44 protein-coding genes, 5 tRNA genes and 1 pseudogene (1 of these 50 cut by a window edge) are annotated in these 52,502 nt (G+C 70.6%); 16 read left to right on the plus strand and 34 right to left on the minus strand.

What is annotated here, in order from left to right; translation table 11 throughout:
* Positions 1–127, minus strand: the 5' portion of a protein-coding gene (gene nsdA / locus IE278_RS24630; RefSeq protein ID WP_189775433.1) for a transcriptional repressor NsdA. 1,361 nt of this gene lie to the left of the window's left edge; the window shows 127 of its 1,488 coding nt (coding positions 1–127); the start codon lies at positions 125–127; the stop codon falls past the left edge of the window.
* 459 nt (positions 128–586) lie between these two features.
* Between nsdA and IE278_RS24635 the strand changes: the two genes are divergently transcribed.
* On the plus strand, positions 587–1,240 hold the full coding sequence (locus tag IE278_RS24635; RefSeq protein WP_189775434.1) for a bifunctional DNA primase/polymerase: 654 nt from the start codon (positions 587–589) through the stop codon (positions 1,238–1,240).
* Positions 1,241–1,393: 153 nt separating this feature from the next.
* Here the strand turns inward: IE278_RS24635 and ftsY are convergent, their stop codons facing one another.
* Positions 1,394–2,581 carry a signal recognition particle-docking protein FtsY gene (gene ftsY / locus IE278_RS24640; RefSeq protein WP_189775435.1) on the minus strand — a complete coding sequence of 396 codons (1,188 nt, stop codon included), beginning with the start codon at positions 2,579–2,581 and terminating at the stop codon, positions 1,394–1,396.
* A gap of 158 nt (positions 2,582–2,739) precedes the next feature.
* Here ftsY and IE278_RS24645 point away from each other — a divergent pair, with 158 nt between their 5' ends.
* Positions 2,740–3,714 (plus strand): LLM class flavin-dependent oxidoreductase, encoded by a 975-nt coding sequence (locus IE278_RS24645; protein WP_189775436.1) that lies wholly within the window; start codon positions 2,740–2,742, stop codon positions 3,712–3,714.
* A 104-nt stretch (positions 3,715–3,818) separates the two neighbouring features.
* Here the strand turns inward: IE278_RS24645 and IE278_RS24650 are convergent, their stop codons facing one another.
* The 4 genes from IE278_RS24650 to IE278_RS24665 form a co-directional block, all read right to left on the minus strand.
* Positions 3,819–5,234, minus strand: coding sequence for a sugar porter family MFS transporter (locus tag IE278_RS24650; RefSeq protein ID WP_189775437.1), 1,416 nt, complete (start codon positions 5,232–5,234; stop codon positions 3,819–3,821).
* 440 nt (positions 5,235–5,674) lie between these two features.
* Positions 5,675–9,655 (minus strand): SMC hinge domain-related protein, encoded by a 3,981-nt coding sequence (locus IE278_RS24655; protein ID WP_189775438.1) that lies wholly within the window; start codon positions 9,653–9,655, stop codon positions 5,675–5,677.
* A 222-nt stretch (positions 9,656–9,877) separates the two neighbouring features.
* Positions 9,878–10,081: a hypothetical protein gene (locus IE278_RS24660; protein ID WP_107021972.1), complete on the minus strand. Its 204-nt coding sequence runs from the start codon at positions 10,079–10,081 to the stop codon at positions 9,878–9,880.
* A gap of 394 nt (positions 10,082–10,475) precedes the next feature.
* Positions 10,476–10,757: an acylphosphatase gene (locus IE278_RS24665; protein ID WP_189775439.1), complete on the minus strand. Its 282-nt coding sequence runs from the start codon at positions 10,755–10,757 to the stop codon at positions 10,476–10,478.
* A gap of 131 nt (positions 10,758–10,888) precedes the next feature.
* On the opposite strand from IE278_RS24665, the gene IE278_RS24670 reads away from it, so the two are divergent.
* Both IE278_RS24670 and IE278_RS24675 read left to right on the plus strand, forming a co-directional pair.
* The gene (locus tag IE278_RS24670) at positions 10,889–12,052 is read left to right on the plus strand and encodes a CAP domain-containing protein (RefSeq protein ID WP_189775440.1); all 1,164 of its coding nucleotides are present in this window, start codon (positions 10,889–10,891) and stop codon (positions 12,050–12,052) included.
* A gap of 93 nt (positions 12,053–12,145) precedes the next feature.
* Positions 12,146–12,535 carry a winged helix-turn-helix transcriptional regulator gene (locus tag IE278_RS24675; protein ID WP_189775441.1) on the plus strand — a complete coding sequence of 130 codons (390 nt, stop codon included), beginning with the start codon at positions 12,146–12,148 and terminating at the stop codon, positions 12,533–12,535.
* Here the strand turns inward: IE278_RS24675 and mutM are convergent.
* From mutM to recG, 8 genes and pseudogenes are all read right to left on the minus strand, one after another.
* Positions 12,508–13,368, minus strand: coding sequence for a bifunctional DNA-formamidopyrimidine glycosylase/DNA-(apurinic or apyrimidinic site) lyase (gene mutM, locus IE278_RS24680; protein ID WP_189775442.1), 861 nt, complete (start codon positions 13,366–13,368; stop codon positions 12,508–12,510). The two genes, IE278_RS24675 and mutM, sit on opposite strands and share 28 nt — an antisense overlap.
* 300 nt (positions 13,369–13,668) lie before the next feature.
* Positions 13,669–14,544: a ribonuclease III gene (gene rnc, locus IE278_RS24685; protein ID WP_246570575.1), complete on the minus strand. Its 876-nt coding sequence runs from the start codon at positions 14,542–14,544 to the stop codon at positions 13,669–13,671.
* Between the two features lie 7 nt (positions 14,545–14,551).
* The gene (rpmF, locus tag IE278_RS24690; RefSeq protein ID WP_033321093.1) at positions 14,552–14,725 is read right to left on the minus strand and encodes a 50S ribosomal protein L32; all 174 of its coding nucleotides are present in this window, start codon (positions 14,723–14,725) and stop codon (positions 14,552–14,554) included.
* Positions 14,726–14,727: 2 nt separating this feature from the next.
* Complete coding sequence (locus IE278_RS24695; protein ID WP_189775444.1) at positions 14,728–15,381, minus strand: YceD family protein; 654 nt, start codon at positions 15,379–15,381, stop codon at positions 14,728–14,730.
* 158 nt (positions 15,382–15,539) lie between these two features.
* Positions 15,540–16,643, minus strand: coding sequence for a F0F1 ATP synthase subunit B (locus IE278_RS24700; RefSeq protein WP_189775445.1), 1,104 nt, complete (start codon positions 16,641–16,643; stop codon positions 15,540–15,542).
* 93 nt (positions 16,644–16,736) lie between these two features.
* Positions 16,737–17,216, minus strand: a complete 480-nt coding sequence (coaD, locus tag IE278_RS24705; RefSeq protein ID WP_189775483.1) for a pantetheine-phosphate adenylyltransferase — start codon at positions 17,214–17,216, stop codon at positions 16,737–16,739.
* 26 nt (positions 17,217–17,242) lie between these two features.
* Positions 17,243–17,839, minus strand: a pseudogene (rsmD, locus tag IE278_RS24710) (16S rRNA (guanine(966)-N(2))-methyltransferase RsmD); the annotation flags it as partial.
* Between the two features lie 256 nt (positions 17,840–18,095).
* Positions 18,096–20,306 carry an ATP-dependent DNA helicase RecG gene (recG, locus tag IE278_RS24715; RefSeq protein WP_189775447.1) on the minus strand — a complete coding sequence of 737 codons (2,211 nt, stop codon included), beginning with the start codon at positions 20,304–20,306 and terminating at the stop codon, positions 18,096–18,098.
* Between the two features lie 163 nt (positions 20,307–20,469).
* Here recG and IE278_RS24720 point away from each other — a divergent pair, with 163 nt between their 5' ends.
* Both IE278_RS24720 and IE278_RS24725 read left to right on the plus strand, forming a co-directional pair.
* Entirely contained in the window at positions 20,470–22,308 is a 1,839-nt protein-coding gene (locus tag IE278_RS24720; protein WP_189775448.1) for an HSP90 family protein, read from the plus strand.
* On the plus strand, positions 22,305–25,310 hold the full coding sequence (locus tag IE278_RS24725) for a tetratricopeptide repeat protein (RefSeq protein ID WP_189775449.1): 3,006 nt from the start codon (positions 22,305–22,307) through the stop codon (positions 25,308–25,310). The genes IE278_RS24720 and IE278_RS24725 overlap by 4 nt, the downstream gene beginning before the upstream one ends.
* A gap of 235 nt (positions 25,311–25,545) precedes the next feature.
* On the opposite strand, the gene IE278_RS24730 is transcribed toward IE278_RS24725, so the two are convergent.
* Positions 25,546–27,315, minus strand: a complete 1,770-nt coding sequence (locus IE278_RS24730) for a DAK2 domain-containing protein (RefSeq protein WP_189775450.1) — start codon at positions 27,313–27,315, stop codon at positions 25,546–25,548.
* A gap of 274 nt (positions 27,316–27,589) precedes the next feature.
* Between IE278_RS24730 and rpmB the strand changes: the two genes are divergently transcribed.
* Complete coding sequence (gene rpmB, locus IE278_RS24735; RefSeq protein ID WP_107021922.1) at positions 27,590–27,775, plus strand: 50S ribosomal protein L28; 186 nt, start codon at positions 27,590–27,592, stop codon at positions 27,773–27,775.
* A 133-nt stretch (positions 27,776–27,908) separates the two neighbouring features.
* On the opposite strand, the gene thiD is transcribed toward rpmB, so the two are convergent.
* Together thiD and IE278_RS24745 are read right to left on the minus strand one after the other, a co-directional pair.
* The gene (thiD, locus tag IE278_RS24740) at positions 27,909–28,775 is read right to left on the minus strand and encodes a bifunctional hydroxymethylpyrimidine kinase/phosphomethylpyrimidine kinase (protein WP_189775451.1); all 867 of its coding nucleotides are present in this window, start codon (positions 28,773–28,775) and stop codon (positions 27,909–27,911) included.
* Positions 28,772–29,737, minus strand: a complete 966-nt coding sequence (locus IE278_RS24745) for a thiamine-phosphate kinase (RefSeq protein WP_189775452.1) — start codon at positions 29,735–29,737, stop codon at positions 28,772–28,774. Before IE278_RS24745 ends, thiD begins: the two co-directional genes overlap by 4 nt.
* Before the next feature lie 306 nt (positions 29,738–30,043).
* On the opposite strand from IE278_RS24745, the gene IE278_RS24750 reads away from it, so the two are divergent.
* Positions 30,044–30,277, plus strand: a complete 234-nt coding sequence (locus tag IE278_RS24750; protein WP_107021925.1) for an Lrp/AsnC ligand binding domain-containing protein — start codon at positions 30,044–30,046, stop codon at positions 30,275–30,277.
* Between the two features lie 20 nt (positions 30,278–30,297).
* On the plus strand, positions 30,298–30,807 hold the full coding sequence (locus IE278_RS24755) for a DUF3515 domain-containing protein (RefSeq protein WP_189775453.1): 510 nt from the start codon (positions 30,298–30,300) through the stop codon (positions 30,805–30,807).
* A gap of 159 nt (positions 30,808–30,966) precedes the next feature.
* On the opposite strand, the gene IE278_RS24760 is transcribed toward IE278_RS24755, so the two are convergent.
* Genes IE278_RS24760 through IE278_RS24770 form a run of 3 tightly spaced genes read right to left on the minus strand, consistent with a single transcriptional unit; the run spans position 30,967 to position 34,050 of the window.
* Positions 30,967–32,124 (minus strand): D-alanine--D-alanine ligase family protein, encoded by a 1,158-nt coding sequence (locus IE278_RS24760; RefSeq protein WP_189775454.1) that lies wholly within the window; start codon positions 32,122–32,124, stop codon positions 30,967–30,969.
* Between the two features lie 58 nt (positions 32,125–32,182).
* Positions 32,183–33,202 carry an NAD(P)H-dependent glycerol-3-phosphate dehydrogenase gene (locus tag IE278_RS24765; protein WP_189775455.1) on the minus strand — a complete coding sequence of 340 codons (1,020 nt, stop codon included), beginning with the start codon at positions 33,200–33,202 and terminating at the stop codon, positions 32,183–32,185.
* Positions 33,199–34,050 (minus strand): lysophospholipid acyltransferase family protein, encoded by an 852-nt coding sequence (locus tag IE278_RS24770; RefSeq protein WP_189775456.1) that lies wholly within the window; start codon positions 34,048–34,050, stop codon positions 33,199–33,201. Before IE278_RS24770 ends, IE278_RS24765 begins: the two co-directional genes overlap by 4 nt.
* A 144-nt stretch (positions 34,051–34,194) precedes the next feature.
* Between IE278_RS24770 and cofC the strand changes: the two genes are divergently transcribed.
* Positions 34,195–34,827 carry a 2-phospho-L-lactate guanylyltransferase gene (cofC, locus tag IE278_RS24775; RefSeq protein ID WP_189775457.1) on the plus strand — a complete coding sequence of 211 codons (633 nt, stop codon included), beginning with the start codon at positions 34,195–34,197 and terminating at the stop codon, positions 34,825–34,827.
* Between the two features lie 39 nt (positions 34,828–34,866).
* On the plus strand, positions 34,867–35,088 hold the full coding sequence (locus IE278_RS24780) for a hypothetical protein (protein WP_189775458.1): 222 nt from the start codon (positions 34,867–34,869) through the stop codon (positions 35,086–35,088).
* A gap of 144 nt (positions 35,089–35,232) precedes the next feature.
* Here the strand turns inward: IE278_RS24780 and IE278_RS24785 are convergent, their stop codons facing one another.
* The 4 genes from IE278_RS24785 to leuC all read right to left on the minus strand — a co-directional run bounded on the left by IE278_RS24785 (position 35,233) and on the right by leuC (position 38,629).
* On the minus strand, positions 35,233–35,922 hold the full coding sequence (locus tag IE278_RS24785; RefSeq protein WP_189775459.1) for an HU family DNA-binding protein: 690 nt from the start codon (positions 35,920–35,922) through the stop codon (positions 35,233–35,235).
* A gap of 138 nt (positions 35,923–36,060) precedes the next feature.
* On the minus strand, positions 36,061–36,291 hold the full coding sequence (locus tag IE278_RS24790) for an SCO5555 family protein (protein ID WP_107021933.1): 231 nt from the start codon (positions 36,289–36,291) through the stop codon (positions 36,061–36,063).
* A 308-nt stretch (positions 36,292–36,599) separates the two neighbouring features.
* Complete coding sequence (gene leuD / locus IE278_RS24795) at positions 36,600–37,193, minus strand: 3-isopropylmalate dehydratase small subunit (RefSeq protein ID WP_189775460.1); 594 nt, start codon at positions 37,191–37,193, stop codon at positions 36,600–36,602.
* 5 nt (positions 37,194–37,198) lie between these two features.
* Positions 37,199–38,629, minus strand: a complete 1,431-nt coding sequence (leuC, locus tag IE278_RS24800) for a 3-isopropylmalate dehydratase large subunit (protein WP_189775461.1) — start codon at positions 38,627–38,629, stop codon at positions 37,199–37,201.
* Between the two features lie 190 nt (positions 38,630–38,819).
* Here leuC and ndgR point away from each other — a divergent pair, with 190 nt between their 5' ends.
* Entirely contained in the window at positions 38,820–39,536 is a 717-nt protein-coding gene (ndgR, locus tag IE278_RS24805) for an IclR family transcriptional regulator NdgR (protein ID WP_107021936.1), read from the plus strand.
* 159 nt (positions 39,537–39,695) lie between these two features.
* Here the strand turns inward: ndgR and IE278_RS24810 are convergent.
* The 10 genes from IE278_RS24810 to IE278_RS24855 all read right to left on the minus strand — a co-directional run bounded on the left by IE278_RS24810 (position 39,696) and on the right by IE278_RS24855 (position 46,207).
* Positions 39,696–39,768 (minus strand) — tRNA-Glu (locus IE278_RS24810).
* A 20-nt stretch (positions 39,769–39,788) separates the two neighbouring features.
* A tRNA-Gln gene (locus tag IE278_RS24815) sits at positions 39,789–39,860 on the minus strand.
* A 21-nt stretch (positions 39,861–39,881) separates the two neighbouring features.
* Positions 39,882–39,954 (minus strand) — tRNA-Glu (locus IE278_RS24820).
* Positions 39,955–40,016: 62 nt separating this feature from the next.
* Positions 40,017–40,089: transfer RNA gene (locus IE278_RS24825), tRNA-Glu, on the minus strand.
* Positions 40,090–40,131: 42 nt separating this feature from the next.
* Positions 40,132–40,203, minus strand: a tRNA-Gln gene (locus tag IE278_RS24830).
* 89 nt (positions 40,204–40,292) lie between these two features.
* A complete protein-coding gene (locus IE278_RS24835; RefSeq protein ID WP_189775462.1) occupies positions 40,293–41,060 on the minus strand; it encodes an HAD family hydrolase in 768 nt (255 codons plus the stop codon).
* 155 nt (positions 41,061–41,215) lie between these two features.
* A complete protein-coding gene (locus tag IE278_RS24840) occupies positions 41,216–43,435 on the minus strand; it encodes a FlgD immunoglobulin-like domain containing protein (protein WP_189775463.1) in 2,220 nt (739 codons plus the stop codon).
* A 208-nt stretch (positions 43,436–43,643) separates the two neighbouring features.
* Positions 43,644–45,128, minus strand: a complete 1,485-nt coding sequence (gene gltX / locus IE278_RS24845) for a glutamate--tRNA ligase (protein ID WP_189775464.1) — start codon at positions 45,126–45,128, stop codon at positions 43,644–43,646.
* Positions 45,121–45,909, minus strand: a complete 789-nt coding sequence (locus tag IE278_RS24850; protein ID WP_189775465.1) for a fumarylacetoacetate hydrolase family protein — start codon at positions 45,907–45,909, stop codon at positions 45,121–45,123. The genes gltX and IE278_RS24850 overlap by 8 nt, the downstream gene beginning before the upstream one ends.
* A 109-nt stretch (positions 45,910–46,018) precedes the next feature.
* Positions 46,019–46,207 carry a hypothetical protein gene (locus IE278_RS24855; RefSeq protein ID WP_189775466.1) on the minus strand — a complete coding sequence of 63 codons (189 nt, stop codon included), beginning with the start codon at positions 46,205–46,207 and terminating at the stop codon, positions 46,019–46,021.
* A gap of 599 nt (positions 46,208–46,806) precedes the next feature.
* Here IE278_RS24855 and IE278_RS24860 point away from each other — a divergent pair.
* The 4 genes from IE278_RS24860 (at position 46,807) to IE278_RS24875 (ending at position 52,117) form a co-directional block, all read left to right on the plus strand.
* Positions 46,807–50,637: a sensor histidine kinase gene (locus IE278_RS24860; protein WP_189775467.1), complete on the plus strand. Its 3,831-nt coding sequence runs from the start codon at positions 46,807–46,809 to the stop codon at positions 50,635–50,637.
* Positions 50,638–50,646: 9 nt separating this feature from the next.
* Entirely contained in the window at positions 50,647–51,060 is a 414-nt protein-coding gene (locus IE278_RS24865; RefSeq protein WP_055520031.1) for a roadblock/LC7 domain-containing protein, read from the plus strand.
* 102 nt (positions 51,061–51,162) lie between these two features.
* Complete coding sequence (locus IE278_RS24870; protein WP_055520025.1) at positions 51,163–51,561, plus strand: DUF742 domain-containing protein; 399 nt, start codon at positions 51,163–51,165, stop codon at positions 51,559–51,561.
* Entirely contained in the window at positions 51,542–52,117 is a 576-nt protein-coding gene (locus tag IE278_RS24875) for a GTP-binding protein (RefSeq protein ID WP_055520027.1), read from the plus strand. The genes IE278_RS24870 and IE278_RS24875 overlap by 20 nt, the downstream gene beginning before the upstream one ends.
* Positions 52,118–52,502: the final 385 nt, after the last annotated feature.

The raw sequence follows: 52,502 nt of genomic DNA on the forward strand, positions 1-52,502 counted from the left end.
TGCGGTTGACCTGGCGCGCCAGCTCGCCCTTGGACCAGCCGCTGCGCACGAACCACGAGCCCAACAATTCATTGGGGCGCTTGTCCGTGCCAGTCGCGGTCGTCCCGCTTCCGCCGTTGCCGCCCACTGGAACGCCCCCATCCCTGAACCCACTTGTGCGCTGTATGCGCCAAGCCCTACCAGAATGCCGGTAAACAGGGCCGCCCGTCCGGCTGTTCTCACCCATCGAACGGGAAGCCGAGTTGCCTCCGGCATACCCACAAGTGCATGCGTCCCCAGGACCTGTGCACTCACAGTAATCCTACGATCACCGCTCCAGCCATGGCGATCCCGGAAACGCCACCATTCGCCACCCCTTCGAATGAACTCGCGATGGCTACCACGCGATTCACTTGACACATGACGGCCGGAAGTGGGCGCAGCGATGCACACCGGGGCGCGCGGAACAGGGCGCACCACCCGCGACACATCAGAGCGCCGCATTCGAACCGCACGTGAAGGGGAACTGAGAGTACGAACGGACACTGAGAGTCACGGACTGATTCCGTGACGTAACCATGGGCAGGCTGGACCCGTTGGAGGGGGCATGGGTTTCACGATCGGCGGTATCCGCGAAATGCGCTCCGGCTCGCGTCGCCGCGGCCGCTCCTCCGAGTGCACCGCCGTGGCCGAGTTCACCGGACTGTGGGGCTGGGACGTGGTGCCCGGCGCCCGGGCGGCCGCGGGTGCCTGCTCGTGCGGCCGGGCGGACTGCGCCCGACGCGGCGCGCATCCCCTGGACTTCGCGCCCGTCGTCCCGGCGCGGGCCACGCTGGACGAGGTGACGGAGGCCTGGGGCGAGTTCCCCGGCGCGGCGGTGATGCTCCCCGTGGGCCGCGCCTTCGACATCATCGAGGTCGCCGAGTCCGCCGGCCGCCGTGCCCTGGTCCGGCTCGAACGCATGGGTCTTCCGCTGGGCCCCGTCACCGTCACCCCCGAGGGCCGCGCCCACTTCTTCGTCACACCCGGCGCGGCGGCCGAACTGCCCCAGCTGCTCTACCGCATGGGCTGGGACGACGCGACGCTCGACCTGCACGGCCTGGGTCCCGGTACGTACATCACGGCCCCGCCCTCCGACCGGGGCGGCCTCGGCCCGGTCCGCTGGCTCCGCTCCCCCGCGCTCGACTCGGCGACGAAGCCGCCGGCCGCGCGACTGCTGCTGGGGACGCTGGCGTACGTGGCCCACCGCTCACGCGCGTAGACGGCTCCCGCGCCCGGACCGCTCCCTGGCCCGGACCGCACAGACTGTCGGCTCAGGCTTCCTCGACAGAGGCCTGCCGATACGGAAGGGCCCCACTCCATCTGCACCATGGAGCGGGGCCCTTCATCACGCACGCACGTGCCGTGCGCGTTCTCACTCTCCGATAAGGGCATCCACGAACGCTTCCGGCTCGAACGGGGCCAGGTCGTCCGCGCCCTCGCCCAGACCGATGAGCTTGACGGGGACACCCAGCTCGCGCTGGACGGCGATGACGATGCCGCCCTTGGCCGTGCCGTCGAGCTTGGTCAGGACGATGCCGGTGATGTTGACGACCTCGGCGAAGACGCGGGCCTGCACCAGACCGTTCTGACCGGTGGTGGCGTCCAGGACGAGCAGCACCTCGTCGAGCGGGGCGTGCTTCTCGACGACGCGCTTGACCTTGCCGAGTTCGTCCATGAGCCCGGTCTTGGTGTGCAGCCGGCCTGCCGTGTCGATGAGCACGACATCGGCACCCTCCTGGATGCCCTCCTTGACCGCGTCGAAGGCGATCGAGGCGGGGTCGCCGCCCTCGGGACCGCGTACGGTGCGGGCGCCGACGCGCTCACCCCAGGTCTGCAGCTGATCGGCGGCGGCGGCCCGGAAGGTGTCGGCCGCGCCGAGCAGCACATGTTTGCCGTCGGCGACGAGCACACGGGCGAGCTTGCCGGTCGTGGTGGTCTTGCCGGTGCCGTTGACCCCGACGACCATCACGATGCCGGGCGTGTCCAGCGGCGACTCGGTGTGCACCGTGCGGTCGAAGTCGGGCACCAGCAGCGTGAGCAGTTCCTCGCGCAGCAGGGCGCGCAGCTCCTCGGGCGTGCGGGTGCCGAGCACCTTCACGCGCTCGCGCAGCCGCTCGACCAGCTCCTGGGTGGGCTGCACGCCGACGTCGGCGGTGAGCAGCGTGTCCTCGATCTCCTCCCAGGTGTCCTCGTCCAGGTGCTCGCGCGCGAGGAGCGTGAGGAGCCCCTTGCCGAGCGCGTTCTGTGAACGGGAGAGCCGGGCGCGCAGCCGCACCAGGCGGCCGGCGGTCGGTTCCGGGACCTCGATCGGGGGCGCTTCGACGACCGGAGCGGTCGCCGAGGTGTCCGGGAGATCCACCTCCTCTATCGTGCGGCGCGGTTCGTCGCGCGGCGTCTCGGCCTCGTCGCCGATGTGCGGCTCGGCCGGCGGAGCCGTGATGTCGGGGGCGGCGGGGGGCGGCGGGGGCAGCTGCTTGCGGCGGCGGCTGCCGACGATCAGGCCGCCGAGCGCGCCGATCACGACCACGGCGATGACTACAGCAAGGATGACGATTTCCATAACGGACCCAGTATGCGCGACCACCCCCGGGCCTGCCCGAACCGGCTTTCCTCGCGCGGCCCCGCCCCGCACCCCTGGCCGCCTGACGGTCCGTCAGCTACCGTCACCCCCACCGGAGCCACCGACACCCCACCCGCCCGGCGAAGGGGACCCCTCCCATGCCCGTAACGGTCGTACGTTTCAACCTCGTCGACCCCACCCCCACCCCCACCTCCCTCAGCGCCCGCTACAAAGCCGCCCTGGAGATGGCCGCCTACGCGGACGACCGCGGCATGACCACCGTGCAGACCGAGGAACACCACGGCGCCGCCAACAACTGGCTGCCCTCCCCGTTCACCTTCGCGGGCGCGGTCCTCGGCGCGACCCGCAAGATCGCGGTCACGGTCTCGGCGATCATCGGCCCCCTGCACGACCCGCTGCGCCTGGCCGAGGACATCGCCGTGCTGGACCTCCTCAGCGGCGGCCGGCTCGTCACGGTCGCGGGCATCGGCTACCGCCCCGAGGAGTACGCGCTCTTCGACGTGGAGTGGAAGCGGCGCGGCGCCCTCCAGGACGAGCTCCTGGAGACCCTGCTGAAGGCATGGACCGGCGAGGACTTCGAGTACCGCGGCCGTACGGTACGGGTCACTCCGCGTCCGTTCTCGGATCCGCACCCCCTGCTGCTGGTGGGCGGCTCCTCGAAGGCCGCGGCCCGCCGCGCGGCACGGCTGGGTCTGCCGTTCTTCCCCAGCGCGCACCTGCCGGACATCGAGGCGTACTACAAGGAGCGGCTCGTCGAGTACGGCACCGAGGGCTGGACCATGATGCCCGCGGCGGTGACCCCGCTGCTGCACCTCGCCGAGGACCCGGACCGCGCCTGGGCCGAGCACGGCGAGCACTTCCTGCACGAGGCCAGGACGTACGCCTCCTGGCAGTCCTCCGACATCCGCTCGGCGGTGAGGTCGGGGGCCACGACGGTGGAGGAGCTGCGCGCCGAGGGCGTCTACCGGATCGTGACGCCGGAGGAGTGCCTGGCGCTGGGCCTCGACAGCTACGTACTGCATCCGCTGTCCGGCGGGATGTCCGTCGACGAGGGGTGGCGCAGCATGCATCTGTTCTGCGAAAACGTGCTGCCCCGGCTCAAGGCCCTGTAGGCCTCGGAACCGGGGCGACGCGCTCTCTCACGAGTACGGGGAGAAGGACAGCGGGGACTTGGCCCCTCTCCCCGGGTCGACGGGCGCCGATGGGCCGCGACGGGCTAACCCATCTCCTCCAGCGTCTTGCCCTTCGTCTCCTTGACGAACTTGAGCACGAACGGGATGGAGAGCGCGGCGAACACCGTGTAGATCACGTAGGTCATCGAGAGGTTCCAGTCGGCCAGCGACGGGAAGCTCGCGGTGATGGCCCAGTTGGCGATCCACTGCGCGGCGGCGGCGACACCGAGCGCGGCGGCGCGGAGCTTGTTCGGGAACATCTCGCCGAGGAAGACCCAGACCACGACACCCCACGAGAGGGCGAAGAACAGGACGAACACATGGGCGGCGATCAGTGCGACCCAGCCCTGGGTGGCGGGCAGCTTGCCGTCGACGAGGTCGTAGGAGAAGGCCCAGGCTTCCAGGCCGAGGCCGATGACCATGCCGACGGAGCCGATGAGCGCGAGCGGCTTACGGCCGATCCGGTCGACGAAGATCATGGCGATCACGGTGCCGACGATGTTGATGATCGACGTGGTGAACGAGTACAGGAACGAGTCCGTAGGGTCGACGCCCACCGACTGCCACAGCGTGGACGAGTAGTAGAACGCGACGTTGATGCCGACGAACTGCTGGAACACCGAGAGCCCGATACCGATCCAGACGATCGGCTTGAAGAAGAAGGTGCCGCCCAGGAGGTCCTTGAAGGACGACTTGTGCTCGCTCTTCATGGCGTGCTCGATCTCGGCGACGCGGGCGTCCAGGTCGATGTCGCCCTCGACCTCCCGCAGCACCTCACGGGCCCGCTTGTCCCGGCCCGCGGAGATCAGGAAGCGCGGCGACTCGGGGATCGCGAAGGACAGCAGCCCGTAGATGACGGCCGGGATGACCATCACACCGAGCATGACCTGCCAGGCTTCGAGGCCCATGACCTTGCCGCGCTGGTCGCCGTCGGCGGCGTTGAGGATGCCCCAGTTGACGAGCTGCGAGATGGCGATGCCGATGACGATCGCGGCCTGCTGGAACGAGCCGAGCCGCCCGCGGTACGCGGCCGGGGAGACCTCGGCGATGTAGGCCGGGCCGATGACCGAGGCCATACCGATCGCGAAGCCGCCGATGACCCGCCAGAAGGCCAGGTCGTACAGGGCGAAGGGCAGTGCGGAGCCCACCGCGCTGACGGTGAACAGCACGGCCGAGATCTGCATGCAGCGGATCCGGCCGATGCGGTCGGCGATGCGGCCCGCGGTGGCGGCGCCGATCGCACAGCCGATGAGGGCGATGGCGATGACCTGGGCCAGGGCTGCGGAGCCGACCTCGTACCGGTCGCGGATGGCCTCGACGGCTCCGTTGATCACGGCGCTGTCGTAGCCGAAGAGGAAGCCACCCATCGCGGCCGCCGCCGCGATGAAGATGACGTGCCCGAGATGCTCGGGATGAGCCGCTCGGGCTCCGGACGGGGGTGGCTGCGCTGTGCTGGTCACGTGTAACTCCTCGGGCCACCGGCCTCACTGCCGGGGGTGGGGGCGAGCCCTTCCGGACGGTGTCTCCAGTGGCGCACACGTTTACGCCACCCACCACCTGAAGGTAAAAGCAACGAAGCAGAGACTATGCCTTCAAGTTTCGAAGTCAACAGGGGGTCCCATGAAGAGTGGGCACCGAGAAACCACCCTATGTGACGGACTGGTGTTCAAGACTTGAAGAGATCGAGGCTGCGTAGCTACGGATACCCCGTAAGCGACGCGAGGAACGCCACAACCGCCGCGGGTCCCGGACGGGTGTTCCCGGGCGGCCGGACCGACGGGTACCGCCGTTCGGGCGAGGGCCGGTGGGTCACCCGGCCGGGACGGCCGCCGGTCGGGACGCTCGCCGAGCGGGACAGTCCTCGGCCGGGGCGGGCGGCCGCTGAGCTGTGCGGCTTGGGTCAGCGCAGTCGTTGGCTGATGACCTTCGACACTCCGTCGCCCTGCATGGACACGCCGTACAGCGCGTCGGCGACCTCCATCGTCCGCTTCTGGTGCGTGATCACGATCAGCTGCGAGGCCTCCCGCAGCTCCCGCATGATCCCGATCAGCCGCTGCAGATTGGTGTCGTCGAGCGCCGCCTCGACCTCGTCCATCACATAGAACGGGCTGGGCCGTGCCTTGAAGATCGCCACGAGCATCGCGACGGCGGTCAGCGACCGCTCACCGCCGGAGAGCAGCGAGAGCCGCTTGACCTTCTTCCCCGGCGGCCTCGCCTCGACGTCCACACCTGTGGTGAGCATGTTGTCGGGATCGGTCAGGATCAGCCGTCCGTCACCCCCCGGGAACAGCCGCCCGAAGACCCCTTCGAACTCCCGTGCCGTGTCCCGGAACGCCTCGGTGAAGACCTGCTCGACCCGCTCGTCGACCTCCTTCACCACCTGGAGAAGGTCGATACGCGTCTTCTTCAGATCCTCCAGCTGCTCGCTGAGGAACTTGTGGCGCTCCTCCAGCGCGGCGAACTCCTCCAGCGCGAGCGGGTTGACCTTGCCGAGCTGCTGGTAGGCCCGCTCGGCCGCCTTGAGCCGCTTCTCCTGCTCGGAACGGTGGAAGGGGCGGGGCTGGTTACGCGGATGCTCCGGGTCGTCCGGCAGCTCCTCGCCCTCGGCGGGCAGCGACGGCGGTACGAGCTGGGTGGGGCCGAAGTCCGCGACCAGGCCCGCCGGCTCGACGCCCAGTTCCTCCAGCGCCTTTGCCTCCAGCTGCTCGATCCGCAGCCGTTTCTCGGCCCCGAGCACCTCACCGCGGTGCACCGAGTCCGTGAGCTTGTCCAGCTCGGCCTTGAGATCGCGGCCCTGGTTGCGGGCCACGACGAGTTCCTGCTCCCGGCGCGCCTTGGCGCTCTCCGCCGCCGTACGCTCCTCGTCCGCGCGGCCGAGGGAGACCTCGACGTGGGCGAGCAGCTGCCGTGCGCCGGAGGCGACGGCCCCGGCGACCGCGGCCTCGTGCCGCAGCCGCGCCCGGCGCTGCTCGGCGCGGGCCCGTGCCTCGCGTTCGGCGCGCGCGGCCCGGTCGAGCGAGTCGGCCCGCCCGGCGAGCCCCTTGACCCGCTCCTCGTGCGTACGCACCTGGAGCCGGGCCTCCATCTCGGTCTGCCGCGCGTTGGCGCCGTCGGCCGCGAGCCGGTCGCGTACGGAGGTGTCGGGTTCCTCCTCGACCGGCATCTCCTCGGCGACGACGAGCCGTTCGGCCAGCTCCTCCGCCTCCTCCACGGCCCGGTCGAGAGCTTCCTGCGCACGCGCCGCCGCGGCGGTGCTCCGCTCGGCCTCTCCCGCGGCGCCCCGCGCCTGCCCGGCCAGCCGCCCGAGCTGCTGCGCGACCTGGGACTTCTCGCGCTCCCCGGCGCGCCGCCGCTCCCCCAACTCCTCGACCAGAGCGACCCGTTCCTTGCGCAGTTCGGTGGCGCGATGCTGGGCCCCGCTCAACTCCTCGCACAGCACGCCGAGTTCTTCCAGCTCCGCCGTGGCCTCGTCCACCGACGCCTGTACTTCGAGCAGGCTGGGTGCTCCGGCGGAACCGCCCTGTGCGAAGTGCGCGCCGAGCAGGTCCCCCTCGGCGGTCACGGCGGTCAGCTCGGGCCGCGCGTAGACAAGATCCTCGGCGTCCTCCAGGGTCCCCACCACGACGATCCCCCGCAACAGCCGCCGCACGGCAGGCATGAGATCGGCGGGCGCCCGCACGAGATCGGCGGCGTACGGGGGGCCGCCGGGGCGCGACTGAGCGAGTCCGCGACCGACGCCGACGGACTCGCCGAACTCACCGGAGTGGCCGGAGTAACTGGACTCGCCGGAGTGGCCGGACCCTCCCAAGTCGCCGGAATCGCGGGACCCACCGGAGTCGCGGGACTCACCGGAGTCACCGGACCCACCGGGCTCACCGGAGTCGCGGCACTCACCGGACCCGCCGGCGTCTGCCGGGCCGCCGGGGCCCCCGGCACCAGCGGGGCCCGGGGCCATCGGGCGCTGGGGACCCTCTCCGGTCACGAGGCCCGGGCCCGTCGGGCGCTGGGAGCCCTCTCCGGTCACGGAGCCCGGGGCCGTCCGGCGCTGGGGACCCTCTCCGGTCACGGAGGCCGGGGCCATCGGGCGCTGGGAGCCCTCTCCGGACACGGCGGCGGCCCCTCCAGGGGTGCGCGTCGGGTCCGGCGCGTCGCTCGGCTCCGGGGCGCCCGCCAGCAGCAGCGCCGCTCGGCCCGCGTCCTGTTTGCGGAGCAGGCGGATGGCCTCCGCGGCCGAGGCGGGCGTGGTCACCGCGATCGCGTCCGCCGCCGCGCCGAAGGCGGCGGCCAGCGCGACCTCGTGGCCCGGTGTGACGGAGAGCAGTCCGGCGGCGGGGCCGAGCAGCCCCGAGAGCCGGTCCTTGGCCGCGAGCAGCGCCCCGGTGCCGTCCTTGCGGCGCAGGCCCAGAGCGAGCGCGTCGCGCCGGGCCTGGGTGGCCGCGCGCCTGCGTTCGGCGGAGGTGGCCGCCTCACGGGCCGCGGTCAGTGCGGACTCGGCGTCGGCGAGAGCGCTCCTGGCCGCCTCGTGCCGCCCGGCGAGTTCCTCGTCGCCCGCGTCCAGCCCGTCGACCTCGGCCTTGAGCTGCTCGTACTCCTCCTGAGCGGCGACCGCGCGGTCCTGCGCCTCGTCGCGGGCGGCGGCGAGCCGGTCGATCTCGGACTGGGCGGAGGCAGCACGCGAACGGGCCGCGTTGACCTGGCCGCTCAGCCGCGCCAGCCCCTCGCGGCGGTCGGCGATGGCCCGGGCCACGTCCTTCAGGCGCCGCTCCTCCACCGCCAGTTCACGCTCCAGGTCGGCCCGGTGAGCGACGGTGTCCTCCAGGGCGTGCTCGGCCGCCTCCAGGGCCGCTTCGAGCTCGGCCTCCTGCTCGCGCACCCGCGCGGCCTCGCGCTCCATGTCCTCGGGGTCGCGTCCGCGCCGCTCCTCCGGCGGCTGGGCGGTCGCGCTCTTCACCCGGGCGTCCGCGAGTGAGACCGTGCCGCGCACCCGCTCGGCCAGCTGCGACAGCTCGTACCAGGTCTGCTGGGCCCGCTGCAGCCGCGGGGCGAGCCGCCGCACCTCGTCCTCCAGCGTCGCCTCGCGCTGGAGGGCCTTGCGCAACTCGGCCTCGGCGGCCTCCTTGCGCTCCTTGAGCGCGGCCTCGTCCGCGACCTCGGCCTGGAGCGCCCCCCGCAGCCGTACGAGATCGTCGGCGAGCAGCCTCAGCCGGGCGTCGCGGAGGTCGGCCTGGATGACGGCGGCCCGGCGCGCGACGGCGGCCTGCCGGCCGAGCGGCTTCAACTGCCGCCGCAGCTCGTCGGTGAGGTCCTGCACCCGCGCGAGGTTGGCCTGCATCGCGTCCAGCTTCCGCAGCGCCTTCTCCTTGCGCTTGCGGTGCTTGAGGACGCCCGCGGCCTCCTCGATGAAGGCGCGGCGGCCCATCGGATCGGCGTGCAGGACGGAGTCGAGCTGGCCCTGTCCGACGATGACGTGCATCTCACGGCCGATGCCGGAGTCGGACAACAGCTCCTGAATGTCCAGCAATCGGCAGGTATCGCCGTTGATCTGGTACTCGCTGCCGCCGTTGCGGAACATGATCCGCGTGATGGTGACCTCGGCGTACTCGATGGGCAGCGCGCCGTCGGAGTTGTCGATCGTCAGAGAGACCTCCGCGCGGCCCAGCGGGGGCCGCCCGGTGGTGCCGGCGAAGATGACGTCCTCCATCTTGCCGCCGCGCAGCGACTTGGCTCCCTGCTCCCCCATGACCCAGCTCAGGGCGTCCACGACATTGGACTTGCCGGAGCCGTTGGGCCCCACGACGCAGGTGATGCCCGGCTCGAACCGCAGCGTCGTGGCCGAGGCGAACGATTTGAACCCGCGCAGGGTCAGAGCCTTGAGGTGCACGCAGCCGGACTTTACCTCCCGGGTCCGTCTCACTCCACGAACGCGCGGTTTCACCCATGAACGTGCAGGGCACACCAGACGTTAAAGAGGGTGAACAGCGAGCGATGAGCGATGGAGTACCCGGGGGAAAGAAAGAAGGGACGCCGAAGCGTCCCTTGCAACTCTGTTAGCGGCTGACACAGGCAGCCTGTTCACTGGTGGTGGTGTAGTGCTCTTCAGCGATCAGGTGAGCGCAGGCTCCGCCTGGGGTACGTCGATGCTTTCGAGAAGCGAGTCGTGAGAAGCGGCAGCCGCGAGCGCGTCGTTCTCCGCCTGGATTCGTCCGAGCTCGGATTCCAGGTCCTGGACGCGCTGCTGGAGCCGTCGCATCTCGGCAATGAGTCGCGGGTCGGAGCCGCCGACGTAACCGAGAAGCGCCTTTGCCATGATGGATGGTCCTCCACACTGAGTGACCGACCGAAGCGGTGTGGGTCGTGAGGGAATCGCACCCGCGATGCTTGGCGATCTTGTGTTCTTGCTGCCGCTCTTACATGCCAAACAGCTAAGGTGCGCGGGGACTTTCAGCGTCTCACCAAAAAGTTTGACGGTCAACACGATCACGCCCCGTATTGGCGGGCAACCCTCGGCGCGCGGCCTCGGAACGGGCGGCGCGGCCTCTGTGTCGGGGCCCCTGGGGCGTGGAGATCATCCTTGTCCGCGGAGCCTGCCACGGCTGGTGGTTTCTTGGCAACCACCTGGGGCTTTCTCTCCGGAACGGGTACCCGGCGCGCGCCCCGCGCTCACGTCGAGGAGGGCCGCGACCGCCTCCGCCGAGTGGATCTCACCGGATGGCGAAGCCGTCGTAGCCGCCACGGGGCGTGTCCCAGATCTCAGTCACTCCGTCGACCCGGCCCGGCGTGTCGTCTCCCATGAGCCACTCCAGCAACCCCTGACACCCCTCCCGGGGGCCCTCAGCGACCACCTGGACCCTTCCGTCCTCCAAATTGAGAGCAAAACCACTCAGGCCACCGATCTCCAGGGCCCTGGCTCGCGTGTACCAGCGGAAACCCACCCCTTGCACGCGCCCGCGTACCCAGGCGACCAGCCTCGTATGCTCACTCATGGCTGCACGCTAACCGGCCAATTGCTCTCGGAGCACTTCCTCCCCTTGCGCCATGGGGTACCGTCCCGACCCAATGAGCCTCACTCGTTCGGGTGAGGAACGTTGACCGCAAGGATGAGGAAGGCCAGGAGATGGGACGCCACCGACGCTCCGCCGCCGGCCGCGCCGCCACAGGCCGCGCCACCGGGGTCACAGACACGTACGAGACGTACACGGGCGGCCACGCGACGGATGACGCGAGCCGTTACGTGAGCCTGGGCGACTATCCGAGCCTGGGCGACTACGCCACCGCGGGTGACCACCGCACCGCCGGGGACTACCTGACCGGCGGTCCCTACTCGACCGCGGGCCTGTACGACTCGCCGGGCGGCATCCACGAGACGGGCGACCTCTACTCGAAGAGCGACGCCTACCTCTTCACCGGGGACGAGCCCGCCGGCCACGCGGCGGACGACTACACGCCCGACCGTGGCCCCCGGCGAGGGGGCCAGCGCCGCCGCAGGAAGGGCGCGACGCCCGTACGCACCGGTCTGCTCGGTGTCTCGGCCGCCGTCGCGATGGGTGCCGTGGCCGTCGCCTCCGGGGTGATACCCGGCAGCGACTCCCTCTCCATCGGCGGCGGCGCGGACAAGGTGCGCGCCCAGGACACCCCGAGCGACGTGGAGACCCAGGGCGGCACGAACGGTTCCGCGGACGACCGCGTGGACCCGGGCACGAGCCGTGACCTGGAACGCTCCCCCTCGTCGCCGTCCGTCTCGCCCACGAAGGCTCCGGAGAAGGCCGCCGAGAAGCCCTCCGCGACCCCGTCCACCAAGGCTCCGTCCAAGGAGTCGAAGACGGAGACGGAGGAGAAGCCGGCCACGAAGGCTCCGGCGACGAAGGCCCCCAAGACGACTCCGCCGAAGGAGGCGGCCGCGCCGTCCACGGCCGAGGCCGCGGTCCTCTCGCTGGTCAACGACGAGCGGGCCAAGGCCGGCTGCAGCCCGGTGACCGCGTCCAGCTCGCTGGCCGCGCTGGCCGAGTCCTTCAGCGAGGACATGGCCGCGCGGGGCTTCTTCGACCACACGGACCCGGACGGGGCCTCCCCCTGGGACCGGGCGGAGAAGCTCGGCATAGCGAACCTGGGCGGCGAGAACATAGCCCGCGGCCAGGCCGACGCCGCCGCGGTGATGGAGGCCTGGATGAACAGCCCCGGCCACCGCGCGAACATCCTGAACTGCGACTTCAAGACCCTGGGCGTCGGAGCACACTTCGGCTCGGGCGGCCCGTGGTGGACACAGGACTTCGGCTACTAGCCGGGGCACGCGTAGGCGGTACACAGAAAGGGCGCGCTAACTTCTAGTTAGTGCGCCCTTCTGGTGAGCGCTGCGTGGGAGTACGCTCAAAACGTGGATCTCGTGGACAACCCTGACCTCCCGTACAACGTGTTCGCCAAGGCATGTCCCTCTCGGGGCACCCTCGAACACGTCACGGGGCGCTGGGGCGCGCTCACGCTGGGGGCGCTGTCCGAGGGGTCGCTGCGCTTCAACGAACTGCGCCGGCGCGTCGACGGCGTGAGCGAGAAGATGCTCTCCCAGACCTTGCAGGCGCTGGAGCGCGACGGGCTGGTGCACCGGGACGCGCAGCCGACGAACCCGCCGCGGGTGGACTACGAACTGACGCCGCTGGGCCACGAGGTCGCCGGACGGCTGCTGGGCCTCATCCACTTCGTCGAGGGGCGCATGGACGAGGTACTGGCGGCGCGTGAGCGCTACGACACCGCGCGCGGCGGACGCTGACAGCGCGGGCAGAAATAGCTGGACCGGTTCATCCACGGCCTGCGCCGCATCACGGTGCCGCAGCGCCGGCACGGCTCGCCCTCACGCCCGTACGCGTCGAGCGAGCGGTCGAAGTAGCCCGACTCGCCGTTCACGTTGACGTAGAGGCTGTCGAAGCTGGTGCCGCCGACGGCGAGCGCCGCGTTCATCACATCCCGTACGTGGCCGAGGAGTTCGGCCGTGCGCGGGCGCGTGAACCCGGTGGTGGGGCGCTCGTAGTGGAGCCGCGCGCGCCACAGCGCCTCGTCCGCGTAGATGTTGCCGACGCCGCTGATCAACGACTGGTCGAGCAGGGCGCGTTTGACGGTCGTACGCCGACGTCGCAGCGCCTGGTGGAACGCGTCGTCGTCGAACAGCGGGTCCAGGGGGTCGCGGGCGATGTGCGCGATGACGTCGGGGAGTCCGTCGGGGGTGGTCTCGTGGAGGGAGAGTCCGCCGAAGGTGCGCTGGTCGACGAAGCGGAGTTCCGTGCCGAGGTCGTCTTCGAAGCGGACGCGGATGCGCAGGTGCTTCTCGTCCGGCGCGTCCTGCGGCTGGACGAGGAGCTGGCCGCTCATGCCGAGGTGGGCGAGCACGGCGGTCGCAGAGTCCGCGAGCGGGAGCCAGAGGTACTTGCCGCGGCGCTGGACCAGTCCGACGCGGTGTCCTTTGAGGCGGGCGCCGAAGTCCTCGCCGCCGGCGATGTGGCGGCGGACGGCTCGGGGGTGGAGTACGTCGGCGTCCGCGACGATTCGGCCGCTGACCCAGCGTTCGAGGCCTCGCCTTACGACCTCGACCTCGGGCAGTTCTGGCACGGGTTCTCCTCCGGAGGGGTGGGCGGTTTTGAACGTTTGCGTTGCGCTGAGGCGGTGGCGGGTGCGGGTGGGTGCGGGCCCGCCGCGCCGTTCCCCGCGCCCCTGAAAGCTAAAGACTGCGCCGTTCCCCGCGCCCCCAAAAGCTAAAGACTGCGCCGTTCCCCGCGCCCCCAAAAGCAAAAAGCCGAAGATTGCGCCGTTCCCCGCGTCCCTGGGTGGCCGGGGGTGGGGCAAATGAGTTCGCCCGCCCTCGGTGAACCGGGGGCGGGCAAATGCACTGCAGCCTGGGCTGCGGGTGGGTCAGGCGGAGGCTGGGTCGGACGTTGTCGTGGGGGAGGCTTCGGGGGCCTCTTCCTCGACCGCGGCCGGCGGTGCTTCCGCTTCTGCGGCGGCGGCCGCCTTGGCCCGCTCGTCCGCGGCGGAGCGGATGGCCCGCCAAGCGGACTCCGCGGCCTGCTGCTCCGCCTCCTTCTTGCTGCGGCCGGTGCCGGTGCCGTACGAGACGCCTCCGACGCGGGCAGCAGCAGTGAAGGTCTTCTCATGGTCCGGGCCGGTCTCGGTGACCAGGTACTCGGGAACCCCGAGCCCCTCGGTCGCCGTGAGTTCCTGGAGACTGGTCTTCCAGTCCAGGCCCGCACCCAGATTCGAGGATTTCTCGATCAGGGGATCGAAGAGACGGTGGACGAGTTCGCCCGCCGCGTCCAGACCCTGGTCGAGATAGACAGCGCCGATCACCGCTTCGAGGGTGTCGGCGAGGATGGACGCCTTGTCCCGGCCACCTGTGCCCTCTTCGCCCCGGCCGAGCCGGATGAAGGAGCCGAGGTCGAGCTCACGGCCCACCTCCGCAAGCGCACGCGAGTTGACCACCGCGGCCCGCAACTTGGCCAGCTGGCCTTCGGGCAGGTCAGGGTGGGTCGTGTACAGCGTGTCCGTGACGACGAGGCCGAGTACGGAGTCCCCGAGGAACTCCAGACGCTCGTTGGTCGGCAGACCGCCGTTCTCGTACGCGTACGAACGGTGGGTCAGTGCACGCACCAGAAGGGCGGACTCAAGTTTGTACCCGAGCCGCCCTTCCAGAAGGGTGTGGGACGAGGCTGTGTTCTCCGCCTTTTTCTTGGCGCTGACTTCCGCCTTGGCGTCGTCCGCCTTCTTGGGGCTAGACACAGTGCCTCTCACCAGCCGCTCAGACCTCGAGGACCTGGCGCTTGTTGTAGGTGCCACAAGCAGGGCACGCGATGTGCTGCAGCTTGGGCTCGTGGCAGCGCTCGCACGCAACCAGGTTGGGGACCGCAGCCTTCCACTGCGACCGGCGGTGGCGCGTGTTGCTGCGCGACATCTTCCGCTTCGGAACAGCCACGGCTACTTCTCCTGCTTCTCGTCGACGGGCGCTGATGGAATCGCGCCGCCGCCCAACTCGTCCTTCTCGCCATCTTCGAGTGAACCGGCGAGTCCTTGCAGTGCCGCCCAACGGATGTCGACGGCGTCATGATGGTGGTCCGGGTCGTCCGCGAGCCGTGCTCCACACTGGGAGCACAGACCCGGGCAGTCGTCCTGGCACACCGGCTGCATCGGTAGTGCGAGCACCACCGCATCACGCAGCACGGGTTCGAGGTCGAACAAGCCGTCCTCGATGAAGAGTGTGTCCTCGTCGTCCTCGGCGTCGTCGGCCGGCTCCGCTTTGACACGGCCCCGGTCGTCGGCGTCAGGGTACGAGAACATCTCCTGGAAATCCGTTTCGAGCTGCTGCTCGACCGGCTCCAGACACCTTACGCACTCCCCCTTGGCCAGTGCATGGGCGGTGCCTGTGACAAGCACCCCTTCCATGACCGACTCAAGACGGAGATCGAGCTTCACCGGCGCGCCTTCCGGCACTCCGATGACTCCCTGCAGACCGAGGTCCTTGGGAGCGTCGATCTCGCGGGTCAGGCGCTGCAGCGCACCGGGACGCCGCCCCAGCTCGTGTGTGTCGAACACGAGAGGGTTGCGGTGGTCGAGGCGGGCGTTCAGAGCCATTCCTGCTTTCGATCTCGAAACTCGGGGTACTGCCCTCGGTGATCCCGGGCAGCGGTGATCGCGGACGTGCACACGACCGAAGAGCCAGGATACTGGACCTTTCGCTCTCGGCCCAATCCGGTGCCCGCGCCCCTCCCGGGGCCCCTCGAGGGCTCCGGTCAGCGCCCCTGCTCGTACGCCCGCAGCTGCTCCGCGCTGATCATGGTGGTGTCGAAGAGACTGGTCTCGTCGAGCGCGTTCTCCTGCGGCTGAGGCGCCTGGGGCGTCTGCGGGGCCTGGCCGTACGCCTGCTGCTGCCCGCTCTGGTCGTACGCGCCCTGCTGGTCGTAGCCCTGCTGCGGGTAGGCGGCGTACGGATCGGCGTTCTGCTGGTAGCCGTACCCGTCGTGCTGCGCGTACTGCTGTTGCTGGTAGCCGTACGGGTCTGCGGGCTGCTGCTGGTAGGCGTACGCGTCCTGCTGTCCGTACTGCTGCTGGTGGGGCAGCTCCGCCGGGGGCTGGGGCCGGTCGGCGGCCCGGGGCCTGACGGCCTGCTCGGGGATCTCCGCGAGGCCGTCCAGGTACTCGGCGTCGGTGGTGTGCTGGCCGGTCGTCCCGTCCTCGCCGAAGGCGCCCAGGTCGCTCAGGTCGTCGCTGGCGATCCGGCCGTGCAGCTTCTGCCGGCCGCGGCCGACGGCGTCCAGGGTCTTGGCGAGGACGGCCTCGAAGGCGCCGAGCTTGGCGTCGACGTACTGGTCGGCGTTGTGGCGCAGGGTCTCCGGGTCGAGGCTGCGCTCGGGGGCGTCCTCGTCCTCGTAGCCCTGCTCGTCGGTGCCGGGGCCGGTACCGAGGAGCTTCTCTCGGCCGCGGCCCACCGAACCGAGGGTCTTGGTGAGGACGACCTCGAAGTTGGCGAGCTTGGAGTCGACGTACTCGTCGGCCTCGGCGCGGACGTCCTCGGCCTCCTTGCGTGCCTCGGCCAGGATCCGGTCGGCCTCGTTCTGCGAGCGGCGGGCGACCTCGGTGTCGGAGATCAGCGAACCGCGCTCGGCGTGCGCGGACTCCACGATCCGTTCGGCCTCCAGACGGGCCTGCTCGACCATCTGCTCGCGCCCGCCGATCAGTTCCTCGGCCTGGGCGAGAGAGCCGGGCAGCGCCTGGCGTACATCTTCGAGCAGGGAGAGCAGCTCGGCGCGGTTGACCACGCACGAGGCCGACATGGGCATCGAGCGGGCGTTGCCGACCGCCGAGACGATCTCATCGAGCTTCTTCTGCACGTCCACCGTGTGCTCGCCACTCTCTACAACTGTGATGGAGACGGACGGTTCGACTGTACGACCACTCCCGCCCCGCCCGACACCGGATGCCGGACTTGCTCAGTCCTTCTTGAGGCGTTCCGTGAGAGCCCCGAGGACCAGCGGCGGGACCAGGTGGGAGACGTCTCCGCCCCAGGTCGCGACCTCCTTGACCAGCGAGGAGGAGAGGAAGCTGTAGGTGGGGTTGGTCGGCACGAAGAGGGTCTCGACGCCGGAGAGGCCGTTGTTCATCTGGGCCATCTGCAGCTCGTAGTCGAAGTCGCTGACCGCGCGCAGGCCCTTCACGATGGCCGGGATGTCGCGCTCCTTGCAGAAGTCGACGAGGAGGCCGTGGAAGGACTCCACCTCGACGTTCCCGAACTCCGCCGTGACCTGGCGGATCAGGTCGATGCGCTCCTCGATCTCGAAGAGGCCCTTCTTGGACTGATTGATCATCACCGCGACGTGCACGACGTCGTACAGCTTGGAGGCTCTGGCGATGATGTCGAGATGTCCGTTGGTAATCGGGTCGAACGACCCGGGACAGACGGCGCGGCGCACTTCAGATCCCTCGCTCTCCGGTCCGGTCATCGTGCGTCTTCGCACGTAGAGGCGGCGCGACCGTACCAAAACGTTCCCTCGCCGTAGCGGCGGGAGCGCAGTGCGTCAAAGCCGTCCGGCCATCGGAATTCGCCGCCTCTTGTACTGCGTTCAACGGTGACGAGCGCTTGGCCCGCGAGCCAGCCCCCCGCACGGAGTGTGAGCAGGATCTCGCGAAGATCGTCGTCCGTGACGGCGTACGGCGGATCGAGGAACACCAGGTCGTACGGGGTGTCCGGGGCGCCGGTGCGGATGATCTGTTCCGCTTTGCCGGACCTCACCTCGGCGCCGGGCAGGCCCAGTGATTTCACGTTCTCGCGGATCGTGCGGGCGGCGCGGGGGTCGGCCTCGACGAGCAGGGTGTGGCCTGCGCCTCGGCTCAGCGCCTCCAGGCCGATGGCGCCCGAGCCGGCGTACAGGTCGAGGACGCGGTCGCCTTCGAGGGGGCCGCCGAGCAGGGACTGCCAGGTGGAGAAGAGACCCTCGCGGGCGCGGTCGGAGGTGGGCCTTGTGCCGGTACCCGGCGGGACGGCCAGGCGCCTGCCGCCTGCTGTGCCGGCGATCACGCGGGTCATCGCGGGTCCTTGCTGGAGGGGGTGGTCACGGGGTCAGTCTGGCAGGTGGGGGGTGCTTCGCGCGGTGGGCGGGTGCGGGTGCGTGGGGCTGGCCGCGCCGTTCCCCGCGCCCCTGAAAAGCCGGCTTCGCCTTGCTTTTGGCGCGCTCGCGCTCGGGTGGGAGGCGGGGGTGTTCCCCTGCCTTTCAGCCCGTCCGGCGTTTGAGGACGAGGCCGTTCAGGCCGATGCGGGGGTGTGGGGGCGGAGCCCCCAGGGACGGCGCCTCTCAACCCTTGTCCAGGTACTGCTCCCGCTCCTCGTCCAGCAGCGCCTGGAGCGCCGTGCGCAAACCAGGGAGGTGCGTGAGGTCCGGGTCCGCGGACACCACCGCCGTCGCCTCCTCGCGGGCCTCCGCGATGATCTCCTCGTCCTCGATGACCGCGAGCATCCGCAGCGACGTACGGGCCCCGGACTGGGCCTGGCCCAGGACATCACCCTCGCGCCGCTGTTCGAGGTCGATGCGGGAGAGCTCGAAGCCGTCGAGGGTCGACGCCACCGAGGTCAGCCGCTGGCGGGCCGGGCTCGCCTCCGGCATCTCGGTGACCAGCAGGCACAGGCCGGCCGCGGACCCACGGCCGACGCGGCCGCGCAGCTGGTGGAGCTGGGAGACGCCGAACCGGTCGGCGTCCATGATCACCATCGCGGTCGCGTTCGGCACGTTCACCCCGACCTCGATGACCGTCGTGGCGACCAGGACGTGGGTCTCCCCGGCGGCGAAGCGGCGCATCACGGCGTCCTTGTCGTCCGGGGGCATGCGGCCGTGCAGCACCTCGACCTTGAGGCCCTGGAGCGGACCCCTGGCGAGCTGGTCGGCGACCTCCAGGACGGCGAGCGGCGGACGCTTCTCCGCCTCGTCCTCGGGTGACGGCTTCTTCTTCGACCTCTTCGGGTCGTCGTCCTCGTCGCCGATGCGGGGGCAGACCACGTACGCCTGGTGGCCGTTGGACACCTCCTCGCGCACGCGCTCCCACGCGCGCGAGAGGAAGTGGGGCTTGTCCGCGGCCGGGACGACATGGCTGGCGATGGGCGAGCGCCCGGCGGGGAGCTGGTCCAGGACCGAGGTGTCCAGGTCGCCGAAGACGGTCATGGCGACCGTGCGCGGGATGGGCGTGGCGGTCATCACCAGCAGATGCGGGGGCTGTTTGCCCTTGCCCCGCAGGGCGTCGCGCTGTTCCACGCCGAACCGGTGCTGTTCGTCCACCACGACCAGGCCCAGGTCGTGGAACTGCACCTTGTCCTCGATCAGCGCGTGCGTGCCGATGACGAGCCCGGCCTCGCCGGTGACCAGGTCGAGGAGCGCCTGACGGCGTCCCGCCGCGCCCATGGAGCCGGTGAGCAGCACCACCTTCGTGGAGTCCTCGGCCCCGCCGAGCATCCCGCCCTCGGCCAGCTCCCCCATCATCTCGGTGATCGACCGGTGGTGCTGCTGGGCGAGCACCTCGGTGGGGGCGAGCATCGCCGCCTGCCCGCCCGCGTCGACGACGGCGAGCATCGCGCGCAGGGCCACCATCGTCTTCCCGGAACCCACCTCTCCCTGGAGCAGCCGGTGCATCGGGTGTTCCGTGGCCAGGTCGTCGAAGATCTCCTTGGAGACCTTCTGCTGGCCCTCGGTGAGCGTGAAGGGGAGCTTCGCGTCGAAGGCGGTCAGCAGTCCGTCCTGCTTGGGTTTCCTCGCCACGGCGGGCAGTTGGGAGTCCGCGTGGCGGCGGCGGGCCAGGGCCACCTGGAGGACGAAGGCCTCGTCCCACTTGAGGCGGGAGCGGGCGTCCTCGATGTCCGCCTTGGTGTGCGGCCGGTGGATCTTCAACAGGGCCTCGGGCAGGGAGACCAGGCCGCGGCCCTCGCGGAGCTGCTCGGGCCGCGGGTCGACGGCCTCCTGGACGCTCGGCAGTACCGTCTGCACGGCCTTGGCGATCTTCCAGGACTCCAGCTTGGCGGTCGCGGGATAGAGCGGGATCAGCGCTCCGGCCCAGGTGTCCACCGTCTCGTCCGCGTCCTCCCCGCGCAGCAGCTCGTACGCCGGATGGGCCAGCTGGAGGCGGCGGTTGAAGACGGAGACCTTGCCCGAGAACAGCGCGCGGGTGCCGGGCAGGAGGTCCTTGTGGGGCTTGTGCACGCCGTTGCCGAAGAAGACCAGCTTGAGCTGGCCGCTGCCGTCCGTGATGGTCACTTCGAGGCGCTGGCCCTTGCCGCGGGGCGCCTTGGCCGACGCGAACGTGAGCAGGCGGGCGTCGGCGACCTGGGCGACCACCGTCACGTGCTCGTCCATGGGCAGGTCGGCGAGGTGCGTGAGCTGCCCGCGCTCCTCGTATCTGCGCGGATAGTGGTGCAGCAGGTCGCCGACGGTGTGCAGGCCGAGATGCTCGGCCATCACCTTCGCGGTGGCGGGTCCGAGCACCTTCTTCAGTGGTTCTTCGAGCGCGGGCACGAGATCCATTGCACACCACACCACTGACAATGCCGTATACGTACCGGAAATCCCCTGGTCAGACGGCTCGTTCCGGGCCTAGGATGTCCGGCTCCGGCACTGTTCGCGGTCGCCTCGTCACGGGACCGCCCGACCCCGCGCCGTCGCACGTCCCCCCACCGGCGCAGCGACGATGGACTCCCAGACCTCACAGCCGTCTCAGGCATCCCAGTCACCTCATACGTTCCAGGTCGACCTGCGCGGCCTCGTGGACCTTCTCTCCCACCATCTCTACTCCAGTCCCAAGGTCTATCTGCGCGAACTGCTGCAGAACGCCGTGGACGCGATCACCGCCCGGCGTGCCGAGCAGCCGGACGCCCCTGCCCTGGTGCGGCTGTTCGCCGAGGACGGCACCCTGCGTGTGGAGGACTCCGGGATCGGGCTCACGGAGGAGGACGTGCACAGCCTCCTGGCGACCATCGGCCGCAGTTCCAAGCGGGCCGACGGCCTGGAGTCGGCCCGTTCCGACTTCCTGGGCCAGTTCGGTATCGGTCTGCTCGCCTGCTTCGTGGTCGCCGAGCGCATCCGGGTGGTCAGCCGCAGCGCGCGTACGCCCGACGCGCCGCCCGTGGAGTGGACGGCGACCGACGACGGCTCGTACCGGGTCCGTACGCTGCCGTCCGAGGCCCGTACCGAGCCGGGCACCACCGTGTACCTGGAGGCCCGTCCGGGCGCCGCCGACTGGCTGGCCGGGGAGCGGGTGCTGTCACTGGCCAGGGACTTCGGTTCGCTGCTGCCGTACGACGTCCGGGTGGGCGACGAGGCGGTGACGGACCTGCCGGCGCCCTGGGACCGGGCCCATCCCGGTCCGGCCGCCCGGCGGGTGGCCCTGGCCCGGCACTGCCACGACCTGTTCGGGTTCACGCCGCTGGACTCGATCGAGCTGAACGTGCCGGTGGCCGGGATCCGCGGGGTGGCGTACGTGCTGCCGTCGGCGGTCAGCCCCGCCCAGCGCGCCGGTCACCGCGTCCATCTGAAGGGCATGCTGCTCACCGAGCGGGCCGAACAGCTGCTGCCCGACTGGGCGTTCTTCGTCCGCTGCGTCCTGGACACCGACAGCCTGCGACCCACCGCGTCCCGGGAGGCGCTGTACGAGGACGAGACCCTGGCGGGCGTACGGGAGGCGCTGGGCGAGCGGATCCGGGCCTGGCTGACGGGGCTCGCGGCCGGCGATCCGGAACGGCTTGCCGCCTTCCTTTCGGTGCACCACCTGGGGGTGAAGTCCCTGGCGCGGCACGACCGCGAGATGCTGCGCACGATGCTGCCGTGGCTGCCGTTCGAGACCACCGACGGGCGGGTGTCCCTGGAGGAGTTCGCGCGGCGGCACCCGGTGGTGCACTTCACGCGGACCGTGGAGGAGTACCGGCAGGTCGCCCAGATCGCGTCAGCGCAGGGCGTGGGCGTCGTCAACGGCGGCTACACCTACGACACCGAACTGGTCGAGGCGCTGCCGTCGGTGCGCCCGGGGACGGTCGTCGCGGAACTGGACGCCGACACGGTGACCGCCCATCTGGACGCGGTCGACCCGGCGGTGGAGCTGGCCCTGTCGGCCTTCCTGGGAGCCGCGCGGGCGACACTCGACCCCCTGGGATGCGATGTCGTCCTGCGCGCCTTCCACCCGCTCTCGGTTCCCGCCCTGCACCTGGACGACCGGGCGGCCCGCCACGAGCAGGCCCGCGCGGACGCCGAGGAGCAGGCCGACGACCTGTGGGCGGGCATCCTCGGCTCGCTGCGCGGCACCGCCCCGCGCGCGCGTCTGGTGCTCAACCACCTGAACCCGCTGATCCGGCGGATCAGTTCGCTCGACGACCGGGAGCTGATCGGCACAGCCACGGAGTCGCTCTACGGACAGGCCCTGCTGATGGCCCAGCGTCCGCTGCGGCCCGCGGACTCGGCGCTGCTGAACCGCTCGTTCATGGGCCTCCTGGAGTGGGCCACCCACAACGACCCCCCGGAGGAGGGCCACCGATGAGCGAGCCCACGGACCTGGACTTCGACGCGCTGCGCCGGGCGATGCAGGAGAACTACGAGCAGCCGGAGGGCCCCGCCCGCAACGCGCGCGCGGAGCAGCTGCTCATCGAGGCCGAGAAGCTGAACATCCCGCTCGCCGTGATCGAGGCGCTGGGCCACCAGCTGAAGGTCTACAACTACAGCTCCGAGAAGGACCGGATGTTCGTCCCCTTCGCGCGCCTGCTGCGCATGTGGGACGAACGGCCCGAGGACTTCGACGAGTACGAGATCCACTCCCTGCACTGGGTCTTCAAGTGGGTGTCCTCGGGGATGCTCGGCCAGCCGCACATACCGCTCGCCTCCATAGAGAAGTGGCTCGGCGAGATGGAGCACCGCTACCGGCTCGCCGGGCACTCCGAACGGGCCGTGCGTGCCGCCGAGTTCACCGTGGCCCGGGAGGTCGGGGACCTGGCGCGGGCCGAGCGCGCGTACACGGCGTGGCTCGCCGCGGACCGGGACTCGATGGCCGACTGCCACGCCTGCGAACTCCACGACCAGGGCGGTTGGCGGGCGGAGCGGGGCGCGGACGCCGAGGCGCTTGAGCTGTGGCGGCCGGTCCTGGAGGGCGAGTACACCTGCGCCCACGAACCGCACGCCGTCCTCGCGTCCTCGCTGCTGCCCCTGCTGCGCCTCGGCCGCACGGACGAGGCGCGCGCCCACCACTTGCGCGGTTTCCGGCTGGTGCGCCCCATGGAGAGCATGCGCGGCGCGTACGCGGACCATGTGGAGTTCTGCGCGCTCAGCGGCAACGAGGCCCGCGCGCTGGAACTGCTCGCGGAGCGGCCCTCGTACTTCACGGACAACGGGGAACCGCGCAGCCGCATGGACTTCCTGGCCGTGGTCGCCCTGCTGGCGGACCGGCTGACCTCTCTCGGGCTCGGCACCCGGACCGTGCCGGGTCCGGCGGGGCGCACCTGGACGGCGGCCGAACTCGCCGCCCACGCGCGCGTGGAGGCGCTTTCCCTGGCCGGGCGCTTCGACGCGCGCAACGGCACGACGCGGGTGAGCGAGCGTATCCGCCGGCGCATGGACCGGCAGCCGCTGGTGGAACGCCTGCCTTTGGGGGTACGGGCGGAGCGGACCGGCCTCGCCACCGCCACAGCCACGGCTCCCGTGCGGCCCTCACCGGCGCCCGGCGCCGGCTCGGGGGCGGATCTTCCCGCGCTGCTCGCCGAGGCCCGGCGGCTCTCCGCGGCGCTGCATCCGGAGTCCGTGGCGGCGTGGGCGGCGGTCGCCGAGGCCGTCGGGGACGCCGGGGACCGGGAGCTGACTCCTCGCGACCGGGCGGAGATGACCGACCACGAGGCGATGGGCCTAGGCCCCGACGGCGTGGAACTGTTCGCCCGCGCCGCCGAGTTGTACGAGGAGGCGGGCGACCCGGGCGAGGCACTGGCGGCACGCGCGCGTGGGGCGTACGCGCTGGCCCTGTCCGGCCGGAGCGAGGAGGCGCTGGCCGCGGTCTCGGAACCGTACGAGCTGGTGCTCGCGCTCTTCGCGGAGGGCGCGACCGGGCTTCGGCAGGCCGCGTCCGTGCTGGTCGGGCGGGCTCGCATCCTGCTGCAGCGGGTGCACGAGGCGGCGGGGACGAACGGGGGCGGGGCGGGCGGTGACTCCGGAGGCGGATCGAAGGCCTCGGCCGCCGCCAGGACCTCCGCCCGGGAGCTGCTGGCCCTCGCCGGGCCGGGCGCCGGGGACGATCTGCTGGTCGCCTCGCGCGCCGCGGAGGCCCGGGCGATGCTCGGCGAGCTCGCGGCGCTCTCCGGAGACGCGGAGAAGGCCGCCGAACTGCTCACGGAGGCCTCGGAGGCGTTCGTCGCGGCCGGGGTGCCGTGGTTCGCGGTGGAGTACGAGGCCCGGCTGACCGGGCTCGCACGCCATCTGGGCGACGCCGAGGCGGCCGAGCGGGCGGCCAGGGCGGCGCTGGAGCACGGGGCGCCCTTCATGGAGGCGACCGGGCATGCCCAGCTGCACCTCCAGCTGGCCGAGATACTCGGTGCCACGGGGCGGTTCGGGCCCGCGGCCGACCACGCCCTGGAGGCGTCGCACTGGGCCGACGAGGGCGGCGAGAGCGCCACGCTGGGCGCCTGGGCGCGGCATCAGCTGGGCGGCTTCCTGCTGCGGCAGGATCGGTGGGCGGAGGCCGCGGAGGTGCTGGAGTCGGCGCTGGCGGAACTGAGCGCGGACACGCACGGCGACGGGGCGATCGTGCAGACCCGGTGGTGGCTCGGCGACTGTCTCACCGAACTCGGTGAGCACCGTGAGGCCGCCGAGCACTGGCTCCGGGCGGCCGACATCGCCCGGCGGTGGCCCGAGCAGCAGGACCACGCGACGCTCGCGCACCTCGCGGCGGAGGCGCTCGGGCACGCGGGGCTGCTGCGCGAGGCGGGGCAGGCGTACGAGCGTGCCGGCGAACTGTGGCTGACCCTCGGGAACGTCCACGGGCTGGTCCGGTCGCTGCGGGCGCGGGCGTGGCTCGCGGTGCGCGGGGAGTCCGAGGACGTCGAGGGGGACGACGGGCCGACGGGCGCGGGGGTCGATGTGGCGCGGGAGTTGATGACGCGGGCGGTCGACGCGTGCGAGGCGGGTGGGGCCGAGGACGATGCGGCGGGCGAGATGCTCGACGCCGAACTCGCGCACACGCACCGGCAGTTCGGTGACCTGGTGGCCCGGTCCGTGCCCGGGGACGCCGGCGACGAGGCGATTCGTGTCCTGTTCGAGGAGGCGCTGGGTCATCTCACGCTGGCCGTGTCGGGGTTCCTCTCGCTCGGCGAGGACGCCCTCCATGACCGGACGGGGGCGCAGCTTGCCGCCGGGTGGCTGGAGGCGGATCTTGAGCGCCCGGAGGGGGCGGCGGGGCGGGCGCGTGCGGTGCGCGACGCGTATGCCGGCGGCGGCTCCGACGAGGTGGTGGTGGCCCGGCTTGCCGAAGCGGAGCGGTTGCTGCGGGCGGTCGAAGAGGGCTGAGTCCCGGGTGCGGGCGCGTCGTGGCTGACTGCGCCGTTCCCCGCGCCCCTTACGGGGCCCGCCGTTCCCTCGCGGGGCGCTGCGGGTGCGTTGCGGTGCGCCGTTCCCCGCGCCCCTGATGGGGCCCGCCGCGTCGCTGCGGCCTCTCGCGCCGTTCCCCAGGGCCTCGCCGGGCGCTGCCGGTGCGTCGTGGTTGGCCGCGCCGTTCCCCGCGCCGCTGAAGGGGCGGGAGTGGTTACTCCACGCCGATCAGGAGTAGCGCCCCCTGGTGGCCGCCCTGGTACACCACCGTGTCCACAGCCAAGTACGACTCGCGGACCTTGGCCTCCAAGTGGTCGGCGATCGTGGTGGGGGCCTCTTCGCCCAGGACCAGGGTGACCATCTCGCCACCCGCCGAGAGCATCCGGTTGAGGACCGACTCGGCGGTGGCCGTGACGTCGGAGCCGATCACGGCCACGTCGCCGTCGATGAGGCCGAGGATGTCTCCGGCCTGGCAGATGCCGGCCATGGTCCAGGACTGGTGTTCCGCGACCTCCACCTCGGCATACCGGGTCGCGCCCGCCGCCGAGGTCATCGCGACCACGTCCTCGTCGAAGCGCCGCTCGGGCTCGTGCACGGCGAGCGCGGCGATCCCCTGCACCGCCGAGCGCGTGGGGATCAGCGCGACCCGTACGCCCTCGGTGCGGGCCTGCTCGGCCGCCGCCGCGGCCGTGTGGCGCAGCTCGGCGTCGTTCGGCAGCAGGACGACCTCCAGGGCGTGCGCCCGGCGTACCGCGTCCACGAGTTCCCCGCTCGCCGGCGGCTCCCCGGGGCGCGCGAGGACGGTGGTGGCCCCCGCCTCGGCGTAGAGCCGCGCGAGGCCTTCCCCGGGGACGACGGCCACGACCGCGCGCTGCGCCCTCTCCCGGACCGGCCGGACCGTCGAGCCCGTGGTGTGCGCGTCGGCCGGCCCGAAGTGCGTGATCCGGATCCGGTACGGCCGCCCGGCCTCGACGCCTGCCTCCACGGCCGCGCCCGCGTCGTCGACGTGCACGTGCACGTTCCACAGCCCGTCCCCGCCGACCACGACGAGCGAGTCCCCCAGCGCGTCGAGCCGGTCGCGCAGCCGCGCCACGGCCGTGTCGTCCGCCTCCAGGAGGTAGATCACCTCGAACGCGGGGCCGGTCTCCTCCTGGACGGATACGGGAGCGGAGGCGGGTGCGGGGCCGCCGTCCGCGCACTCCCCCGCCTCCGCGATCTCCACGCGCGCGTGGGACGCGAGTACCGGCACCGCTCTCCCGGTCACGGTGGGGGCCTCGCCGGTGAACGTCTCCACCAGCGCCCCCAGCACGGCCACGAGTCCCCGGCCGCCGGCGTCGACCACTCCGGCGCGTTCCAGGACGGCCAGCTGCCCGGGAGTCGCCGCGAGCGCCGCCCGCGCGCCCTCGTACGCGGCCCGCGCGACCACCGCGCAGTCCCCCTCGGCACCCGAGGCCGCGTCGGCGGCGGCCGAGGCGACGGTGAGGACCGTGCCCTCCACCGGGTGCGCGACGGCCTGCCTGGCCGCGTCGGCCGCGTGCCGTAGGGCGAGCCGCAGACCCGGGCCGTCGGTCCGCTCGCTGCCCGTGTCCGCGGCGAGGACCTGCGCCATGCCCCGCAGGAGCTGCGCGAGGATCGTCCCCGAGTTGCCCCGCGCCCCGATGAGCGCGCCGTGCGCCATGGCCCGTACCGCGTCGGCGAGTGTGGGCGGCTCGATCCGGGGGCTGTCGATCCGGGGGCCGTCGGGCAGCGGTCCGTCGGGCGGGGTGCCGACGACGGACATCGCCGCGTGCGCCGCGAAGACCGCCTCGACCGCCCCGGCCGCCGACTCGACGGTCAGATAGAGATTGGTGCCGGTGTCCCCGTCGGCGACGGGATAGACATTGATCGCGTCGATCTCCTCGCGCGCACGGCCGAGGGCCTCCAGCGCGAGCCCGCACCAGGCGCGTACCGCGGATGCGTCCAATGTCTGCGGCACCTGCGGCACCTGCGCCTCCTTGAGCAGCCGGTCTGAGCGGCCGGAGCGAGCGGCCGAACGTCCGACGCAGCGTAGACCCAGGTGGGGTGCCGGCCGGAAGAGGGCCGGGAGGGACCCCGCGCGGGACATGGTAGTTTCGTTGTACGGACGCAGTCGTTGTATGCTGCTCCGGTTGCCCGATCTCATCGGGCCTTCCCCCTGGCAGCGCCACTCAGATCCTACGATCCTGATCTCGGCATGCCGGGATCCACCGTAAGAGCATCTGAAGTCTTTGGAGTGACCCGTGGCTGCCAACTGCGACGTCTGTGGCAAGGGGCCGAGCTTCGGCAACAGCATCTCGCACTCGCACCGCCGTACGTCCCGTCGCTGGAACCCGAACATCCAGCGCGTCCGTACCGTGGTCAGCGGGACGCCGAAGCGCGTCAACGCTTGCACCTCGTGCATCAAGGCCGGCAAGGTCTCGCGCTGATCGCTCTGCAACAGCGCGCAGCCACTGCTGGTCCACCGCTCAAAGCCGGTCCCCCTCACGGAGGACCGGCTTTCTGCTGTACCCGAGCCGACCAGGCCACTCAGCTGCCCAGCCGCTCGGCTCCCCCGGCCGCTCAGTTCCCCGGCTCCTCCGCCGCCGCCTCTGCTGCCGCCTCCGCCTCCGCTTCCGCGGTGAAGCGCCAGCCGTGATGTACGGGGCCTATCCCTGACCCGAGCGCGAATCCGGCCGCGATCGCCCCGGTGACGTACTCCTTCGCCGCCACGACCGCGTCCGGTACCGACCGGCCCTTCGCCAGCTCGGAGGCGATCGCGCTCGCGAGCGTGCACCCCGTGCCGTGGGTGTGCCGGTTGTCGAACCGGGGCGCGCGCAGCCACAGCTCGTCGGAGCCGTCGGTGAGGAAGTCCACCGCGTCCCCGCTCAGGTGACCGCCCTTGATCAGCGCCCAGGCGGGCCCGTACGACAGCACGGCCGCCGCCGCCCGCCGCATCCCGTCCTCCGACTCGACCGTCACGCCCGTGAGCTGGGCCACCTCGTCGAGGTTCGGTGTCGCCACCGTGGCCACGGGCAGGAGCTTCGTGCGTACGGAGTCCAGGGCGGACGCGGCCAGCAGGGAGTCGCCGTGCTTGGAGACGCCGACCGGGTCGACGACCGCGGGCGCGTCGGTGCCGCCGATCAACGCGGCGACGGCCTCCACGAGTTCGGCCGAGGAGAGCATGCCGGTCTTGACCGCCTGGACGCCGATGTCGTCGACCACGCTGCGGTACTGGGCACGCACCGCCTCCACCGGCAGCTCCCAGGCGCCCTGTACACCGAGGGAGTTCTGCGCGGTGACGGCGGTGAGCACACTCATACCGTGCACGCCGAGCGCGAGCATGGTCTTCAGGTCGGCCTGGATCCCGGCGCCGCCACCGGAGTCGGAACCCGCGACCGTCAGTACGCGGGGCGGGGCGGGGCGAGATCCGCTCGGAGGTGTGCTCATGACTCGATGTCCCCGAAGTGGTCCCAGCCGCCCTTGCTGGTCCAGGGCGCCCCGTCGACCGTGACCTGGGGCAGCGCCGACGGATTGAGGACCTCGCCGATCACCTTCCAGCGGGCGGGCAGCTTCACGTCCGCCGGGAAGGTCGCGACGATCGCGTGGTCCTCACCGCCGGTGAGCACCCACTGGATCGGGTCGACGCCGACGGCCTGACCGATGTCGTTCATCTGCGTGGGGATGTCGACGGCACCGGAGCGGATGTCGATCCGTACCTTGCTGGCCTCGGCGATGTGCCCGAGGTCGGCGATCAGCCCGTCGCTGACGTCCGTCATGGAGGTCGCGCCGAGCCCGGCCGCCGCGGGGCCCGCGTGGTACGGCGGTTCCGGGCGGCGGTGTGCCTCGACGAAGGCGCGCGGCGAGCGGAAGCCGCGGGAGAGCACGGCGTGCCCGGCCGCGGACCAGCCCAGCCAGCCCGTCACGGCCACCACGTCGCCGGGCCGTGCGCCGCCCCGGGTGACCGGCTCGTGGTTGCGCAGATCACCGAGCGCGGTGATCGCCACGGTGATCGTGTCGCCGCGTACGACGTCTCCGCCGACCACGGCCGCGCCCGCGACCTGGCACTCGTCGCGCAGGCCGTCCATCAGCTCGGAGGGCCAGGTGGCGGGCAGTTCGGCCGGGACGACCAGGCCGAGGAGCAGTGCGGTCGGCACGGCGCCCATGGCGGCGATGTCCGCGAGGTTCTGTGCGGCGGCCTTGCGGCCGACGTCGTACGCGGTGGACCAGTCGCGCCGGAAGTGCCGTCCCTCCAGGAGGATGTCGGTGCTCGCCACGACCCTGCGGTCGGGGGCGGCCACCACGGCCGCGTCGTCACCCGGCCCGACGCGTACCGCCGGGGTGGTGGTGAGCCGGGAGGTGAGCTCCTTGATGAGCCCGAACTCCCCCAACTCGCCCACGGTTCCCTTCACCGAGTCTCACCTGTTCCCTTCGTGCCCATGAACCGGGTTGCCTTGTCTGCTTCTGTTGACGCTCAGCTGCGCTTCTGTTCCCGCGTTCGCCCGGCCGTGGACCACGTTCGCCCCGCCGCGGCCCGCCTCCGCCCGGTCGCGGGCCGTCCCGTACCTCGGTACCGTCGAATCAACCGTCAACCTGTGCGGTCCGTGCACCCTGGCGCGCAAGCCCCCGCTCCCGCGGGTCTCCCCGTGGCGTGCGGCGACGCGATACCGTGGCGTTCCTTTTCCCCACATGATCCTCGTGGCCGCCCTGGAGGTTCCGTGGTACAGGCGTACATCCTGATCCAGACGGAGGTCGGCAAAGCGTCGACCGTCGCCGAGACGATCAGCAAGATTTCGGGGGTGATCCAGGCCGAGGACGTGACAGGGCCGTACGACGTGATCGTGCGGGCCCAAGCCGACACAGTGGACGAACTCGGCCGCATGGTGGTCGCGCGAGTCCAGCAGGTGGACGGCATCACGCGTACTCTGACCTGCCCGGTCGTGCACCTGTAGCCCCCGTCTACGCTGGGCCGGTGGACCTCTTCCGTCACCGGCGTGCTTCTCTGGTCGGGCTGCCCGCCCTTGTCCTGCTGATCGCTGCCACAGGCTGCTCCTCAGCAGACGACAACATCCCGGCCTCGGTTCCCAGTCCGGGGGCCAAGGCCACCAAGCTGTGCCAGAACCTGGACAAGTCGTTGCCACGGAAGGTGGACGGCCTCGATCGGGAGGATCCCGAGCCCCGGTCAGCGCTGACCGCGGGCTGGGGAAGCCCGGCGATCATACTGCGCTGCGGGGTGTCGCGGCCCGCGAAGATGGTGGACCCCAAGGTGGCCAACGGTGATGATCCTGTGGCGATCGGCGGGGTCGTGAACGGGATCGACTGGCTGATGGAGAAGCGGGAGGGTGGGGTGACTCGCTTCACCTCCGCGCAGCGGCGCGTGTATGTGGAGGTGACCGTCCCCTCCGGGCGGGACACGTCCTCTGTTCTCGTCGACCTGACCGAGGCCATCAAGAAGGAGATCCCTTCGGGGATCGCGGACTGATGGCCCCGGCCGGTTCGTACGCCGCCGGTTCGTTGTCGGGTGCGGGTGCGTCGTGGCTGGTGTTGCGCAGTTCCCCGCGCCCCTGAAAGCAGAGGCCCTGCCCCACCCGGAGAAGCGAAGCCGGTGCCCGGGACCCCGCGCCCCTGAAAGCGAGAAGATTTAGCGCAGGCCCGTCGGCCTGCGCAGCGCCGCCTGGATCAGGCGGTCCACCAGTTCCGGGTACGGGACCCCCGTCGCTTCCCACATCTTGGGGTACATGGAGATCGGCGTGAAGCCGGGCATCGTGTTGATCTCGTTGATCACGAACTCCCCGTCCTCGGTGAGGAAGAAGTCCGCGCGGACCAGACCCTCGCAGGACGCGGCCTCGAAGGCCTCGACGGCCAGGCGCCGGATCTCGGTGGTCTGCTCGGGAGTCAGCGGGGCCGGCACGATACCGGGCGTCGAGTCGATGTACTTCGCCTCGAAGTCGTAGTAGGCGTGCGACTGCACCGGCGGGATCTCGGCCGGCACGGAGGCCCGCGGCCCGTCCTCGAACTCCAGGACCCCGCACTCGATCTCGCGCCCGCGCAGCAGCGCCTCCACGAGGATCTTCGGGTCGTGGTGCTGGGCCGCCGCGATCGCCTCGTCCAGGCCGGACAGGTCCTCGACCTTGGTGATGCCGATCGACGAACCCGCGCGCGCGGGCTTCACGAAGAGCGGCCAGCCGTGCTCCCCCGCGAAGTCGATGATCTTCTTGCGGGCCGCCGACTGGTCCTGCTCCCACTCACGGGGACGGATCACCACGTACGGGCCGACCGGCAGCCCGAAGGAGGTGAACACCCGCTTCATGTACTCCTTGTCCTGGCCGACGGCCGAGGCGAGCACACCCGAGCCGACGTACGGGACACCGGAGAGCTCCAGCAGACCCTGCAGCGTGCCGTCCTCGCCGTACGGGCCGTGCAGCATCGGGAAGACGACGTCGACCTCGCCGAGCGCCTTGGGCACCGAACCCGGCTCGCTGTAGACCACTTCGCGGTTGGCGGGGTCGACGGGCAGGATCACGCCGCCCTCGCTCGACTCGGCGAGTGACTCGACGTCGGGCGTACGACGCTCGGTGATCGTCATCCGCTCCGGGTCGTCGGCCGTGAGCACCCAGCGGCCTTCCCGGGTGATGCCGATCGGCAGGACGTCGTACTTGGTCCGGTCGACGGCCCGCAGGACGGCTCCGGCGGTGACCATGGAGATCCCGTGTTCGGAACTGCGCCCGCCGAAGACGACGGCCACGCGCGGCTTGCGAGGCGGCTGCTCAGGGCTCTGGGGAAGGTTCTCGGTGCTCATATCGGGTTGAGAGTACCCGGTGGTAGGGCTCCGAGTCAGCGGCCGGCGGCGGGGTCGCTCAGTGCCGTTCCGGCTTGGCGCTGCGTGACATCAGTTCCTTGACCGCGACGACCGGCGGCTTGCCCTCGTGGACGATCTCGACGACGGTCTCCGTGATGGGCATGTCGACCCCGTGCCGGCGCGCCAAGTCCAGTACGGACTCACAGGACTTGACGCCCTCGGCGGTCTGCTTGGTGACCGCGATGGTCTCCTGGAGGGTCATGCCCTTGCCGAGGTTCGTACCGAAGGTGTGGTTGCGCGAGAGCGGCGAGGAGCAGGTCGCCACGAGGTCGCCCAGGCCCGCGAGTCCGGAGAACGTCAGGGGTTCGGCGCCCATCCGCAGTCCGAGCCGGGTCGTCTCCGCCAACCCCCGTGTGATGAGGGACCCCTTGGCGTTGTCGCCGAGGCCCATGCCGTCCGCGATGCCGACGGCGAGGCCGATGACGTTCTTGACCGCGCCGCCCAGCTCGCAGCCCACCACGTCGGTGTTGGTGTACGGCCGGAAGTACGGCGTGTGGCAGGCGGCCTGGAGCCGCTGGGCCACGCCTTCGTCGCTGCACGCGACCACGGCGGCGGCCGGCATGCGGGCGGCGATCTCCCGGGCCAGGTTGGGCCCGGTGACCACGGCGATCCGGTCGGCGCCGACCTTCGCGACGTCCTCGATCACCTCGCTCATCCGCATCGCGGAGCCGAGTTCGACGCCCTTCATGAGGGAGACGAGCACCGTGCCGGGCGCGAGCAGCGGCGCCCATTCCGCGAGGTTCCCGCGCAGGGTCTGCGAGGGCACGGCGAGGACCGTGAAGTCGGCGTCGTGGGCGGCCTCGGCGGCGTCCGTGGTGGCCCGCAGGTTCTCCGGGAGTTCGATGCCCGGCAGGTAGTCGGGGTTCGTGCGGGTGGAGTTGACCGCTTCGGCGATCTCGGCCCGCCGTCCCCACAGCGTCACGTCGCAGCCGGCGTCGGCGAGCACCATGCCGAAGGCGGTGCCCCACGATCCGGTCCCGAAGACGGTCGCCTTGACGGGCCTGCCGGATGTCGTCACTTGCCGTGCCCCTTTTCGTGCTCTGCCTCGGTCGTGTCCCGCACGGCTGCTTCCCGCGCGGTCCTTTCCCGCGCGCCCAGCGCGTCGTGCTCGTCGTGCGCTTCCTGCTCGTCCTGTTCCCGTGTCCTGCGCCGCTGCTCGATACGCACCTGACGCGGGTCGTACCGCTTGGCCGGTGCCTTCTCGCCGCGGATCAGCTCCAGCTGCTCGGTGATCGCGGCCATGATGACCTCGGTCGCCTCCTTCAGGAGGTCCGGGGTCATCTCCTTGCCGTAGAACCGCGAGAGGTCCACGGGCGGGCCCGCGAGCACATGGTGCGTCTTGCGCGGAAAGAAGTCGGGCTTCTTCGCGTACGGGGCCAGCAGGTGGTTGGCGCCCCACTGGGCCACCGGGATCACCGGGCACCTGGTCTCCAGCGCGACCCGCGCGGCACCCGTCTTGCCGGTCATCGGCCACAGGCCGGGGTCACGGGTGAGGGTGGCCTCGGGGTAGAAGACGACGCATTCCCCGCGCTCCACGGCGTCGATCGCGGCCCGGTAGGCGCTGAGCGCGTCGGAACTCTCGCGGTACACCGGGATCTGCCCGGTCCCCCGCATCATCGTCCCCACGAAACCGCTCTTGAAAAGCCCGCTCTTGGCGAGGAAACGCGGAACCCGGCCGGTGTTGTACTGAAAGTGCCCGTACGCGAACGGATCGGCGTGAGAATTATGGTTCACCGCGGTGATAAATCCGCCATCAGCAGGAATGTTCTCCATTCCACGCCAGTCCCGCTTGATCAGAACCACCAGCGGCGGTTTGACGAGGACCGCTGAGAAGCGGTACCAGAAGCCGATTCTGCGGCGGGACACGCGAACACCTTCCTCTTGGGCCTTGGGGGCCGCACAAGTGTCACCCCGGGCCGCCGGTCTGTCGAGAACACCGTACGCCCCGGCCTCGGCCCCTCTCCGGTGTCCGGGGGACAATGGGCGCGACAAGGGAGGGACGAAACGCTCGTGCAATGGATCATGGTCGTACCCCTCAAAGCCCTTGCGCGGGCGAAGAGCAGGCTCTCGGACACCGCGGCCGACGGTCTGCGTCCCGGGCTCGCCCTCGCCTTCGCACAGGACACGGTGGCCGCGGCGCTGGCCTGCCCGGAAGTCGCGGATGTGGCCGTAGTCACGGGCGACGCGCTGGCCGGGCGGGAGCTGGCGGCCCTGGGTGCCCGGATCGTCCCGGACGAGCCCGGGGGCGGTCTGAACGCCGCTCTGCGGCACGCGGCGACTGTCGTGCGCACCGCAAACCCGCACACTCCGCTGGCCGCCCTGAACGCGGATCTGCCCGCTCTGCGCCCTCTCGAATTGGCCCGGGTCCTCACGGCCGCCGCCGAATTCCCCCGGGCTTTCCTCTCCGATGCCGCCCAAATCGGCACCACTCTCCTGGGCGCGTCGCCAGGCCACGAATTGCTTCCCGCTTTCGGAACGGATTCCCGCGCGCGCCATCGCGCATCGGGCGCCACGGAACTCGTGCTGACCGCGGTGGATTCCGTACGCCAGGACGTGGACACGGGCGCGGACCTGCGAGCGGCCCTGACCCTGGGCGTGGGCCCACGTACGGCGGCAGCCGCGGAACGCCTCAAAGCGGCCTGAGCCCCGACAGGGGCGCGGGGAACCGCATACCCTTCCCCCATGCAGGCGACCGCGTACACATACGACCCCGAGACCCGTTCCGGCCAGGTGCTGCTGGACGACGGCACTCCCGTCCCCTTCGACGCCCCGGCCTTCGACAAAGGCGGCCTCAGACTGCTCCGTCCGGGCCAGCGCGTACGGATCGAGGTCGAGGGCGAGGCCGGGAGCGAGGGCGGGAAGGACGACCGCCGCATCACGCTGGTGACCCTGCAGACCTTCTGAGGCAGACCTTCTGAGGCAGACCTTCTGAAGCAGGGCTTCTGAAGCAGGCCTGTTGAGACGGGGCTTCCAGGGCTGGTGAAAACGCCGCGGGCCGGGCTCCCCCGTGGGAGCCCGGCCCGGCGCGTTTATGCCCTGCGCCCCTGTCTACCTGCGGGCGGTGGCCTTCTTGGCGGTGGTGGTCGTGCGGGCCGCCGACTTCTTGGCCGGCGCCTTCTTGGCCGCGGCCTTCTTCGCGGGGGCCTTCTTCGCCGCCGCCTTCTTGGCGGTGGTCTTCTTGGCCGCCGACGACGACGTCTTCTTCGCGGTCGCCGAGGTCTTCTTGGCGGTCGTCTTCTTGGCCGTGGCGCTGGTCTTCTTCGCCGCCGCGGACGAGGTCTTCTTCGCCGCGGTCGCCTTGCGGGTCGTCGCCGCGGCCGTGGTCTTCTTCGCGGCCGCCCCCGTCGCCTTCCTGGCGGTGGTGGCCTTCTTGGCCGCGGCCTTCTTGACCGTGGCGGAAGCGCCACCGCTCAGGCTGCCCTTGGGAGCCTTCTTGACCGCGACGTCGTTCTTCGGGAGCTTCTTCGAGCCGCTCACCAGGTCCTTGAAGCCCTGGCCCGCGCGGAAACGGGGCACGGAGGTCTTCTTGACCCGAACCCGCTCTCCGGTCTGCGGGTTACGGGCGTAACGGGCCGGACGGTCCACCTTCTCGAAGGAACCGAAGCCGGTGACCGAGACCCGGTCCCCGCCGACAACTGCACGCACCACGGCGTCCAGTACGGCGTCGACCGCGTCAGCGGCCTGCTGACGCCCGCCGACCTTGTCGGCAATCGCTTCTACGAGCTGCGCCTTGTTCACGTCTTCCCCTTCGGAGACATTGCCAGAACGAAAGTGTTCAAGCTTTTTCGCACGTTAGGCAGATATATACCGCAAATCAAACACGAAACGGGCTAATCACCCTTGTGCCGCAACGAACTGGGGCGCTGCCCAAGTTCCTCAGCGTTCCTCTTCGGGGATTCGGCCCTCGTCGAGGTCCGTCGTGAACCGCTCCAGACGCCTTGTCGCATCGGCGAGATCGTGTTTGGCCACGGCCGTAATGACCAGCAGCTTCCGGGTCAGCGCCATCCGTACGCCCTCCGGGACTTGCAGTGCGCGCACCGATGTGTGCGCTTCCTTGAGTTGGGACGCGACTGCCGCATAGAGGTCGAGTTGGCCGTCGTGTTCCATGCACAGATTGTGCCATCTGGGGCGAGTTGTCGCCTGCGCAGGGGGTAACTACCGCCTCCCGAGGGCCTCCCGCGCACCTCCGCACAAGGCTCTGCCGGGGTTCGGCTACCCCAGCAAGGACCCTTGAAACAAGGGCAGTTGAGGCCAATCACAAAGGCCGGAACACCCCTTCCGGAGGCAGACACGGATGTACCCCCAACCGTCCACGATTGGGGGTACAGAGGCCTGTTGCCTGGCTGGAATCCGCCGTGCGGATCCGGCTCCGACCAGAAGGATCCGCTCAGCGGGATCCGGTCAGCGGGATCCGGTCAGACCTGCACGGTCCGCGGCTTGTAGGAGGGCCGCTTGGCCTCGTACGTGGAGATGTCCGCCTCGTTCTGCAGGGTGATGGAGATGTCGTCCAGCCCGTTCAGCAGCCGCCAGCGGGCGTTCTCGTCGAGCTCGAAGGCGGCCGTGATGCCCTCGGCGCGCACCTCACGGGCCTCCAGGTCGACCGTGATCTCGGCCTCGGGGTCCTTCTCCGTCAGCTCCCAGAGCGCGTCCACGATCTTCTGCTCCAGAACCACCGTGAGCAGGCCGTTCTTGAGAGAGTTGCCGCGGAAGATGTCCGCGAAGCGCGACGAGATGACGGTCTTGAAGCCGTAGTTCTGCAGGGCCCACACGGCGTGCTCGCGCGAGGAGCCGGTGCCGAAGTCGGGGCCCGCGACCAGGACCGTGGCGCCCGCGCGCTCGGGCTGGTTGAGGATGAAGGACGAGTCCTTGCGCCAGGCCTCGAAGAGCCCGTCCTCGAAGCCGTCCCTGGTCACCTTCTTGAGCCAGTGGGCGGGGATGATCTGGTCGGTGTCCACGTTGCTGCGGCGCAGCGGGACCGCCCGGCCGGTGTGCTTGGTGAATGCTTCCATGGTTCTCAGACTCCAGCGGGCGTGCGGACGTCGGCGTCGGACAGGTCGGCGGGGGACGCCAGATGGCCCAGTACGGCCGTGGCGGCGGCGACCTGCGGCGACACCAGGTGCGTACGGCCGCCCTTGCCCTGCCTGCCCTCGAAGTTGCGGTTGGAGGTGGACGCGGAGCGCTCACCGGGAGCCAGCTGGTCGGGGTTCATGCCCAGACACATCGAGCAGCCCGCGTGCCGCCATTCGGCGCCGGCCTCCTTGAAGACCAGGTCGAGACCCTCGGAGACGGCCTGCAGACCGACGCGCGCGGAGCCGGGGACCACCAGCATGCGTACGCCGTCGGCGACTTTGCGGCCTCCGACGATCGCCGCGGCGGCGCGCAGGTCCTCGATACGGCCGTTGGTGCACGAACCTACGAAGACGGTGTCGACCTTGATGTCCCGCAGCGGCTGTCCGGCGGTCAACCCCATGTACTCCAGGGCCTTTTCGGCGGCGTTGCGCTCCGAAGCGTCTTCGTACGAAGCAGGGTCGGGGACGGCCGCCGAAAGCGGTGCTCCCTGGCCGGGGTTGGTGCCCCAGGTGACGAACGGCGCGAGGGAGGCGGCGTCGATGACGACCTCCGCGTCGAATTCCGCGTCGTCGTCCGACTTCAGGGTCTTCCAGTACGCGACGGCGGCGTCCCAGTCCTCGCCCTCGGGGGCGTGGGCACGGCCCTCGATGTACGCGAAGGTGGTCTCGTCGGGGGCGATCATGCCCGCGCGGGCGCCGGCCTCGATCGACATGTTGCAGATGGTCATGCGGGCCTCCATCGAGAGTTTCTCGATGGCGGAGCCGCGGTATTCCAGGATGTAGCCCTGGCCGCCACCCGTACCGATCTTGGTGATGATCGCCAGGATCAGGTCCTTGGCCGTGACGTCCTCGGGCAGTTCGCCGTCGACCGTGATGGCCATGGTCTTCGGGCGGGCCAGCGGCAGCGTCTGGGTGGCCAGCACGTGCTCGACCTGGGAGGTGCCGATGCCGAACGCCAGCGCGCCGAACGCGCCGTGCGTGGAGGTGTGGGAGTCACCGCACACGACCGTGGTGCCGGGCTGGGTCAGGCCCAGCTGCGGTCCTACGACGTGGACGACACCCTGCTCGACGTCTCCCAGCGAGTGCAGGCGCACGCCGAAGTCGGCGCAGTTCTTGCGCAGCGTCTCCAGCTGGGCCCGGGAGACCGGGTCCGCGATGGGCTTGTCGATGTCGAGGGTGGGGGTGTTGTGGTCCTCGGTCGCGATGGTGAGGTCGAGACGACGCACGGGGCGCCCCGCCTGACGGAGGCCGTCGAAGGCCTGGGGGCTGGTCACCTCGTGCAGCAGGTGCAGATCGATGAAGAGAAGGTCGGGCTCGCCCTCCGCGCGCCGGACGACGTGGTCGTCCCAGACCTTCTCCGCGAGTGTCCTACCCATCGCTTTCCCTCCGGCCGGCCTGTGAGGCGCCGGCCCAACTAGAGATTTCCGGTGCGGCCTGCGCCCGTACCCCCCGTACCGGACGTCTTCCGCCAGGCCCGTCGGTCCACGGGCCGTGTACGTATCAGGGTGGCGCGTTCCACGGAAAATTGAACTTGCGTTTCACAGAGTGAGACGCGAGTATCGTTTCATGGACAACAGTAGCGGCGTCGGCGTTCTGGACAAGGCAGCCCTTGTCCTGAGCGCACTGGAGTCCGGTCCGGCCACCCTCGCGGGACTGGTCGCGGCGACCGGACTGGCACGGCCCACGGCACATCGCCTCGCCGTGGCACTTGAACACCACCGGATGGTGGCGCGTGACATGCAGGGCCGTTTCATTCTCGGTCCCCGGCTGGCCGAGCTGGCCGCGGCGGCCGGTGAGGACCGCCTCCTCGCGACGGCGGGCCCGGTGCTCACGCATCTGCGCGACATCACGGGCGAGAGCGCGCAGCTCTACCGCCGCCAGGGCGACATGCGTATCTGCGTCGCCGCGGCGGAGCGCCTTTCGGGCCTGCGGGACACGGTCCCGGTCGGCTCGACCCTCACGATGAAAGCCGGTTCCTCGGCCCAGATCCTGATGGCCTGGGAGGAGCCGGAGCGCCTGCACCGCGGCCTCCAGGGCGCCCGCTTCACGGCGACGGCCCTGTCGGGCGTACGGCGCCGGGGCTGGGCCCAGTCGATCGGTGAGCGGGAGCCGGGCGTCGCGTCCGTCTCCGCGCCGGTGCGCGGGCCCTCGAACCGCGTGGTCGCCGCCGTCTCGGTGTCGGGACCGATCGAGCGGCTGACGCGCCACCCGGGCCGGATGCACGCCCAGGCGATCATCGACGCGGCCGCGCGCCTGTCGGAAGCGCTGCGCCGCACCAGCTGACACCCTCCGCACCGACGGCCCGTACCTCGACCGCCCGTACCTCGACTCCCCCGGCCGATCGCTTCAACGCCGCAGCGAACGGCCGGAGTTACTTGTCCTGACGACCATGGCCCCGGGCACGAAAGAAGCCCTCCCCTGATGGGGAGGGCTTCTTCTCTGTACCCCCGACCGGATTCGAACCGGCGCTACTGCCGTGAGAGGGCAGCGTGCTAGGCCGCTACACAACGGGGGCGAGGATCACAAGTGATCCAGCTGGGCTACCAGGACTCGAACCTAGAACAACGGAACCAGAAACCGTCGTGTTGCCAATTACACCATAGCCCAATAGTGGTCTAGACCACTCCGTACCCCCGACCGGATTCGAACCGGCGCTACTGCCGTGAGAGGGCAGCGTGCTAGGCCGCTACACAACGGGGGCCCTAGCGATCCTGCATGAGAGACAGCGGGTGCGACCCGGACTGTCCCCCTGAGAAGGATCTGTACCCCCGACCGGATTCGAACCGGCGCTACCGCCTTGAGAGGGCGGCGTGCTAGGCCGCTACACAACGGGGGCCTTGCAGAGCTGGTCTCTGCTTGTGCAGATAAGCTCTGCGAGCTGGCCTACCAGGACTCGAACCTAGACTAACGGAACCAGAAACCGTCGTGCTGCCAATTACACCATAGGCCACTGAAACTCAACCCCATGGGGATTTTGTTTTAGCTTGCGCCTCCGGCCTGTGGCCTTTCGACCCGCACTCCGGCGGCGCAGGAAGAACATTACCCGAAGGTGGACGGCGCTCCAAAACGGGTATCGGGCCGGAGGATCGCGGGGAGTTCGGCCAGCGAGACGATCCGGCGCAGGCCGGAGAGCGGATCGGCGGGCGGGCCCGGTGCGGCGTCCGGAGCGGGGGGTGTGACCGCGCTCATGCCCGTGCGGTCGATCCAGACGGAGAACAGGCCGGCGTCGGCCGCGCCCCGCCCGTCGATCTCCGGGTGGTCCCCGACGTACGCGACCTCGTGCGGTGCCAGTTCCAGGGCGTCGCAGGCCGTGTGGAAGGCCTCGGCGGCGGGTTTGGAGACGCCCAGTTCGGCCGCGCACAGCACCGATTCGAAGCGGTCCCGTACGCCGAGGACGCGCAGTTTGTGGTCCTGGACACGCAGGCTGGAGTTGGAGAGCACCGCGTGGCGGTGGCTGCCCGCCAGGAGGTCGAGGACGGGCAGGACGTCCGGGAACAGCGCCCAGGCCCTTTCGTAGTGACCGAGGTAACGGACGAACCAGTCCTCCGCCTCCGTGTCGGTCAGGGGCCGGTCCAGGAAGGCCCGCACCCGGTCCCGGCGCCCGCCTTCCCAGTCCACCGTGCCGGCCGCGAACCTCGCCCACTGCTCGTCGGTGAGCCGGCGCCAGCGGTCGAGGGCCTGCTCGACGGACGCGAATCCGTCGAGCAGGCCCTCGGCGGTCAAGTGCCCGCGCATCCCGGCCCGGTCAGCCGTGGTGTAGTCGAAGAGGGTGTCGTCCACGTCCCACAGCACGGCTCGGATCGTCATGGTCCGACGGTACCTCCGGCGCCGCTCCCTGCTGGGGGCTCGGGGGTCGTCCCCCGAACAATGCAGTGTCCACGTCCCACAGCACGGCTCGGATCGTCATGGTCCGACGGTACCTCCGGCGCCGCTCCCTGCCGGAGGCCCGGGGCCCGCGGGCGTCAGTCGACCGTCGTCGTGCCGGTCTGGGTGAGGGGCGCGCCCTGGCCGTCGCGCGGCTCGGCGGTGAGCTTCCAGGTGTACGTGCCCCGGGGCACCCGGGCCCCGGCGGTGTTCGCCGCGTTCCAGGACGGGCGGACGGCGGCGGCCGTCGACGCGCCGGTGAGCGTGCGGACGGTGGTGCCGGAGCTGTTGCTCAGCGTCAGGGTCCAGGTGGACGGCTTGCTGAGCTGCCACACGGGCTGCCACGGGTTCGCGATGGTCGGGCCCGCCTGCGGTTCGGCCTGCGTCTCCATCACGGCGAGCGGCGAGGTGGGGACGCCCGCGGTGACGAGGGCCACCCGGCCGTCGGCGGTGAGGTACGCGATGTTGCCGCCGAAGCGGTCGACGGCCCAGCGGCCCGTGTGACCGCCGGTGTTCTCGTCGGCGGTGGGCAGCACGGCCACGGTCCTGGTCGTCGCCGTACCGGTGTGGAAGTCCGTGAGCTGCAGTTCGTGGGTGGTGCGGTTCTCGCGGACCAGATAGCCGTCGGCGAGGCGGGCCGAGCCTGCCGGAACCGTGACGCTCCGGCCCGTGGCGCGGTCGTACACACCGGCGGGGCCCGCCGTGCCGCACGTCCAGTACAGCCAGGTGTTGACGGCCTGGATCTCGCTGGGGACGCAGGGGGCGCCGGTCGCGACGGTGGCCACGTTCGTCCGCGACTTGAGGTCGTGGCCGACGACGCTGCCCTGGGTGGTGCCGGGGGTCCACAGGCGCTGGCCCCAGACCGCGGCGGCGCTGCGGGTGCGGTTCAGCGCGGTCCCGCCGTCGGCGCCGCGCGGGAAGTCCGCGACCTTCTGCACACCGGCCGAGCCGCCGTTGTAGAGGACGTACCGGCCGGTGCCGGTGCCGAGCCGGCCGCCGGAGTCGCCGGTGGGTTCGGCGCTGTAGGTGTCGGTGCTGAGCCCGGCCACGTGCACGGACTCCTTGCCGTCCGTACCGGTGGAGAGGTAGGCGAAGCGGCCGTCGCCGAGGGCCTCCAGTTGGGGGCAGGCCGCGTCGCCGCCGAGGCAGGGCGAGGAGGCGACGTACGGGCTGCGGCGCTCCTGGCGGCCGGTGGGCTTTCCCTCGGTGTCCAGCGGGACCGCGTACAGGGCGTCCCAGCCGGCCGGAACGGCGCTGCCGAACATCAGCAGTTCGCCGCCCGCGAGGGCCAGGCCGTCCACCTGGGCGCGGCCGGCCGGGACGGTGAAGACCGGCTGGGCCGAGACGTCGCCGTCCGCGGTGGGCAGGACGCGGTACACGTGCCGGTCGGTGCTCAGCTTCCCGGCGTCGACGAGCAGTCCGCCGTCCTGGGTCGCCACGGCGGTCCCGTCCGCGTGGTCGAGGACCGTGCGCCTGGCGCCGGTGGTGAGCGAGACGGCGGTGAGCGCGAGGTCGGCGTCCGAGGAGGTGAACTCGGGGTGGCCGCTGAGGACCTGGTCGCCCACGACCGCGAGGGGCTTGTAGGGGAAGCTCACCGCGGCGGGTTCGGTGCCGGGCGCCGAGTCCACCCGGACCGCCTTACGGTCCACCAGGACCCAGTTGTCGTTGAAGTGGACGTCCGGCGTGCCGCCGGAACCCTCGACGTAGGTGCGGAACGTGCCGTCCGCGAGGTCGACGAGGCCCACCGAGGTGACGCCGTCCAGGGTGTAGGTGACGGCGAGCCGGCGGACCGAGCCGCCGGTCGTGTACGCGCCGGGCCGCGCGCCGGACGGCAGGCCGGTGACCGGGAGGTCGGTGGTCGCGCCGTCGGTGGTGGCCCGCAGGACGTGCGGGCCACCCTCGGCGTCCTGGGTGAGCACGCTCCAGCCGGACATGCCGCGGTACGTCTGGCCCGCCGGGATCGTGACCGTGGCGGTCACGCCGGTGGAGCGGTGCTTCTGGCCGACGGTGCTGCCCGACCTGCTGGTGAGCACGACGTCGGTGCCGGTGGCCAGGTCGTCCGGGCCCGCGTGCCCGGGAGGGGTGACGCCCGGGAACTCGGCCCACAGGGGGTTCGAGAGCCAGCCGATCTCGTACTGGAATCCGGAGGCCCCCGCCCATCGCAGCCGGACCTCGGTCGGCTTGACCTGGTTCAGCTGTGTGGTGGCGACCGGCGTGTCCGCGTTCGGCGCGGCCTGGGCCGGCCCGGTCAGCACTGTCCCCGACAGCGCGAGCGCCCCGCCCAGAGCGAGTCCCACAAGTCTTCGTGAACGGATCACGTTTCCCTCCCCTGAAACATGGTGAACACACGCATCACGTGCGCGTGCACCATCCAATGCGGGCCGGGAGAGCCGGAGTTGGCAGGAAGGATGAACTCCGGGTGTCGGATCCGTGTACGCCGAAGGGGCGGCATCCGAACTGGATGCCGCCCCTTACCTGCACTACACGCACTACATGCGCTGCGCGACTACATGCGCTGTGCGACGCCTACGCGGTCAGCTTCGCCAGCGCCGCGTCGATGCGGGCCAGCGACTTCTCCTTGCCCAGGATCTCCAGGGACTCGAAGAGCGGCAGGCCGATCGTGCGGCCGGTGACGGCGACGCGGACCGGGGCCTGCGCCTTGCCGAGCTTCAGGCCGTGTGCCTCACCGGCGGCCAGCACGGCCTCCTTGAGGGACTCGGCGGAGGTCCAGTCCGCGGCGTCCAGCTTCTCGCGGGCCGTGGTGAGGAGAGCGTCCGAGCCCTCCTTCATCGCCTTCGTCCAGGACGCCTCGTCGACGGCCGGCTCCGGCAGGAACAGGAAGTCGACGTTGTCGGTGATCTCGGAGAGCACCTTGAGGCGGGTCTGGGCGTGCGGGGCGATCGCGTCCCACTTGGCCGCGTCGAAGTCCTCCGGCGCCCAGGGGGCGAAGGGGGCCTTCAGCCAGGGGGCGCAGCGCTCGGCGAACTCCTTCACGTCCAGCAGGCGGATGTGGTCCGCGTTGATGGCCTCGGCCTTCTTGAGGTCGAAACGCGCCGGGTTGGGGTTGACGTCCGAGACGTCGAAGGCGGCGACCATCTCCTCGATGGAGAAGATGTCGCGGTCCGCCGAGAGCGACCAGCCCAGCAGGGACAGGTAGTTCAGCAGGCCCTCCGGGAGGAAGCCGCGCTCCCGGTAGAGGTTCAGCGAGGACTCGGGGTCGCGCTTGGAGAGCTTCTTGTTGCCCTCGCCCATCACGTAGGGGAGGTGGCCGAAGGCCGGGGTCTCCTTGGCGATGCCCAGCTCGGTCAGCGCCTTGTAGAGGGCGATCTGGCGGGGGGTGGAGGAGAGCAGGTCCTCGCCGCGCAGGACGTGGGTGATCTCCATCAGGGCGTCGTCGACGGGGTTGACCAGCGTGTAGAGCGGGGCACCGTTGGCGCGGACGATGCCGTAGTCCGGCACGTTCTCGGGGAGGTACGTGATCTCGCCGCGGACCAGGTCCGTGAAGGTGATCGGCTCGTCGGGCATGCGGAAACGCACGATGGGCGTGCGGCCCTCCGCCTCGTACGCGCTCTTCTGCTCGGCGCTGAGGTCGCGGCAGTGGCCGTCGTAGCCGGACGGCTTGCCGGCGGCGCGGGCGGCGTCGCGGCGGGCGTCCAGCTCGGGCGTCGAGCAGTAGCAGTGGTAGGCGCGGCCGGCGTCCAGGAGCTTGTCGGCGACGTCCTTGTAGAGGTCCATGCGCTGCGACTGCCGGTACGGGGCGTGCGGGCCGCCGATCTCGGGGCCCTCGTCCCAGTCGAAGCCCAGCCAGCGCAGCGAGTCGAGCAGCTGCCCGTACGACTCCTCGGAGTCGCGGGCCGCGTCGGTGTCCTCGATGCGGAAGACGAACGTACCGCCGGTGTGGCGGGCGTACGCCCAGTTGAAGAGGGCCGTGCGGACCAGGCCCACATGGGGGTTGCCGGTCGGGGAGGGACAGAAACGTACTCGGACGGCGGGGTCGGATGCGCTAGCCACGCTTGACAACCTTGTTGGTGAGAGTGCCGATGCCTTCGATGGTGACGGCGACCTCGTCGCCGTCACTGAGGGGGCCGACCCCTGCGGGGGTGCCCGTGAGGATGACGTCTCCGGGGAGCAGCGTCATGGCCTCGGTGATGTTGACGATCAGATCCTCGATGGAGTGGATCATCTCGCTGGTGCGGCCCAGCTGGCGTTGCCGGCCGTTGACCGTGCACTGGATGGTGAGGTCGGACGGGTCGAGGTCCGTCTCCACCCAGGGGCCGAGCGGGCAGGAGGAGTCGAAGCCCTTGGCCCTGGCCCACTGCTTCTCGCGGCGCTGGACGTCGCGTGCGGTGACGTCGTTGGCGCAGGTGTAGCCGAGGATGACGTCCTTGACGCGTTCGCGCGGGACCTCGCGGCACATCCGGCCGATGACCACGGCCAGCTCGGCCTCGTGGTGCAGCTCCTCGGTGAAGGAGGGGTACGCGATGTCGTCGCCTGAGCCGATCACCGAGGTGGAGGGCTTGAAGAAGGCGAACGGGGCGTCGGGCACCTCGCCGCCCATCTCCTTGGCGTGCTCCGCGTAGTTGCGGCCGAAGGCCACGACCTTGTTCGGGAGGACGGGCGGCAGGAGGCGGACCTTGCTCAGCGGGACCTTGGTCCCGGAGAGCTCGAAGTCGGCGAACGGGATGCCCTTGATGATGTCGAGCACGAGGCCGTCGGTCGATCCAGGAGGGCTCTCGCCCTCGACCGCACCGAACGCGACGTTGCCGTCGATGGAGAACCTGGCGATGCGCACGGTGTCCTTGCGCCCCTCACTGAGCTGGCCGGAGTCTGATGCTCCAGGCTAACGCGGCAAGGGGCGGCCGCCTCGCGCATTACGGGCCGGGGCCCGCCGGGGGGAGTGGCTACTCGGTGACGCCCGCCGCGACCGGGACGTCCATCAGGATCGTGCGCCGGGGGTTGGCGGTCTGCGCGGGGAGCTCGACGGCGTGCCCCTCCCGCTCCGGCGTACGCAGTTCCTCGGCGTCTTCGAGGTGCGCCAGGGTGGTGCGTCGCGGGTTGGCTATGTTGAGGAAGGTCATCGTCGTCTTCATCTGGGGTTACAGGCCCTGTTCCATCGTGGCGCCGGCGGGTTCGTGAACCGTCGCGTAGGCGCGGGTTGTCGGATTTGCCATCCCTGTAAAGCGTCAGGCTAAACATGCGCTTCCCCGTCGAAGCTGTGAAGACGACGTGATCGTCGTGTGAGTTTCCTCACTTACCCCTGGACATTTGACCCAATCCGGACCACCGCCCTCAGGCCACCAAACGGACATTGCGTCACGGAAGACATCATTCCGCTCCTGATCATGGCGACTGGGACACCCCTCCCTCATGAAGGTCTCGTCCCTTTGTGTCCGATATGGATGAGGTCACTTTCTACGTCTCGTGACGCTGCCCTCACAACGCGTCACGGAGGTCACAGCATGACCCATGGGCCTTGTTGGAGATCCGGCACTGTGCTGGAATTCCTCGGACCGCCGCAGGAACGACCCGGCGCGCAGGGGCGCAACGCAGCGCCGAGTGGCGGCGGGAAAGGGGAACCTGCGCCGGTCACTCACGACCACCATGGGAGCGCGTTCAGGGCGCTCCCAAGACGCCGACACCGTCCCGCCGTTCACGCGGAGGGGCGCCTGGTCCAGAGGTTGCGACGCTAGTGCAGGGACGTTTCAAGAGGGATGGCAGCGCTTCGGCGGAGCCGGAGCCGCAAGGCGGGACTGGCCCCAGGGCAGTCGGCTCCTCGCCCCAGCACGCCCAGAACCCGGGACCGGCGCAGGCCGGCAACAGCGGTGACCGCTCCTCGCGGCCCGGTGCGCCCAAGGGCGCCCAGGGCAAGGGCGGTCCGAACGCGGCGAACGGTGCTCCCGGCACCCCGACTCCCGCGCCGCCGAAAGCCGGCGCGAAGGCCCCCAATGGCCCCGGCTCGCGCATAGCCCTGCGCAACTGGCGCATCTCCACGCGTCTGGTCTCGCTGCTCGCGCTGCCCGTGGTCGCGGCCACCTCGCTGGGCGCCCTGCGCATCAGCGACACGATGGACGAGATCCAGCAGCTCGAGAACATGAAGCTGCTGACCGACATGACGAAGCAGGCGACCGAGCTCGCCGCGGCGCTCCAGACGGAGCGCGACAAGTCGGCCGGTCCGCTCGCCAACGGCACCAAGGCCAGCGACGTCACGATCAAGGGTCTCCGCGACAAGACGGACCGTGCGCGTGCCGCCTTCCTGGAAGGCACCCACGAGCTCGACGACGCGGACAACAACGAGAACCTCGACGGTGTACGCGACAACGTGGTGGCCATCGCCACCCAGCTGAACACCCTCAACAAGGTCCGCAACAACGCCTTCCAGGACGAGGACAACTCGTCCCAGTCGGTCGAGGCGTACCACCGCCTCATCGAGCAGCTGCTCGGTCTCTCGCAGGACATGGCCGAGGCGACCAGCAACCCGGAGATGATCCAGCGCACCCGCGCCCTGGCGGCGTTCTCCACCGCCAAGGAGTACGCGTCGGTCCAGCGCGCGATCATCGCCGCGGCTCTGCCCGCCACGAACAAGACGTTCGGTGAGCTCTCCCCGAACGACCGGCAGTACGGCCTCTCCGCCTTCGAGAACCAGAAGTTCGAACTCACGAGCTTCGCCAACATCTACGAGGGCAACGCCGACCAGCTCACCAAGCCGCTCGACGAACCGAGCCCGACCATCAAGGACGCCGACGGTTACCTGTCGCGCGTCCTGCAGCGCAACAACGGTCTGCAGTTGCAGGCCAAGCGCTCGTACCTGGACTGGGTGGACGCCGACTCCGCCAAGATCCTGGAGATGTCGAAGATCGAGCTGACGCTCCTCAACCAGATGGAGCAGAAGGCCCGCGAGCTGCGCAACGAGGCCGAGCAGGAAGCGATCATCTCCGGTGCGCTGATCCTGCTGGTGCTCGGTGTGTCGCTGGTCGGCGCCTTCGTGGTGGCCCGCTCGATGATCCGCTCGCTGCGCCGGCTGCAGGACACCGCGACGAAGGTCGCCCAGGACCGTCTGCCCGAGCTGGTCAAGCAGCTCTCCGAGTCCGACCCGCAGGACGTCGACACGTCCGTCGAGTCGGTCGGTGTGCACTCCAAGGACGAGATCGGCCAGGTGGCCGCGGCCTTCGACGACGTGCACCGCGAGGCTGTGCGACTCGCCGCCGAGCAGGCCCTCCTGCGAGGCAACGTCAACGCGATGTTCACCAACCTCTCGCGCCGTTCACAGGGCCTCATCCAGCGTCAGCTCTCGCTCATCTCCGAACTGGAGTCCCGCGAGGCCGACCCGGACCAGCTGTCCTCGCTGTTCAAGCTCGACCACCTCGCGACCCGCATGCGCCGTAACGGTGAGAACCTCCTGGTCCTCGCCGGTGAGGAGCCCGGCCGACGCTGGACCCGCCCGGTCCCGCTGGTCGACGTGCTCCGCGCCGCCGCGTCCGAGGTGGAGCAGTACGAGCGCATCGAACTCTCCTCGGTGCCCACCACCGAGGTCGCCGGCCGCGTGGTCAACGACCTCGTGCACCTGCTCGCCGAGCTGCTGGAGAACGCCACGTCGTTCTCCTCCCCGCAGACCAAGGTCAAGGTCACCGGTCACGCGCTGCCCGACGGCCGCGTACTGATCGAGATCCACGACACCGGCATCGGCCTCTCGCCCGAGGACCTCGCGGCGATCAACGAGCGGCTCGCCTCGCCGCCCACCGTGGACGTCTCGGTCTCGCGCCGCATGGGTCTGTTCGTGGTCGGCCGGCTGTCGCAGAGGCACGGCATCCGCATCCAGCTCCGCCCGTCCGACTCCGGTGGTACGACCGCGCTGGTCATGCTGCCGGTCGACGTCGCCCAGGGCGGCAAGAAGGTTCCGGGCAACAAGCAGGGCCAGGGTGCTCCCGCCGTCGGCGGTCCGGCGGCGGCGCAGGCCGCGGCCGGTGTCGCGGCGGCCCGCCGGGGCGGTGCCGGAAGCGGTCCCGCCCTCGGTACGGGTGCGCAGGGCGGCCAGGGCGCCGGCAACGGTGGCCGGCTGAACCCGCCGCCGCAGCGTGGCCAGGTCGGCGCGGGTTCCGCTCCGCGGGCCGCACTGCCCAGGCCCGAGGCGGGCGGCCGTCCCGGTGGTCCGGGTGCGCCGGGTGCTCCCAACGGGGGCCGCAACCAGCAGTCCCCGCAGCAGCCCCCGTATCCCCCGCAGGGCAGGCCGGCTCCCGCGGGCGCCGGTGCCCAGCAGAGCTTCAACGGTTTCGGGAACGCCTCGGGCGGTCAGCAGGACCTGTTCGGCGGCGGACGCCAGGACACCATGGGCGGCAATCGCGGCCCGGGTTCCCCGCAGCAGTCCCAGCAGCGGCCGGCCGGCAACGGTGAGCAGGGCCGTCGCCCCCAGCAGCAGTCTCCGCAGCTGCCGCCCCGCGGCGGTCCGCGCGCAGAGCTGCCGGGCGGCAACCCGCAGCCGCGGGTGCCCAGCTGGAGCGACGACAACGCGCAGCCGCCGGTGCCGCGTTCCTCGCCGGACGCCCCGCGCGGCCACGAGGAGCCGGACGTCACCTCGCAGATGCCGCGGATCGACGACCGGCAGGGTGGGCCCGCGTCCACCGCCGAGTTCCAGCGGCCCGACTACGACGCCCCGCGTCCCGGCACGAACGCGCCGCAGGACAACGGACAGTTCGTCCGCACGGATGTGTTCGGTTCGCCGAACCACTCCGGTGCGGGACAGAACCCGCAGGCGGGCGGCCAGTACAACCGCCAGGACCCGGCGCAGTACGCCCCGAACGGCTACGACACCGGAACCAACGCCAACGGTCAGTACGCGGCGCCGGCCCAGCAGGACACCGGGCAGTACCCGGCGCAGGGCTACGGCGAGCGGCAGGACGGTGGCACCGGGCAGTACGAGCGGCCCGCCAACGGCAACCGTCCGTCGCAGCAGCGCCCGCAGACGCGCCGCCGTCCCGCGCTCCCCCCGGAGCCGGACAACAGGGCCGCCGCCCAGCGGCCCGACGAGGTGCGGGGTCCGAACGACGGCTGGGAACTGCCGCCGGCGACGAGTCCCGGCGACGGACGTACACCGCTGTACGACACCCTGGAAACCAACTGGTTCAACCAGGCTCAGGGCGGCGACGGCGCCCAGAACGAGCAGACGCCGCAGCAGCCCGCACAGGCTCCCGCGGCCCCGCAGCGTCCGGCACCCGCCGGCGCTTCCGCCTCCTCCTGGCGGACCACCCCCAATGACGAACTCGGCCGTCAGGCCGAGCGGGTACGCCAGCCCTCCGCGGGTGGCGTGACCGTCTCGGGTCTGCCGCGCCGGGTCCCCCGCGCGAACCTTGTCGCGGGAACGGCTCAGCAGCAGCAACAGCACCAAAGCGGTCCGCAGGTCTCGCGTGCGCCCGATGACGTACGCGGACGGCTGACCAATCTTCGTAGGGGCATTCAGCAGGGGCGCCAGGCCGGTACCGGCCAGACCGGCAGCTTCCCCAGCCCCACTCACCAGCAGGAGCGTTAGTTGAGCCAGATGAGCCAGGCGGCACAGAACCTCAACTGGTTGATCACCAACTTCGTTGACAACACCCCCGGGGTGTCCCACACCGTCGTCGTTTCCGCCGACGGACTCCTTCTGGCAATGTCCGAGGGCTTCCCGCGCGACCGCGCCGACCAGCTCGCGGCCGTTGCCTCCGGACTGACGTCCCTGACCGCCGGCGCCTCACGCATCTTCGAGGGCGGCACGGTGGCCCAGACGGTCGTCGAGATGGAACGGGGTTTCCTCTTCCTCATGTCCATCTCGGACGGGTCCTCCCTCGCGGTCCTCTCTCACCCGGACTGCGACATCGGCCTCGTCGGATACGAGATGGCTCTGCTTGTGGACCGTGCGGGCGCCGTGCTCACACCGGATCTGCGGGCAGAGCTCCAGGGCAGCCTGCTCCACTAGCAAGGTTCTACCGAATACAGGAAAAACCGTCCGGCCGCCCTCCCCCCACCGGCCCCGTCAGACGGCACGACTGACCGACTTGCTGTCCCGCCCGGAGGATCCATGACCCCGCCCACCGCTTCTCATGATCCGTACGCTCATTCGTACGAGGATGAGGGCGACCAGCCGCTGGTACGTCCGTACGCGATGACCGGCGGCCGGACCCGGCCGCGCTACCAGCTCGCCATAGAGGCACTGATCAGCACCACGGCCGATCCGGCAGCGCTCATGGGGCTGCTCCCCGAGCACCAGCGGATCTGCCACCTCTGCCGTGAAGTGAAGTCGGTGGCCGAGGTGTCGGCTCTGCTCTCCATGCCCCTGGGCGTGGCACGGATTCTTGTCGCGGACCTCGCGGAGGCCGGACTCGTCGCGATCCACCAGCCTGGTGGCGACGAGAGCAACGGTGGCGCTCCGGCCGTGACACTGCTCGAAAGGGTGCTCAGTGGACTTCGCAAGCTCTGACGGAGGGCGGGCGACCACCTCCGCGAAGATCGTAGTGGCGGGTGGTTTCGGCGTCGGCAAGACCACGTTCGTGGGTGCCGTCTCCGAGATCAACCCGCTGCGCACCGAGGCCGTGATGACGTCCGCGAGCGCCGGCATCGACGACCTCACCCACACCGGGGACAAGACCACCACCACGGTGGCCATGGACTTCGGCCGTATCACCCTGGACCAGGACCTGATCCTGTACCTCTTCGGTACACCGGGTCAGGACCGCTTCTGGTTCATGTGGGACGACCTGGTACGCGGCGCGATCGGCGCCGTCGTCCTGGTCGACACCCGCCGCCTGGCCGACTGCTTCCCGGCGGTCGACTACTTCGAGAACAGCGGACTGCCGTTCGTCATCGCCCTCAACGGCTTCGACGGGCATCAGCCCTACACTCCCGAAGAGGTGCGCGAGGCTCTGCAGATCGGACCCGACGCACCGATCATCACGACGGACGCCCGGCATCGTTCGGACGCCAAGAGTGCTCTGATCACGCTCGTCGAGCACGCCTTGATGGCGCGCCTGCGGTAGGGCCCGCCCTGCGCATGGCGTTCCGGAAGGCTCGGTACCCAAGTCGGCAACGCCGTACGAAAGTTGTCGTAGACGCATTGGAGCCGGCTGTGTCGTTTGACACGGTCGGCCTCAGTGTTCATAACGTTTCGACAGAGATATCGAGTGAGGCCACCACGCGACGCGGTCGTCTGATGCCGCTGTGCTCACAAAAGCCCCGTCTTTTGGCGGGGCTCGTTCTTTATGTTCCGTTTTATCTGCGGTTTACATCACCCGGAATCTTCGGTTCCGAGTGTTTGGACGAGCACACCCTGACGTGCTGGAATGCCAGAACTGCCCAGTAGTAAGAGCTCGTAACACGATCTTGTTGAGGTGCGCTGGTTGGGCGTGACCGGTTTGACGATTC

Origin of the sequence: Streptomyces tauricus (assembly GCF_014650955.1) — a bacterium.
Classification (GTDB): Bacteria; Actinomycetota; Actinomycetes; order Streptomycetales; family Streptomycetaceae; genus Streptomyces; species Streptomyces tauricus.

Excerpts from the sequence above, each read along its gene's own strand:
- leuC (WP_189775461.1), bottom strand. The coding sequence starts at position 38,629 with ATGGGTAGGACACTCGCGGAGAAGGTCTGGGACGACCACGTCGTCCGG.
- IE278_RS24870 (WP_055520025.1), top strand. The coding sequence starts at position 51,163 with ATGACCCCGCCCACCGCTTCTCATGATCCGTACGCTCATTCGTACGAG.
- IE278_RS24725 (WP_189775449.1), top strand. The coding sequence starts at position 22,305 with ATGAGCGAGCCCACGGACCTGGACTTCGACGCGCTGCGCCGGGCGATG.
- IE278_RS24790 (WP_107021933.1), bottom strand. The coding sequence starts at position 36,291 with ATGGAACACGACGGCCAACTCGACCTCTATGCGGCAGTCGCGTCCCAA.
- IE278_RS24660 (WP_107021972.1), bottom strand. The coding sequence starts at position 10,081 with ATGGCAAAGGCGCTTCTCGGTTACGTCGGCGGCTCCGACCCGCGACTC.
- IE278_RS24720 (WP_189775448.1), top strand. The coding sequence starts at position 20,470 with ATGGACTCCCAGACCTCACAGCCGTCTCAGGCATCCCAGTCACCTCAT.
- IE278_RS24835 (WP_189775462.1), bottom strand. The coding sequence starts at position 41,060 with ATGACGATCCGAGCCGTGCTGTGGGACGTGGACGACACCCTCTTCGAC.
- leuD (WP_189775460.1), bottom strand. The coding sequence starts at position 37,193 with ATGGAAGCATTCACCAAGCACACCGGCCGGGCGGTCCCGCTGCGCCGC.
- ftsY (WP_189775435.1), bottom strand. The coding sequence starts at position 2,581 with ATGGAAATCGTCATCCTTGCTGTAGTCATCGCCGTGGTCGTGATCGGC.
- IE278_RS24645 (WP_189775436.1), top strand. The coding sequence starts at position 2,740 with ATGCCCGTAACGGTCGTACGTTTCAACCTCGTCGACCCCACCCCCACC.
- IE278_RS24635 (WP_189775434.1), top strand. The coding sequence starts at position 587 with ATGGGTTTCACGATCGGCGGTATCCGCGAAATGCGCTCCGGCTCGCGT.
- IE278_RS24780 (WP_189775458.1), top strand. The coding sequence starts at position 34,867 with ATGCAGGCGACCGCGTACACATACGACCCCGAGACCCGTTCCGGCCAG.
- IE278_RS24670 (WP_189775440.1), top strand. The coding sequence starts at position 10,889 with ATGGGACGCCACCGACGCTCCGCCGCCGGCCGCGCCGCCACAGGCCGC.
- ndgR (WP_107021936.1), top strand. The coding sequence starts at position 38,820 with ATGGACAACAGTAGCGGCGTCGGCGTTCTGGACAAGGCAGCCCTTGTC.
- IE278_RS24665 (WP_189775439.1), bottom strand. The coding sequence starts at position 10,757 with ATGAGTGAGCATACGAGGCTGGTCGCCTGGGTACGCGGGCGCGTGCAA.
- recG (WP_189775447.1), bottom strand. The coding sequence starts at position 20,306 with ATGGATCTCGTGCCCGCGCTCGAAGAACCACTGAAGAAGGTGCTCGGA.
- IE278_RS24695 (WP_189775444.1), bottom strand. The coding sequence starts at position 15,381 with ATGGCTCTGAACGCCCGCCTCGACCACCGCAACCCTCTCGTGTTCGAC.
- thiD (WP_189775451.1), bottom strand. The coding sequence starts at position 28,775 with ATGAGCACACCTCCGAGCGGATCTCGCCCCGCCCCGCCCCGCGTACTG.
- IE278_RS24855 (WP_189775466.1), bottom strand. The coding sequence starts at position 46,207 with ATGAAGACGACGATGACCTTCCTCAACATAGCCAACCCGCGACGCACC.
- IE278_RS24760 (WP_189775454.1), bottom strand. The coding sequence starts at position 32,124 with ATGAGCACCGAGAACCTTCCCCAGAGCCCTGAGCAGCCGCCTCGCAAG.
- IE278_RS24865 (WP_055520031.1), top strand. The coding sequence starts at position 50,647 with ATGAGCCAGGCGGCACAGAACCTCAACTGGTTGATCACCAACTTCGTT.